Here is a 43,685-nt window from a genome sequence, read left to right on the forward strand (position 1 = left end):
ATCGTCGTGGCGCACCGGCTCTCGACCGTTCGCCACGCAGACAAGATCGTCTTCCTCTCGGCCGGCAGCGTTGCCGCTGAGGGGACCTTCGAGGAAGTACGTGCGCTGAGCCCCGAGTTCTCGGAGCTCGTCTCCTTGGGGCAAGTGTGAAAGAGGCGCTAGCCGTGCGGCAGATGCTTCGGGTGTCCGCGCCGGAGCAGTTCGAGAGGGAGGGCGCCGCCGGGGTCTCAGTGGTGATTCCGCACTACGGCGACCCCGCGCCCACCCTGCGCCTCCTCGACGATCTCCGGGCCCAAGAGCCGACGGCCCCAGTGCGGATCATCGTGAGCGACGACGCCTCGCCCACACCCTTCCCTCCAACTGCGGACGTCGAGGTCGTCCGGCGCGCCGCGAACGGAGGCTTCGGCAGCGCCGTGAATTCGGGGATGGAGATCGTCGGGACCCCGTTTGCGCTAGTGCTCAACAGCGACCTCCGTGTCGGGCCTACCTTCGTGCGGGAGCTGGTCGCTGCCGCGATGCCCTGGCAGCCCGCTCTCGTCGCCCCGCAGCTGCACGATCCCGGCGGGGCCCCGCAGTGGGTCGGGCGCCATTTCCCGACGGTCGTCCATCAGACCATCGAATGGCTTACTCCGCTCGCCCGCTTCCGGCATCTCGCTGCCCTTCACGAGGCCGTCGGTCACAACACTGACTGCGTGGACGGCGCGGTTGTTCCGGTCGACTGGGCTGTCGGCGCCGCTGTGCTGCTGCCGGTCGCGGAGTTTCGCGCCGTCGGCGGGTTCGACGAGCGCTTCTTCATGAACGCGGAGGAGGTCGACCTTCAGCGGCGCCTTCGCTTCCACGGCGTGCCGTCGATCTTCGCCGGCACCGTCAACGCCGTCCACGAGGGCGGCGCCTCCTCCGACCCCGAACTGCGGCGGGCGTGGCTCGTTGCCGGGCGTCGGACCTATGCCCGGAAGTGGGGCGGAGAACGCAGGCTCAGGACTGCCCTTGCAGCAGCCTCGATGGTCAACGCTGGGGCGAACGCCCTCCGCCAGCTCCTAGGACGGGACGTGAGCGCTCTCGGCACCCTCCGTCGGGAACTCGCGTATCTGGAGGGGAGGACCCGATGAGAAGTCTCCGCCTCCTGCTCGTCACCCCGGCATTCCATGGCTACCACCGATCGATCGCGCGAGCCTTTGCGGGTCGGGGCTACGACGTCCTGACCCACTGCTACGACGCGTACGAAACATTCGCTGACAAGCTCCGCAACAAGGCGTGCTTCGAGTTTCCTGCTCGGCTCGGCTTCGATGATCCTGCTCGAGCCGAGGCATGGGCAACTCGACGTGCCCTCGCTGCCCTCAGCACGGCCCAGCCCGACCGCGTCGTGGTGATCAAGGGGGACACCCTCGGTCCCGAGTTCTGGCAGGATCTCGATGCCCGCCGCACTCCCCGCATCCTCTGGCTCTACGACGACCTGCGGCGCCACCGGTACACCGAGACGTTTCTCCGGGCTGTCGGGCCGGTCGTCAGCTACGCCCGAGCTGAGGCTCTGCAGCTCTCCGAGCGAGGTATCGAAGCCACGTTCGTGCCCAACGCTTTCGATCCGGAGCTGGCCCTGCCGTCCGGCCGACGCACAGGGGAGATCGTGTTCGTCGGGGCCCGCTACCCCAATCGCGTTGAGCTGCTCACCCAACTCGGGCAGGCGGGCGTGCCGGTACGCGCGTACGGGCGCGAGTGGTCGCACCACCCTTTCGACCGGCTGCGGACGTGGGAGCTGGCCCGGCCCTCCGTTCCGGCCGAGCGTGACATTCCGCTCGACCGCGCGTACGCCGTCCAAGCAGAGGCCGCGGCCGCGGTGAACATCCACGGACTTCAGGCCGGTTTGGCCATGCGAACGTTCGAGGTGCCCGGAATGGGCGGTCTCCAGCTGGCGGACCGCCAGGACATCGGTGAGTTCTACGACGTGGGCAAGGAGGTCATGGTCTTCGGGTCGCCATCTGAGCTCGTGGACCTGGCGCTGCGGGCAAAGCGGGACCCCGCCTGGTCCGAGCGCCTTCGGGCAGCTGGGCGGCGCCGGACTCTCGCGCAGCACACCTTCGCGCATCGGGTTGCGGAGGTGGATGCGCTGTGGGCGTGACCCAGCAGGGACTCCTCTTCCCTCGCGATCTGGAGGCATGGCACGTGTGGCAGGGGCGCCAGCACCGGCTGCGGCGGATTCGCACGTCGCTCTTCCCGGGGCGCGCGGGCAGCTTCTGGCTCGCGGTCCGAGGAACCGCACCGTCAGTCCTGGTGGGCCTCGACGCCGAGACGCCGACCCAGTTGGCTTCGCTCGTGCGCCCGATCGGGCTGCTCCCGGAGATCAGCGCAGCTGTCCTCATGCCCGCCCGACGTCCGGACCTGCTGCCCCCGGATGGTTGGCGTTGGCTTGAGGTGCCTCCCGCCGGTGCCCCGCGTACTCCGGTCGGCGGCGGACCCGCGGCTCGATTCTCGGGCGCCGATGGAGCTCCAGACGTCCTGGCCGCCGTCCGGGCCGTGGTGACGATCGGTCACTTCCTGCCGGTGGGCGCGATCGTGAACGGTTGGGCGGAGACTCTCGGCGCGATTCGGGTGGTCGTCCAGCACGGGCTGCTCACCCCTCACGCGCCGCCGTTACCGGCGGAATCCCATTTCCTCGCGTTCAGCGATGCGGACGGCGCGTTCGCAGCGGCGCGACGAGGCGACGTCATCTGTTCAACCATCGGGTCCCAGCTCCTCTGGGCGGCTGGGAACGAACCGTCTGTGCCCGCTGATTCCCAACGCCCGGTGTATCTCGGGCAGCTCCACGGCGCCGAGCTTCCGCGTGGCGTCAAGGGGCGGGCGGCTGCCGACTTCTGCCGCGCGACCGGGGCGATGTACCGGCCCCATCCAGCGGAGACCGATATCGCCTCCCGCGCCCAGCATGCCCTCTGGGAGCGCACCGGCATCGTCGTCGACCGTTCGCGGCGGCCTCTGCGCGAGCTGGGACGCCCCGTGATCTCCGCCTTCTCGACGGGGGTGCTCGAGGCGGCGGCGCGAGGTCTTCCGGCTTGGGTCGTCTTCCCGGAAGCCCCCCAGTGGCTCGCCGAGTTCTGGGACCGCTATGGGATGCGCCGTTGGGGCGGACCTCCGACGGCGTCCCCCTCGAGGCCGGAGCGCGAACCTGCGGCCGCCGTCGCCCATCATCTCGCAGGCCTCATCGGACGGAGCCGCCAGCCCCCGTCCGAGATCGAGCAAACCGCACCGCTGCCTCGAAGGGGAAGAAAATGACCATACTCTGCGTGATACCCGCACGGGGCGGGTCGAAGGGCGTCCACCGGAAGAACATCCGCCTCATCGCCGGGAAGCCGCTCCTCGTCTGGACCATAGAACAGGCCCTCCGTGCCCGCCCGAGCCTCGATGTGCTCGTGTCCACGGACGACGAGGAGATTGCTGGGATCGCCCGCGCCGCCGGCGCTGACGTGCCGTTCATCCGCCCGGCGGCCCTGGCGAGGGACGAAACTGCCACCGAGCCGGTCGTGCGTCACGCCATCGCCGTGCGGGCCCTGCAGGGTCGACGTCCGGACGCCGTCATGCTGCTCCAGGCGACATCGCCCGTGCGCTTCCCGGGGACGCTGGACCGCGCGGTCGAACAGTTCGAGACGAGCGGTGCCGACTCACTCGTGGGGGTCGTGCCACAGCCGCCTTTCCTCTGGCTCTCTGGCGAGGAACCCTTCGCGGCCTACGACCCGGCACACCGTCCACGCAGACAGGATCTCGACGAGTCGGGCTACGCATACCGCGAAACCGGTTCTCTCTATCTCACGCGGACCGAAATCTACGAGCAGGGCGGTCACCGCGTCGGGGGCCGGGTGAGCCTCTTCGTGATGGACGAACGCGAAGGCGTCGACGTGGACACCGAATTGGATCTGCTGGTCGCCGAACGGCAGCTCGAGTGGTTCCGCGACGCGCTCGAAGCGAAGGAAGCAGAGCTGTGATCATTGAGCGGAACATCGCGCCCTACATCGTCCTCGCAGAGGCTCCGATCCTGTCTGCTCTCGCGAAGATCACGGCCAACAAGGAACGGATCGCCTTCTGCGTGGACGAGCATGGAGTCCTCCGTGGTTCCCTCTCGGATGGCGACTTCCGCCGTTGGATCGTCGAGAACCCGACCGCCGAGCTGGACGTTCCTGCCATCGTGGTGGCCAACGCCGCCGTGCGGAGTGCCACTGTTGCCACGCCTCTGCGGGACCTCAGTGTCCACATGGGAAAGGAGATCCGCCATCTCCCGCTCGTCGACGAGCGCGGTCGCCTCGTAGCCGTCGCCGTGGATCGCGCGGACGTCCTCACCATCGGGAAACGGGAGATCGGAGCGGGGCAGCCTGCGTTCGTGATCGCCGAAATCGGGAACAACCACAACGGCTCCGTCGACCTGGCCCGTCGCCTCGTAGACCTCGCGGCGGATGCCGGAGCCGACGCCGTGAAGTTCCAGCTCCGGGACCTCGACGCACTGTACCGCCAGGCCGGTGGCTCGAGCGCGGGCGAGGATCTCGGCGCCCAATACACGCTGGACCTCCTCTCGCGGTTCTCGCTCCCCGCCGGCCAGCTGTTCGGCGTCTTCGACCATTGCCGTGACCGGGGCATCGATGTCATGTGCACGCCGTGGGATGGACCGAGCGTCAGAGCCCTCGTGGAATACGGCATCCCGGCGCTCAAGATCGCCTCGGCGGACCTCACGAACCACGGGCTTCTGCGGGACGCCGCGTCCGCGGGGCTCCCCCTCGTGCTGAGCACCGGAATGTCCCGGGAAGACGAGATCCGCGAATCCTCAGCTCTCGTCCGGGGTCTCGGGGCCAGTTTTGCCCTGCTCCACTGCCAGTCCTCGTACCCCGCGCCGTTCAAGGACGTGAACCTCGCGTATATGGACCGGCTCGCCGAGATCGGCCAGTGCATCGTGGGATACTCGGGCCACGAGCGCGGCTTTCACGTTCCGGTGGCTGCCGTGGCCCGCGGGGCCAAGATCATCGAGAAGCACTTCACGCTCGACGTCGCGATGGAGGGCAACGACCACAAGGTCTCGCTCCTCCCGCACGAATTCGCCGAAATGGTCCGCTGGATCCGGGAGGCCGAAGAGTCGATTGGGGAGAGCGTCCCTCGAGAGGTCTCGACGGGGGAGCTCATGAACCGCGTCAACCTCGCGAAATCCCTCGTTGCGGCCAAGCCGCTTCCCGCGGGCCACATCGTGCAGGAGGCGGACGTCGACATCAAGAGTCCTGGGCGTGGGCTCCAGCCGAACGTACTCCCGCGCCTGCTGGGCCGGACCCTCCGACGGGCGGTGGCTCAGGGCGACTTCTTCTACCGCGGCGACCTCAGCGACGTCGTGCCTGCGGGCCGCGACTTCCGGTTCCGGCGGCCATGGGGTCTGCCCGTCCGTTATCACGATCACGCAGACCTTGCCCGCGACTGCACGCCAGACTTCCTCGAGTTCCACTTCTCCTACAAGGACCTCGAAGTCGACGTGGAGTCCGTCTTCGCCACGCCGCTCGACCTGCGCTTCACGACGCATCTGCCCGATCTCTTCGCCGGGGACTTCCTCGTAGACCTTGCATCGCCCGACCGGGACGTCTGGGAGCGTTCGATCGCCGAGGTGCAGCGGACTATCGGGATCACCCGGTCCCTCACCCAGTGGTTCCGGGAGGACGAGCCGATCCTCGTCGTCACGATGGGGGGCTTCACGCGCGACCGCCACGTTCCCGCCGAACGGAGGGCCGGGATGTACGAGCGGATCGTCGACGCCCTGGGCCAACTCGACACGACCGGCGTGCGGCTCGCAGCCCAGACTCTGCCTCCGTACCCGTGGCTCATGGGTGGCCAGCAGTTCCACAACCTGTTCCTCGATCCGCGGGACACCGCCGAGTTCGCCGCATCGACGGGAATCGGGCTCTGCCTCGACGTCTCGCACTCGAAACTCGCCGCGAACCACCTCGGGATCCCGTTCTCCGAAGCGGTCGAGCTCTTGGCCCCCCACACGATCCATCTCCACCTCGTCGACGCGAAGGGGATCGACGGCGAAGGGGTCCAGATCGGGGAGGGGGAGGTCGACTGGGCGGCGCTCGCGGGACAACTCGACCGGCTTGCGCCCCGGGCTGGTTTCATCCCCGAGATCTGGCAGGGCCACGTCAACAGCGGGGAGGGCTTCTGGACGGCGCTCGACAGGCTCGAGCGATGGTTCTGAGCGTCCGACGGCGGGTGGCGCCGTTCCGCGCGCACCGCACCGCCCTCTGGGTCGTGCCGGTCGCCGACCTCGGCGGAGTCGCCCGGCATGTCCTCGACGTCGCGGAGGTGGGCTTGCCCGGCTGGCGGCTCGTGGTCCTGTGCCCCGAGGGTCCTCTCGCCAAGCGGCTGCGGCGCGCGGGCGCGGCCGTGTACGTCGCCGAGTTCGGCCCGTCGGCGGGCCTGCGTTCCTCCATTGCGGCGCTGCGTCGCACGATTCGCGCGCTGCGCCCCGACGTCGTGCACGCGCACCTCGCCTACGCGGACATCGCCGCCGTCCTTGCGACAAGGCGCACCGCGGTGCTGCTCGCGACCACCGAACACGGGATTGCGGCCGACGACGCGGTGTATCACGGTACTGCGTGGCGGGCTTGGGCGATGGCGAAGGTCCACAGGACTCGCCTCGCCGCAACTGACGTCGCCATAGCGGTCTCCCAGGCGACGCGGGCAACCATGCAGGCCAAGTGGTCGGCGGTCCCCGAGATTGCGGTGATACCGAACGGCGTTGACCCGATGCCTCCCGACGCGGTGACCGGCCCGGGGAAGGCCGCGGCGTCGTCCTGCACGAGAGGACGCGCCGCGGACGGAGGGCTGCGGGTCCTCTCGTTGGCCCGACTCTCACGGGAGAAGGGCCTCGACGACCTCCTTCACGCCTTCGTCGAGCTGCGCCGCATGGATCCGCACGCGAAGCTGACGATCGCGGGGGAGGGGCCCGACCGCGCATCCGTTCAGGCGGCCGTCAGGGCCATGGGCCTCACGGAGGCCGTCGACCTCCCCGGCTTTGTCGATCCCGCAGCCGCGATGGCAGAGGCCGACGTCGTGGTTCAGCTCTCGGTGTGGGAGAACTGCTCCTACACTCTGCTCGACGCGATGACGGCGGGCCTCGGCGTCGTGGCGACGCGGGTGGGCGGAAACCCCGAGCTGCTCCCCGATGGGTGCTTCGCCCCTTCCGACGACCCACGGGGAATCGCCGAGGCCATTGTTCGGCAGGCGGACGACGACGAACGCCCCTGCCTGCCTGTCGGCTGGCCGACGCGGCGGGAGATGGCCGCGCGGATCGTCGCCGAGTACGAAAGGGGCGGCGCACGGTGACGTCCTGGGTTGCGCCGGCACCTCGTCTGGGGGTCGGCGGAAGGGGGAGCCCCGGGGCCCGCGCGACCGGGACGACGGCGTTCCTCACCTTCCTGTCTGCGGCTGGCTTCGTGGTCGGCGGCGTTGAGGTGCCGGGCTTGGGCGTTCCTCTGGACTCGGTCGCTACGGGGCTCGCCGTCCTGGTCGGGCTTGGGTCACGGCCGAACGGCGCGGCGCTTCCCCGCTGGATGCCGGTTCTTGCCTTCGCGGGAGTGCTGTGGATCGCGATGGTCTCGGTGGCCCTCGGCCAACCGGACCTCCGGCGTCTGAGCCATCTCGCCATTGACGCGGCGGCGATCGTCGTCGTTGCCGCGGGTCGCCTCGACCGCACGGCCCTCGGACGCGGCCTCGCGTTCGGAATGGTCGTGGGGGTCGCGTGGGGGACGGCCACCTTCAGGGAGAGCACCTACTCCAACCGCCTCACAGGGATCTTCGGCGACCCGAACACGGCAGGACTCATCATCGTCGTGTGCGCCGGCCTGGCTCTCCCGGTGCTGCGCACGGGCTGGAGCAGGCTGCTCGTGGCAGGGACGGCGCTCGTCGGGGTGCTGCTCACGGATTCGCGGACCACGCTTCTCGCCGCGTCCGCCATGGTTGCGTGGCTGCTGCTGAGACGGTTCCGGACGAACCCGTGGTTTGCCTTGGGCCTGCTCGCGGTCGGTGTTCTCTGGGTCAGCAACGCCACCCGTGAAGGACTGGGCGCCGACGCCTTTGCGGGGCGAGCGGGCAGCGATGCCCTGCGGGCACGGATCGACGAGGCGGCGATCGCGGATGTCGAGTCGAGTCCGTGGTTCGGCCATGGCGCGGGGACAGCACGAACCGTCGTGGACGGGCTCTCGTTCTTCTACCACAGCTCGTATCTCTCGGTCCGGACGGAAGGCGGATGGATCGCCTTCGTGCTGGTCGTCGGCCTTCTGGTGGCCACGTTCGCGGTCCTCGCCCGGCTCGGTTCGCGGCGTGTCCCGCTCTACGAGGCAACCCTCATCGGGATCTCGGTGTGTGCGATCAATCTCGGTGAGGTGCTCATGACCGTGTCGTCCGCGGTCGCGATAGGGGTTTCGATGCAGTATGCGGCTATCACCCAATTTCCGCGGGCCGGTTCGACAGCCGGCCCCTCGGCAGAGACCCAGCGGTTCAGGAGGAATGGGACATGACGGACATTGTTCTCGCGGCCAACAACGGTGAGATCGGCGGAGGGGAGGTCATGCTCCTCGCCATCGCTGAGGTCCTCACGGAAATCGGGGCCAATGTGCTCGTGCTCGGTCCGGAACAGCCAGGAGGACTGGTTGCGGCTGCGCGGGAGCGTGGCTTCAGCACGGACGCCCTCCCGTGCCGAGGGCGGGCTGAGTACATGCTCGCGCTCAGGCGCTGGCGGAAGGCGCACCCCGAAGGGGTCCTGTGGTGCAACGGGCTGATCCCGTCCGCGGCGACGGCAGGGATGCCCGAGCGGATTGTGCACCTCCATCAGCTTCCGGCCGGCCCGCAGCAGCTCATCGTTCCGGCCGCTCGCGCCCGCGCACTGGCGACTCTCGTCCCGTCCCAGTTCATGGCCGCGAAAGTGCGCGGCGCCCGGGTCCTCGCGAATTGGTCGCCGGCGCTCGAGCGGGTGCTGGTCCCGCGGGGGAAGGGCCCGGTCCGCCTCGGCTTCCTCGGCCGGCCGTCCGAGGCGAAGGGCATCCCAGTCCTCGCCGACGCCATGGGCCGCCTCCGGCACCGCGCGCCGCTGCGCTACTTCCTCCGCATCGCAGGCGAGCCTCGGTTCGTGGACGCCCGGGAGCGCGTCGTCGTCGAGGGCCGCATCCGGTCCCTCGGGCCGTCGGTGCAGGAGCTTGGCTGGATGGTGACGGACGAGTTCCTGGGCACGATCGACATTCTCGTGGTGCCGTCCGTCTGGGACGAACCGTTCGGCCTCGTGGTGACGGAGGCCATGTCGGCGCGCGTTCCGGTCGTCGTGACCGACGCGGGGGCCCTGCCCGAGATCGTCGGCCACGATCATCCCTGGATTGCCCGCGCGGGCGACGCCCAGTCCCTCGCCGACGTCATCGCCGAGGCGGCCTCCGCGCTTCCGGCGCACGACGTCGTCGAACGCGCCCATGAGCGCTGGGCCGAACTCTTCTCGCCGGAGGTCGGCCGGGCGTCGGTCAGGAGCCTTCTCGCGGCGCTCGGTCTCGCCCCCGAGGAGAGGCGCGTCGAGCAGGCAAAGGGTGCCCCATGACCGGGCCTGCGGCGTCGGTCGTGGTTCCGACCCACGGGGGAGCCAAGCGGTTGCCCGTCCTCCTCGCTGCGCTCGCGGCCCAGGATACGGAGGACTTCGAGGTTGTGCCGGTCGTCGACGGGGACGTCGACGGGAGCGAGGCGGTCCTCCGCGGCTGGACCGACCGGCTGGCCGTCCGTCCCGTCGTCTTCGAGCAGAACCGCGGCCGAGCCGCCGCGCTCAATGCGGGAGCGGCCGCAGCGGCTGGGCACATCCTCATCCGCTGCGACGATGACCTCGAGCCGTGGCCGGACTTCGTGTCGGGGCATGTGGCGCGGCACGCGGGGGAAGCGTCCGGCGTGGTGGGCCTGACTACGAACGCGTTTCCGGACACGCCGTACGCGAGGGCGTATGGACGCCAGGCCAACGCGCGGTCCATTGCCGCTGCGCTCGCGCTCCCCGCCCAGCGGACCTGGCGGCTCTGGTCGGCCAACGTGTCGGTCCCCGCCGACCTGCACGCACGGCTTGGCGGCTACGACGGACGCTACCGCCGCTACGGGTGGGAGGACGTCGACTTCGGCTATCGCCTGCACCGAGCGGGTCTTCCTGTTGTGGTCGCCCCGGAGCTCATGGCGATCCACCATGGCGCGTCGACGACGACGGCGACCCGCGCCGTGCGAGCGCTCCACTCCGGCGCCGCGCGCGAGACGTTCGTCGCCATCCATGGCGCGGCGGCCTTGGAGGAGTTCGACGGCCCCCCGGGTCCGGTTCGGCGCGGCTGGTGGGACCGGCTCGTTCGAGGGACCAGCGCGTTGGCGACCGAACGGACGCTGCGTGCCTACGGGAGGCTCGTCGATGCGGCGGTTCCGCGGCTGCCCCCGGCGATTGCCGAGAAGGCCATCGCTCTCGCCGTCGAATCGGCAGGCAAGGCCGGCGTCAGATACCCGAAACGCGCGCGCGGCACCTTCTAGGGCTACGAGGAAGGGCGATGGAGGCAGCGCGCCCCCGGGGCGTGGGCCACCGCGCGGGCATGATCGACAGATTCCAGGAGGAGATCCGTTTGGGGGACAGCAGGCCTGTCGTGGCGATTGCCCACGACTACCTCACGCAGCGTGGCGGGGCTGAGCGCGTCGTGCTGGCAATGCACCGTGCATTTCCCGAGGCCTCCGTCTACACCACGCTCTACGATCCGGACGGCACGTATCCGGAGTTCCGCGCGGCGCGGATCGTGACGTCGCCCCTCAACCGCCTTCGAACGCTTCGGAGGCATCATCGCGCGGCGCTCCCGTTGCTGGCCCCGGCCGCGAGCGCCCTTTCGGTGCCGGCCGACGTCGTCATCGCTTCGACCAGCGGCTGGGCGCACGGGTTTCGCACGGACGGCCGGGTGCTCGCGTACTGCCATTCGCCAGCCCGCTGGCTGTACCTGGCCGAGCAGTACCTGGGCAGCGCGACGCGTGGGGGCGTGCGGGGAGCCGCACTCGCGGCCCTCAGGCCGCACCTCGTGCGGTGGGACCGACGGGCCGCGTGGGGTGCGGATCGCTATCTCGCGAACTCGACCGTGGTCCGCGCGCGCATCGCTCGGGTCTATGGCGTGGAGGCGGACATTCTGCACCCCCCGCACAGCGTCGATGTGACCGGAACGCAGGATCCGGTGCCCGGCCTCGAGGATTTCGTCGGCGACGGAGGCCATTTCCTGGTCGTGTCGCGACTTCTTCCCTACAAGAACGTCGACGCGGCCGTCGAGGCGTTCCGTGGGCTGGACGAACGGCTGGTGGTGGTCGGAAGGGGCCCGCTCGCTCGGGCCATCGAAGCCGCCCGGCCCTCGAATGTCCGGCTCGCGGGTCTCGTCACGGACGCCCAGATGCGGTGGGCATACGCCTCGGCGAGGGCCCTTGTCGCCCCGTCCCATGAGGACTTCGGGATCACGCCGCTCGAGGCCGCAGCGTGGGGGAAGCCGACGATTGCGCTCCGGGCCGGCGGCTACCTCGACACCATTTCAGAGGGCGTCACCGGATGCTTCATCGAACAGCCGACGGCGGAGGCCATCCGGTCGGCCGTCCTCGCCTTCCGGGACCATCACTGGGACGCGTCCGCTATCCGGCGGCACGTCGGGCAGTTCTCGGAGGCGCGGTTCAGCGAGCGGCTCATCGCCGAGGTCAGAGCGCTCGTGCGAGCCTAGTCGCGGGCGCGGCGGCCCAGCAGCGATCCCACGACGTCGGCCGCTCTCGAGCGAAGCTCCTCAGCGTAGTCGGACGGTCTCGGCTCGCGGAGGAGCTTCATCCGCAGGTGGTCTCGGTTGATCAGCAGGAGCGACCGGACGAGCTTCCAACGCTCGGCGAGGCGCCGTGACGCTCCCCACCGGGCCCGGAAGAGCTCGACGCGCGACCCACCGCGGGAGATCACCTCCCAGACCGCTCGCTCCGGGTGCCCCTGCCACTCCTCCAGACGACCCGTCGCGGCGGCCCAGCTGACGCCAGCCCCGAGCGCGTTTGCGGCGTCCTCGAGCTCCGCCCACGCTTCCGGAGGGAGCGCCCCGCGGACCGACGCGACGTCGGCAGCGCCTCGGTGCGGGTCCCGAGCGGCGTGGAGGACGATCAAGAGGGCCTGGTCCTTGAGGGCGGGAACCCTGCACGGCCATGCCGCAATCGTCGAATGCCGGCGGCCGCTCCAGAGGCGTTCGAAGAAGTCCTCTGGGGCGATGCCGATGCCGGGGAAGCTGCGATGGACGTCTACGTGGCCCCAGTGCCGGCTCCAGAGTGTCATGGCGTGGTGGAACACGGAGCCGCTCCGGAACGTCGTCGTGACCTCCCATCCGTGCGCCACGAGGATGTCGGCGAGCCGGTCGGCCTGTCCGGGCCTTACCAGGACGTCGACGTCGGTACTCGCACGGCCGCGCGCGTAGAGGCCTCGATCGGCAGCGTAGCCCTTGATGTGCAGGAGGTCGATCCCGGCCTCGGCTGAGAGCCACTCGACCAGCGCATGTGCAAGCTGGATGCGGTCGCTCAGCGGCAGATCTGCCAGCGGCGTATCGGGGCGCGAATGCGCCCTTGTCTCGAGTCCCCCCACGCTCCCATCATTCTGGGCGGCGAAGACGATGGCAAACAGCTAGGGGCGTCCGTTGACCGCGGAGATCGAGAGGGAGACCCAGCGGGTGAAGTCCATCACGGTCTGGGTCGTGGCCGGGGCGTCGGTGGTCACCCCCCGGAAGAAGCGCCAGAGGTTGCGGTGCACCCCGGACCCCACCGCATGACCGCGCCCGAACGTTCCGTCCAGGCCGCGCTGATCGCGGTCCCAGTCGATCATCGTGTATTCGACGGCGTTCGATCCGTCGACGGGCCGGCTCAGGATGACGATGCGTTGATCCGGCGAGATGGCGCGCACATTGAAGGGTTTCGGACCAGTGTCACGGAACGTGACCTTGTCCCCAAGCGCGAGGCTTCGGAAGCTCATGGCGACCCCTAACAACTGCATCCCCGCTCGCGTCCGCGCTGAGATCTCGGGCACCAGTGTAAGCGGTTACGCAAACGGAGGTCATAGCTGTTACGGAAGCGTCACCGATATAACGGCGAGGGCTGCGGGAGTCGGCGGCGGGGCGAACTCTCGGTTCACTTGGCTCACTCGGTTCGCGCCGAACTGTCGGGGGCGTGGGATAGTGTCGCTGCATGGAACAGAAGCCCTATGGGGCGCATCTGACCGAAGGGGGAGCGCGCTTTGCGCTGGCGACGGCGCCAGAGGCGGAGCGGGTGGAAGTCTGCCTGATCGGCAGCGGCGGCGAGCAGACGTGCGTGGACTTGGCGCGCCAAGGCGAGGCCGACGGCGCGATCCGCTGGGAGGGCGAGGTCCCCGGGGTCGGCGAAGGCCAGTTCTACGGATATCGAGTGCATGGGCCGTGGCAGCCCGAGCGGGGCCTCCGGTTCAACCCCGCCAAGCTGCTCCTGGACCCTTACACCCTCTCCGCATCCGGGGGCTTCAAGGGGGAGCAGGAGCTGCACAGCTACGTCTTCGGCCAGCCGGGGACCATGGACACCTCGGACTCGCTCGGCCGGGCCATGCTCTCCGTGCTCTGCGACCATGGCGACTACGACTGGGAGGGCGACCGTGCCCCCCGGCGTCCCTACCACGAGACCATCGTCTACGAGGCCCACGTGAAGGGCCTCACCCAGCTTCATCCTGAGGTTCCCGAAGCGCTCCGGGGAACCTTCCGCGGCGCTGCCCATCCCGCCGTCGTCGGCCATCTCGCCTCGCTGGGCGTCACCGCCGTCGAGCTGATGCCCGTACACCAGTTCATCGAGGATCCCATCCTCGTCGAGAAGGGCCTTTCGAACTACTGGGGCTACAACAGCATCTGCTTCTTCGCGCCGCACAACGCGTACTCGTCCAGTGGGCAGCACGGCCAGCAGATCGCGGAGTTCAAGGACCTCGTGAAGGCCTATCACCGGGCCGGGATCGAGGTGATCCTCGACGTCGTCTACAACCACACGGCTGAGGGGAACCACCTGGGGCCCACGCTCTCGTTCCGAGGCATCGACAACGCCGCCTACTACCACCTCGTGCAGGGCGACGAATTCCACTACATGGACTACACGGGCACGGGAAACACGCTCAATGTCGGCCACCCCCTGACGCTCCGTCTCGTCGTGGACTCGCTGCGGTACTGGGTCACCGAGATGCACGTCGACGGATTCCGGTTCGACCTCGCGGCGTCACTCGCGCGGGAAGCCAGCGAAGTCGACATGGTCTCGCCGTTCTTCGCCCTCGTCGCCTCGGACCCGGTCCTCTCGCGGGCCAAGCTCATCGCCGAACCGTGGGACGTCGGGCCCGGCGGCTACCAGGTCGGCAACTTCCCGCCCCAATGGGTCGAGTGGAATGGCAAGTTCCGCGATTGCGTCCGCGACTTCTGGCGGGGCGAGCCCGGGAAGCTCCGGGAGCTCGCGACACGGCTCTCCGGCTCGGCCGACCTGTATGAGGAAGAGGGGCGAAGGCCCTCCGCCTCCGTGAACTTCGTGACCATCCACGACGGCTTCACGCTCCGCGACCTCGTCTCGTACAACGCGAAGCACAACGAGGCCAACGGCGAGGACAATCGCGACGGGACCGACGACAACCGCTCGTGGAACTGCGGTGTCGAGGGCCCCAGCGACGACCCGCATGTCCTCGAACTCCGCGCGCGCCAGCAGCGAAACCTGCTCCTGGCGCTCATGCTGGCCCAAGGGGTCCCCATGCTCTCCCACGGAGACGAGCTCGGGCGTACGCAGGGCGGGAACAACAACGCCTACTGCCAGGACAACGAGACGACGTGGATCGACTGGGAGCACGCCGACGGCGAGCTGGTCGACTTCGTGCGGCGCCTCGTCCGACTGCGGCAAGAGCATCCCGTCTTCCGCCGCCGCAGCTTCTTCGACGGGACGCCCGTGGCGCCGGCGGAGGGAGATCCGCTTCCCGACATCGTCTGGCTCGACGCCGACGGAACCACCATGGGCAGCGACGACTGGGACGAGGACTGGGCCAAGTCCCTTGCGTTCTTCCTCAACGGCAATGCGGTTCCCGGGGCGAACGGTGCCCCTCGGGACTCGGACGTGCTCGTGATCCTGAACGCCGCGGACAACGACGTCGACTACCTGATTCCCGCCGGCCACTTTCCCGACAAGTGGACGACCGTCCTCACAACGTGTAGTTCCGGGCTAGTGGGGGAACGGACTGGTGCGGGGGAGCGCTTCGTGGTGCCCGCCCGCAGCGCTGTCGTGCTCGAAGCCATCGCAGAGTGAATGGCGGAAGATCGCAGCGTTGTCACCGCGCATCGCTATGATGCGAGGCACCGGGTCCTGTGTGACCCACCACAGATAGAGGAGCTACATGGAGATCTGGCCCGGCACCCCCTACCCGTTGGGCGCGACATTCGACGGAACGGGGACGAACTTTGCCCTGTTCAGCGAGGCCGCCAGCAAGGTCGAGCTGTGCCTCTTCGATGCGGAGCGGAACGAGACGCGGGTCGAGCTCGCCGAGGTGGACGGCTTCGTGTGGCACTGCTACCTCCCGGACGTCCAGCCGGGCCAGCTCTACGGCTACCGCGTGCACGGCGAGTACGACCCGAGCAAGGGGCTGCGCTGCAATCCCAACAAGCTCCTCCTCGACCCCTACGCCAAGGCAGTGCATGGGCAGCCCGAGTGGTCGCAGCCGCTGTTCTCCTACAACTTCGGTGATCCGTCGAGCCGCAATGACGAGGACTCGGCGCCGCACATGATGCTCGGCGTCGTGACCAACCCGTTCTTCGACTGGGGTGCCGACGCTCAGCTGCGCATCCCGTACCACGACACCGTGATCTACGAAGCCCACGTCAAGGGCCTCACCGAGCTGCATCCTGAGGTTCCGGAGAACCAGCGGGGAACGTACGCGGGCGTGGCGCACCCCGCCGTCGTCGCCCACCTGAAGAAGCTCGGGGTGACTGCCCTCGAGCTCATGCCCGTGCACCAGTTCGTCGACGACAGCACGCTGCAGGAGAAGGGCCTGCACAACTACTGGGGCTACAACACGATCGGCTTCTTCGCCCCCCATGCCGGCTACAGTTCCGCGGGCGACCTTGGCTCGCAGGTGCAGGAGTTCAAGGCGATGGTCCGCGCCATGCACGAGGCGGACATCGAGGTGATCCTGGACGTCGTGTACAACCACACGGCCGAGGGCAATCACATGGGGCCCACGCTGTCCCTCAAGGGCATCGACAACGCGCGGTACTACCGCCTCGTCGAAGACGACCCGCAGTACTACATGGACTACACCGGTACGGGCAATTCGCTCAACGCCCGCCAGCCCCACTCCCTCCAGCTGCTCATGGACTCGCTCCGCTACTGGGTCACCGAGATGCACGTCGACGGCTTCCGCTTCGACCTCGCCTCGACCCTCGCGCGCGAGTTCTACGACGTCGACCGCCTCTCGAGCTTCTTCGAACTCATCCAACAGGACCCGGTCGTCTCACAGGTGAAGCTCATCGCCGAGCCCTGGGACGTGGGGCCCGGCGGCTATCAGGTGGGCAACTTCCCGCCGCAATGGACCGAGTGGAACGGCAAGTACCGGGACACGGTGCGCGACTTCTGGCGCGGCGAGCCTGCGACGCTGGGCGAGTTCGCTTCGCGTCTCACCGGATCCGCCGATCTGTACGAGCGGGACGGGCGCCGTCCCGTTGCGTCGATCAACTTCGTCACGGCCCACGACGGTTTCACCCTGCGCGACCTCGTCTCCTACAACGAGAAGCACAACGAGGCCAACGGCGAGGACAACAACGACGGCGAGTCCCACAACCGCTCGTGGAACTGCGGCGCCGAGGGCCCCACGAAGGACGAGAAGGTCCTCGAACTGCGCGCCCGCCAGCAGCGGAACTTCCTCGCGACAATGTTCCTCTCGCAGGGCGTTCCCATGATCTGCCATGGCGACGAGCTCGGGCGCACGCAGCACGGCAACAACAACGCGTACTGCCAGGACTCCGAACTGACGTGGATCAACTGGGAGGCTATGGACCGGCCGCTCGTCGAGTTCACAGCTGCGGTTGCGCGCCTGCGTGCGGAGCACCCCACGTTCCGGCGCAGCAAGTTCTTTCTCGGGAAGCCCGTCCGACTGGAAGAAGGCGACAGGCTCCCGGATATCGTGTGGCTCCGGCCAGACGGCGAGACCATGGTGCCCGAGGACTGGGATACCGCATTCGGCCGTTCGGTGGCCGTCTTCCTCAACGGCAACGGGATCAACGGCGTGGACCGACGCGGGCAGGCGATTACGGATGCCCATTTCCTGCTGTACTTCAACGCGCACGACGGCGAGGTGACCTTCCGCATCCCGTCCGGGAAGTACGCCCCCGGGTGGGACGTGCTCATTGATACGTCAGGAGCGCTTCCGCACGGCAAGGAAGTGCTCGCGGGGACCGAGATCGGAATCGCGGCCAAGAGCCTCGCCGTACTGCGCGCCCACGAGCCTGCCGCCGCCGAGACCGACCACTCCGTTGCGGCCTCCCTCGCAGCGCTCGCGGAGAGCGAGGGGCGGGCCCCCGAGCAGGCTGAGCCCGTACCGGCGGAGCCTGAGACGCCGGTCGAGGAGGCGGCGCAGCCCGAGGAGGAGGCGTCGCAGCCCGAGGAGGCGGCTCCGGCGGAGGAGGCGGCGCAGCCCGAGGAGGCGGCTCCGGTCGAGGACGCAGCGCAGCCCGAGGAGCCTGCCGAGCAGGCGGCTCCCGAAGCACCGCAGCGCCCCTCGAGGGCGAGACGATCCAACACCAGCCCGCGGAGGGGCAAAGACTGAAATGCGTTACCCGTCGTCAACCTATCGCCTCCAGATCCGCCCCGGCTTCACGCTCGACGACGCTGCACGCCTCGTGCCGTACCTCCGGCGGCTTGGGGTGGGCTGGGTCTACCTTTCGCCCATCCTCACTGCGGTCCGAGGGTCCGAACACGGCTATGACGTCGCCGACCCGACGCGGGTCGACCCTGAGCGGGGAGGGGAGAGCGGGCTCGAACGGCTCGCCGCCGCGGCGCACGAGGCTGGGATGGGCATCCTGGTGGACATCGTTCCGAACCACCTCGGCGTCGATGTGCCGGAGCAGAACCCCTGGTGGTGGTCGCTGCTGCGCGAGGGCCGGAACTCCCGGTTCGCCGAGGCGTTCGACGTCGATTGGTCGGCGGGGGAGGGGAAGATCCTCCTCCCGCTCCTCGGCTCGGAATCGGACCTCGACGGGCTCCGGGTTGAGGGCGACCGCCTGTACCTCGGCGAGATGGCTCTCCCTGTCGCGGAGGGCAGCGTGCGGGACGGCGACACGCCCAGGGACGTTGCGGGACGTCAGCATTACGAACTCATCCCGTGGCGCGACGGCGAGACGCGGCTCAACTACCGCCGGTTCTTCACCGTCACGAGCCTTGCGGGCGTCCGGGTCGAGGTGCCGTGGGTGTTCCACGCCGCCCACGCCGAGGTGCGCCGCTGGTTCGACGAGGGTCTGGCTGACGGGCTGCGGATCGATCACCCCGACGGTCTCGCGGACCCCATCGAGTATCTCGGGCGGCTGCGTGAGCTCACCCGGAATTCGTACACAGTCATCGAGAAGATCCTCGAGGCGGACGAGCGGCTCCCGTCCGAATTCCCCTGCGAAGGCACCACGGGCTACGACGCACTCGGCGTCATCGACCGCCTCTTCGTGGACCCCGCCGGCGAGACGCGGCTCAACAAGCTCGAGGCAACCCTCCGCCGTCGTACGCCGGACACGGCAGCGGCACCGTCAGGGGCAGCCGGCAACGGCTACGACGTCGGCACCCAGGCGCGAATCGCCAAGCGGATGATCACCGCTGGTCCGCTTCGCGCCGAGATCCTCCGGCTTGCGCGTCTCGTGCCGGCGGCCGCCGAGGCGCGCGGCCTCGCCGAGGGCGGAGCACTGCCTCGCTCGCTCGCGTCGCCCGACGACGTCGCTGACGCCATCGCCGAGGTCGCCGTCGCCTTCCCGGTCTACCGCACCTATCTCCCGCACGTCCCGGGGGAGGCGGACCTCGTGCGCGAGGCGTGCAAAGAGGCTGCCGCGGAGCGTCCCGAACTCGCCGAGACCCTTGCAGCCCTCGAATCGCTCCTCACCGATCCTGCCACGGAGCTCTGCGTCCGGTTCCAGCAGACCACGGGCATGATCATGGCGAAGGGGGTTGAGGACACCGCGTTCTACCGGCTCTCACGGCTCGGAACGCTGACCGAGGTCGGGACCGATCCTGGCCGCTTCTCCGTGAGCCTCGATGAGTTCCACGCGCGGATGAGCGAGAGGGAGTCATCGATCCCGCACTCCATGACGGCCCTGACCACCCACGACACGAAGCGCAGCGAAGACGCCCGAGCACGCATCTCCGTCCTGTCCGAGTTGGCGGACGAGTGGTCCGAGCTTCTCCCGCGCCTCCTCGAACGCGCCGACCTTCCCGACGGTTCGCTCGCCAATCTCGTCTGGCAGGCCATCGTCGGCGCGTGGCCCGCAGACGCCGAACGGCTGACTGGGTACGCGCTGAAGGCCGCCCGCGAGGGCGCCGTGCACACCACGTGGACCGACCCGAACGGCGAGTTCGAGGGACAGCTGGAGGCGCTCGTCCGATCGGCGGTGTCCGATGCCGCAACCCGGAGCCTCGTCGAGGATTTCGTCGCGAGGATCGAACCGTACGGGGCCTCCAACGGACTCTCGGCCAAGCTCGTCCAGCTCGCGGGGCCCGGCGTGCCCGACGTCTACCAGGGCACCGAGTTCTGGGACCGCTCCCTCACAGACCCCGACAATCGCCGCCCCGTGGACTTCGAGGGCCGGGACGCAGCCCTCGCGGCACTCGACGAGGGCGCCCCGGTTCCGGCGCCGACGGCTCAGGAAGCGAAACTCCTCGTCGTCTCCCGGACCCTCCGACTGCGCCGGGAGCGCCCGGAGCTCTTCGAGGGGTACGTCCCGCTCGAGGCGACCGGCCCGGCGTCGGAGCACGCCGTGGGATTCCGGCGGGGAGCGCGGGGCGCCGTCGTGCTCGCAACCCGGCTTCCCGCCGGGCTCGAGCGCCGCGGTGGGTGGGGGGACACGTCCGTCGTGCTCCCATGGCCCGCTCGCAACGTGTTCACTGACGCCGTCCACGAGGCGGGCCGTCTGCCGCTTGCCGAGGCGCTCGGCGAGCTGCCTGTCGCCCTGCTCGTCCCGGAGGAGAACTGATGACCGAACAGGAGCAAGGCCTCTCCCGCACGTCCCACGAGCAAGGCGACGTGTGGGCGCCGGCAGCGAAGGAGGTCGAGCTCGTCCTCGGCGCCGAACGGCTCGGCCTCGTCGAGCAGGACGGGGGGTGGCGGACCGTGCCGGAGGCCGAGCGTGCCCGCGTCCGCTCGGCATTGGCGCAGGGCGAGCGGTACGGCTTCCTCGTCGACGGCGAGGGACCGTTCCCGGATCCGCGCTCGCTGCGGCAGCCGGATGGCGTCCACGAGCTCTCGGCAGGCTTCGATCCCTCGGCGCATCCGTGGGCCGACGAGGGCTGGGCGGGCCGCGAGCTCGCGGGGTCGGTTGTCTACGAGCTGCACATCGGCACCTTCACGTCGGAAGGGACGCTCGACGCGGCAGCGGAGCGTCTCCCGTACCTCGCCGACCTCGGCATCGGATTCGTCGAGCTGCTGCCCGTCAACGCGTTCAACGGGCCGCACAATTGGGGCTATGACGGGGTCCTCTGGTCAGCCGTCCATGAGGGTTACGGCGGCCCCGCCGCGTACGAACGCTTCGTCGATGCGGCCCATGCCCACGGGATCGGCGTCATCCAGGACGTTGTCTACAACCACCTGGGACCGAGCGGGAACTATCTCCCTAAGTTCGGCCCGTACCTGCTCGAGGGCGGTGGGACCGTGTGGGGCGACGCGGTCAACCTCGACGGCCCGAAATCGGACGAGGTGCGCGCATTCATCCTCGACAACGCCCGGCTCTGGCTCGAGGACTACCGGGTGGACGGGCTGCGCCTCGACGCCGTGCACGCGTTCGTCGACCGGCGGGCGGTCCATCTGCTCGAGGACCTCGCCGTGCTCGCGCACGACGTCGAGCAGCGGACGGGTCGCGTCAAGGTGCTGATCGCGGAATCCGATCTCAACGACCCCCGCATCATCTCGCCACGGGACCACGGCGGCTTCGGGGTGCACGGCCAGTGGAGCGACGACTACCACCACGCCGTGCACGTCGCCCTCACGGGTGAGGCCGAGGGGTACTACTCCGATTTCGCTGATCCCGAGGCGCTGGCGAAAGTCCTCCGCGGTGGCTTCTACCACGACGGCACATATTCGAGCTTCCGCGAACGCTGCCACGGCAGGGAGATCGACGCCGAACTGGTAGCCCCCACCCAGCTGGTCGTGTGCAGCCAGAATCATGATCAGGTGGGCAACCGGGCCGCCGGAGACCGACCGAGTGCGATGCTGGGCTACGATCGCCTCGCTGTCGCGGCCACCCTCGTGCTCGCCTCGCCGTTCACCCCGATGCTCTTCATGGGAGAGGAGTACGGCGCCCGCACCCCATGGCAGTTCTTCACGTCTCATCCTGAGCCGGAGCTGGCCCGCGCGACCGCCGAGGGCAGGCTCAAGGAGTTCGAGAAGATGGGCTGGGATCCGTCCCTCGTTCCCGACCCGCAGGACCCCGAGACACGGCGCCGCTCGATTCTTGATTGGAGCGAGGCGGAGACGGACGACGGCGCACGCCTCCTGGCGCTGTACCGGCGCCTCATCGCGGTGCGGCAGGAGCTTCCCGGCCTGTGGAGGGGGCGCTTCGATGAGACCGAGGTGGTGACTGGCACAGACAGCGGAGCGAGATGGATCGCGTGGACCCGTCCGGGAGCGTCGGTTGCGGCCAACCTCGGCCCAGGGCCGGCCGAGCTGCGCGTCCCAGGTGCCGCAGGGCGACGAGTTGTCGTCACGACGCATGAGGCGATCCGCGTCGACGGTGCCGTCATCGCGTTCCCGGGTCCGGGCGCCGTCGTCCTCGGGGACTAGGCGAGGCCAACTGCTCGCAACGCAGAAACGCCCCGTCCGGCGCTGCCGGACGGGGCGTTCGTTGCTCGTGAGGGCTTCTAGGCCCTGCGGCGGTGCATGATGGCGCCCCAGATGAGGAGGACGATGATGGATCCCACGATGGCGGTGATCCACGTGCGAATCTCGAAGAAGGTGCCGATCGTGTTGAAGCCGAAGATCAGGCCGCCGATCAAGCCTCCCAGCCAAGCGCCGACGACGCCCAGGATGAGAGTCGCAATCCAGCCGCCGCCCTGCTTTCCGGGGAGGATGGCCTTTGCGATGGCCCCGGCGATCAGGCCGAGGATCAGAAATCCGATGAACCCCACGTTATTCTCCTTTGCTGGTGCGCGTTCGGTAGAGAACTACGTATTCCCCGCTGATGCAGTTGTTCTAACACGCGAGCACGTGCCCGTCACGGTTGTCGCAGAGACGATGCCGAATCTTTATAGGATGGTGGGCTGTGACGTACATCGCAGATTCCATCCGTTATGAATCCATGCAGTACAACCGGGTTGGCCGCAGCGGCCTCAAGCTGCCGGCCATCTCACTCGGCCTCTGGCACAACTTCGGCGACGACAAGAACTTCGAGGAACAGCGCGCGATCCTCCGGCGGGCCTTCGACCTCGGAGTCACGCATTTTGACCTGGCCAACAACTATGGGCCGCCGCCGGGGAGCGCGGAGTCAAACTTCGCCCGCCACCTGCGCGAGGACTTCCGCCCGTACCGGGACGAGTTGATCATCTCGACCAAGGCCGGCTATTTCATGTGGGACGGGCCCTACGGCGAGTGGGGATCTCGGAAATACCTGATCTCAAGCCTTGACCAATCGCTCAAGCGCATGGGCGTCGAGTATGTCGACATCTTCTACAGCCACCGTCCCGACCCGGACACGCCGCTCGAGGAGACCATGGGGGCGCTCGACTATGCGGTGCGCTCGGGCCGGGCGCTGTACGCGGGGATCTCGTCCTACTCGCCCCAGCAGACGCTCGAGGCCGCCCAGATCCTGCGTGATCTCGGCACGCCGCTGCTGATCCACCAGCCGAGGTACTCGATGGCCGACCGCTGGACCGAGCAGGGCAGCCCGAATCTCTATCAAGCACTGGACGAGGTCGGCGCTGGATCGATCGTCTTCTCGCCCCTGGCCCAGGGCCTCCTGACGAATCGCTACCTTCATGGCATCCCCGAAGATTCGCGCGCGGCGAAGGAGCACTTCCTCAAGTCCTCGGCCATTACAGAGGACAAGGTCGAGATGGTCCGCGCCCTGGACGCCATCGCCCGCGAACGCGGCCAGACGCTCGCCCAGATGGCGATCGCGTGGGTCCTGCGGCCGCAGCCCTCCGGGGCCTCCCCGGTGACGTCGGCCCTCATCGGAGCCTCGTCCGTGGGGCAGCTCGAGGATTCGCTCGGCGCGCTCGCAGCGCCCGAGTTCCTTGACGAGGAGCTCGCGGAGATCGACCGCGTTCTCGCGGGCCACTGACCAACCGGCAGGCCCGCAGGCGGGACCCCGCACCTCGTGGGTTGCGGGGTCCCGTCGCGTCGGGGGGCGTTCGCGTCAGTGGTGCTTCAAGGTGAGGCTGGCGGGGCGTCGCCCGAACAGGAAGTAGGCGATTGGCCCGAAGGTGTTGATGAAGGTCGCCGCGAACCACGCGGCCTTCCGTCCGTTGATCTGTGCGGCGGGACGGCGGGCGAGATCCCGCCAGGCGAGCAGTTTGAGGCCTAGCTCGATCGTTGCGGCGCTGACGACCCAGAACCTCCTCCGCCCGCTCATGGTCTTCCATTTCCTCTGGGCGCGGCGTGCCATAGACCCTCCTGTGAAATGCTGTGTTTCGAGTCTAGGTCCGGTTGGTCGGAAAGGCGTTGGGTAGGATGACTTTGCTCTCCGGCGTCGGACGCATCCTTCGCCGGTGCCAGTTAATCTGCAAGGAGAACCGTGTCTGAGAACCCGATCCGTGTGGCCATCGTCGGCGTGGGCAACTGCGCCGCCTCCCTCGTCCAGGGAGTGCACTACTACCGCGACGCGGACCCGGGGGAGACCGTCCCCGGTCTCATGCACGTCCAGTTCGGGCCGTATCACGTGAGCGACCTCGAGTTCGTTGCCGCGTTCGACGTCGATGGCAAGAAGGTCGGCATCGACCTGGCCGAAGCGATCGGCGCGAGCGAGAACAACACGATCAAGATCGCCGACGTGCCGCCGACCGGTGTCACCGTCCAGCGCGGCCACACCCTCGACGGCCTCGGCAAGTACTACCGCGAGACCATTGAGGAGTCCGACGCCGAACCCGTCGACGTCGTTGCCGCGCTGCGCGAGGCCAAGGTCGACGTGCTCGTGTGCTACCTCCCGGTCGGCTCCGACCAGGCCGCCAAGTTCTACGCCCAGTGCGCCATCGACGCCCACGTCGCGTTCGTCAACGCCCTCCCCGTGTTCATCGCAGGCACCCCCGAGTGGGCGCAGAAGTTCACCGAAGCGGGCGTGCCGATCGTCGGTGACGACATCAAGAGCCAGATCGGCGCCACCATCACCCACCGTGTACTCGCGAAGCTCTTCGAGGACCGCGGCGTGACCGTGGACCGGACGTACCAGCTCAACGTCGGCGGCAACATGGACTTCAAGAACATGCTCGAGCGCGAGCGGCTCCAGTCCAAGAAGATCTCCAAGACGCAGGCCGTGACGTCGAACGTCCAGGCCGAGCTGGCGGCGCGTGACGTGCACATCGGCCCGAGCGATTACGTCGAGTGGCTCGACGACCGCAAGTGGGCGTTCGTGCGGCTCGAGGGCCGCAACTTCGGGGACGCCCCGGTCTCGCTCGAGTACAAGCTCGAGGTGTGGGACTCGCCGAACTCTGCGGGCGTGATCATCGACGCCGTCCGTGCTGCGAAGATCGGCCTCGACCGCGGCATCGGCGGCCCGCTCGTCTCGCCGTCCGCGTACTTCATGAAGTCCCCACCCGAGCAGCGTGCCGACGACGTCGCCCGCGCCCAGGTCGAGGCGTTCATCCGCGGCGACGTGGAACGCTAGGCGAGACGGGCGCACTCAGCGAGCGCCGTCGTCGTGCGCAGAAGGCCCCGGTTCCTCAGGATGCGGGGCCTTCTGCGTCGCCGCCAGGGGGCCTGACCCTCCCCCCCTATCTGGCAGCTACATGGGCGGCCGCTTCCCCGGATGAAGTCAAGGGCCGGCGCGGTGCTGTTGAGCGCGCCTGCGGCGCGGCAGCTCCGCCCTTGACGCGTCTTTGGGCCCCGCGTAGACCGAAAGGGTCATCGGGCCCGCCCTGGCTGGGCAGCGTAGAGGGGCGGCCCTCCACTTGGTCTCGTCGCTGGCACCTTGGAGTCTGTCATGACTACCGAACGCTTTGACGTCCTTCGCGAGCAGGTCCGCGGTCAGGTCATTGAGGATGGAGACGCCGACTACGACGCCGCACGCCGCGTCTTCAACGGTATGGTGGACCGACATCCGGCGGCGATCCTGCGCGTGTCGCAGGTCGCCGACGTCATGGCGGCAGTTCGCTTCGCGCGGGGACTCGGAATAGATCTCGCCATTCGTGGCGGCGCCCACAGCGCCCCGGGCTTCGGGACGGTGGACGACGGGCTTGTCCTCGACTTCTCGGCCCTTCGTGGTGTTCGGGTAGACCCGGCCGCTCGCACTGCGCGCGCTGAGGCCGGTGCCACGTGGGCGGACTACAACCACGCGACCCATGCGTTCGGTCTCGCGAGCACAGGCGGCATCATTGGTTCGACCGGGGTTGCCGGCCTGACCCTGGGCGGCGGCATCGGCTACCTTTCGCGAAAGTACGGCCTCGCCTGCGACAACCTCGTCTCCGCCGATGTCATTCTCGCGGATGGAACGTTCGTCAGAGCGAGCGAGACCGAGAACGAGGATCTGTTCTGGGCACTCAGGGGTGGAAGCGGAAACTTCGGGGTTGTGACGTCTTTCGAGTTCAACCTGCACCCGGTGGACACGGTCCATGTCGGACTCGTCTTCTTCGACGCCGCGCTCGGTGTGGCCGTTGGCTCGGCGTATCGGGAATGGCTCGCTGCAGAGCCTGAGGAGATGGGGGCATTCTTCGGGTTCCATCAGGGGCCGCCAGTCCCCTTCCTGCCGGAGGAATGGCACGGCAAGCCCGTCGCTGTCGTGGGAGGCATGTGGACCGGAGACGTCGATGCGGGACCGGCACACTGGCAGCCCATGCTCGACGCCGGGCCGGTGCTCGGCTCCATGTTCGCCCCTCTGCCGTACCCGGCGCTCAACATCATGTTCGATGGGCTCAACGGCGTTCCCGGGCTTCAGGGCTATTGGAAGGCGGACTTCCTCCGCACGCTCAGCGACGACGCGTTGCGCGTTGCTGTCGAGCACGCCCCGGGCATCCCGACAGTTCACTCCGCCAACCACTTCTACCCGATCGACGGGGCCGTGCAGCGGGTGGCGCCCGAGGCGACAGCCTTCGCCTACCGGAACGTGGCCTTCGCCCCAGTCATCGCCGGACAGTGGCCAGACCCCGCCGAGAACGAGAAGAACATCGAATGGGTGCGGCACTATTGGTCCGCACTTCACCCTTATTCGGAGCCAGGAGGCTACATCAACTTCCAGGACGCCGACGACCAGACGCGGATTGTGGACAACTACGCAGTCAACTACGGCAGACTCTCCCGCATCAAGGCGAAGTACGACCCTGACAACTTCTTCCACGTCAACCAGAACATCAAGCCCGTCCGGGCGGCCGTCCCTGATACTGCCGCCATTCCTCCCTCGACCGCTGTGCCCCCCGAGGTGACCCCGATGGGATAGGTGAACCAGGGCGGAACGTTCAGAGGATCCAGAGCGCCCTCGAGGGGCTGACGGCGCGGGCCGTCGGCCCCTTCCTCAGAAGAGTCCTTCCGGCCGTCCTTGCTCGTCGAGGCCCATCCGCAGCGCGCCGGGGTTCTTCGGCAGGCCGGGCATCGTCATGAGGGTTCCCGTCACGGCAACAATGAACCCCGCACCGGTCCGGACGCGGAGCTCTCGGACGTGGACCGTGAACCCTTCGGGGGCACCGAGCAGCGCCGGATCGTCCGAGAACGAGTACTGCGTCTTCGCCATGCACACGGGCATCGAGTCCCACCCGTTCTCGCGGATCTGGACGAGCTCGCGGCGCGCGGCGTCGGAGAACTCGACGCCGGCGCCCCCGTAGACCTCACGGACGATCGTGCCGATCTTCTCCTCGACGGGCAGATCGAGGGGGTACAGCTGCTGGCAGGTCGCCGGCGTCGACAGCGCTGCCAGCACTTCCCGCGCGAGGTCGTCGCCGCCGTCGTCCCCGCCGCCGCGCGCCCAGACGTCCGCGACGGCAGCCCGCACGCCCGAGCCACGGCACCAGGCAAGTACCGTGCCGAGCTCTTCCTCGGTGTCCGTCCCGAAGCGGTTCACCGCGACCACAGGTTCGAGACCGAACTTCCGTACGGTGGCGATGTGCCGGGCGAGGTTGGGCATGCCGCGCTCGAGGGCCGCGACGTCGGGCTCGGACGACCTGTCGAGGGGTTGGCCGCCATGGTGCTTGAGCGCGCGCACGGTCGCAACGAGGACGACGGCGGAGGGCGCCACGTCCGCGCAGCGCGCCTTGATGTCTACGAACTTCTCCGCGCCGAGGTCCGCGCCGAACCCCGCCTCTGTCACGACGACCTCGGCGAGGCGGCGCGCCGTCGTCGTTGCGATCACCGAATTGCAGCCGTGGGCGATGTTCGCGAACGGGCCGCCATGGACGAGGGCGGGCGTCCCGGCAATGGTCTGGACGAGGTTCGGCTTGATCGCGTCCTTGAGGAGCATCGCCATGACGCCTTGGGCACCCAGAGCCGCGACCGTGACAGGGCGGCGGTCGTACGTGTAGCCGAACGTGATGCGGGCGAGCCGCTCCGTGAGGTCCCGCGGCGAGGTCGCGAGGCAGAAGACGGCCATGACCTCTGAGGCCACCGTGATGTCGAAGCCGTCCTGCCGCGGCACGCCCTGCGCGGGGCCGCCGAGGCCGACGACGATGTCGCGGAGGCTCCTGTCGTTCATGTCCATGACCCGGCGGAACGTGATGCGGCGTGGATCGATGCCGAGCTCGTTGCCTTGGAAGATGTGGTTGTCGATGAGCGCGCACAGCGCGTTGTTGGCGGACGTGATCGCGTGGAAGTCGCCCGTGAAATGGAGGTTGATGTCATCCATCGGGAGGACCTGCGAGCGGCCGCCGCCCGTCGCGCCCCCCTTCATGCCGAGCACCGGACCGAGGCTCGGCTCCCGGATGGCGATCATGGTGCGCTTGCCGGCGCGGGCAAGGGCGTCCGCGAGACCGACCGTGAGCGTCGACTTCCCCTCGCCAGCGGGGGTGGGCGAGATGGCGGAGACCAGAACCACCTGGCCGGGCGTTCCCGCGGGAGGGAGCCGAGCGACGTCGATCTTGGCCTTGTAGCGGCCGTACAGCTCGAGGGCTTCCTCCGGGATTCCTGCTGCAGCGGCGATCTCGCCGATGGGGCGGAGGGTTGTGGCCCGGGCGATCTCGAGGTCGCTGGGCATCGCAGCCGTGGCGCTCATGGGCCTCACCCTATCGCGCCGCCGAACAGATGGTCAGGTAGTCACGCGAGGCGCCGTGGCGTGGGCCCGGACAGCACGCCGGTACGCGGCACGCGTCCCCTCTGCCGTCTGCTCCCAGCCGAAGCGCTGCGCGTAGATCGAAGCCGCCCGGCCCAAGTCCACCCGCGTGGACGGGTCGTCGTAGAGCTGCTCGAGGACGGCCGCCCACTCCACGGGATCGTGGCCTCCCACGAGGAAGCCCGTACGCCCGTCGCAGACGGCCTTCGGCAGGCCGCCGACGCGCGCAGCGACGACCGGCGTGCCGCACGCCTGCGCCTCGAGCGCCACGAGTCCGAAAGATTCCGAGAAGCTCGGCATCGCCACCACGTCAGCGGACCTGAACCATTCGGCGAGGACGCCGGCCGGGACCGGGGGGAGACGGTGGACAACGCCATCGAGCCCCTCGCCCCGTGCGAGTTCGTCGAGGTCGAGCCCGAGGGAGCCGCTCGGGGCGCCGATGATGGTGACGGCGAGCGGGATGTCCGGACGACGACGCCGCAGCTCGCCCGCCGCTGCCACGAGCACCTGGGGCCCTTTGAGCCGCTGCAGCCGGCCCGCGAACAGGATGTGGAACGTCGCCGCCGGCACCCCGGATGCGACCCGCGACCGCGAGCGGAAGGCAGGGCGGAAGATGTCGAGGTCGACGCCCGGGTTCACGATGTCGATGCGGTCCTCGTCGACGTCGTAATGCCGCACGAGCTCGTCCCGCTCGGCCGCAGTGTTCGCGGTGAGCCACGTGGCACCGTCGGCGATGAGCTGTTCCCCGCGCTCGCGCCACGTCGGTTCGGGCAGATCGCCCGCGGCGAGGTGGCGGTTCTTGACCCGCGCCATGGTGTGCATGGTGTGGACGAGCGGAACGTCCCATTCGGCGGCCGCGCGGAGCCCAGCGAGACCGGATACCCAGTAGTGGCTGTGCACGACCCGCGGGCGCGGAGATCCCTGCATCCGGCGGAGCAGCCCGTCGGCGAACTCGTCAGCGATGGGGGGCATCTGCTCCTTGGCGAGCCTCCGTCGCGGACCGGCCTCCACGTGGTGGACCCTGACGCCGGCGCCGAGGGCGACCGTGTCCGGCTGCAGGGGATCGGTCGCGCGCGTGTAGATGTCGACGCCGAGGCCGTCCTCGGCGAGGGCGCGCGCGAGGTGGCTGATGTACACGTTCATGCCCCCGGCGTCGCCCGCTCCGGGCTGCTCGAGGGGCGACGTGTGGAGGCTGATCATCGCCACGCGGTCCTGGTGCTGCACGCATACTAGGCTACGGTTTCCCCGACACTGCCCCCGCAGCCGCCCCCCGGGGGGCGCGACTCCGCGGGGCGCTCCGGGCGCCGCCGGTAGACTCGGGGCGTGACTTCCACGCCCGAACCCGCAGTAGAACGCCTGCCTCGCCTTCCCGAGCGGGCCGCCGTCGTCGACCTCGAGGCGGTCCGGCACAACGTCCGCCTCGTGCGCACGGTCGCGGAGCCCGCGCGCGTCATGGCTGTCGTGAAGGCGGATGCGTACGGGCACGGTGCGGTCCCCGTGGCCCGCGCTGCGCTCGAAGCGGGCGCCGCGTGGCTGGGCGTCGCGCACATCAGCGAGGCGCTCACGCTCCGGGCCGCGGGCATCGACGCACCGACCCTCGCGTGGCTCCACACGACGGACAGCAACTTCTCGGCCGCGGTGGGCGCCGGCGTCGACCTCGGATGCTCCGGCTGGGAGCTCGGCCGGATTGCCGATGCCGCGCGCGAGCAGCAGCGCCCCGCCCGCGTGCACCTCAAGATCGACACCGGACTCGGCCGCAACGGTGTGACGCCGGACCGCTGGGAGGCCGTTCTCGACGAGGCCACCGACTATCAGGATCAGGGACTGCTCCGCGTCGTCGGGGTCTTCAGCCACCTTGCGGTGGCCGACGAGCCCGACCGGCCCGAGACCGACGTCCAGCTCGCCGTCTTCCGCGACGCCGTCGCGCTCGCAGAGGACGCCGGGTGCGACCTCGAAGTGCGCCACATCGCCAACTCGCCGGCGATCTTCTCTCGCCCCGACACCCATTTCGATCTGGTCCGCGCGGGTATCTCGATCTACGGGCTCTCGCCCTTCCCGGACCAGCGCTCCTCAGACCTTGGCCTGCGCCCGGCCATGACGCTGCGCACCCTCGTCTCCCAGGCCAAGCGCGTCCCGGCAGGCCAGGGCGTGAGCTACGGACTCACCTACCGAACCCCCGGCGAGAGCGCCCTCGGGCTCATTCCACTCGGGTACGCCGACGGCGTCCCGCGGACGTCCAACGGCGGGCCGGTGCGCATTTCAGGCACGACCTACCGGGTGGTCGGGCGCGTCGCGATGGACCAGATGGTCGTGGACCTCGGGCCCGACGCCGACGTCGAGTCGCTCGCGGGCGGCGAGGCCGTGCTGTTCGGGACGGGAGACGACGGCGGCCCGACGGCCGACGACTGGGCCCGCGCCGCCGGGACCATCAACTACGAGATCGTGACCCGCATCAGCCCGCGCGTGCCGCGGATCCACGTGGATTCCGCGCCCCCCGAGCCCTCCACGGGGCTCACCCCAGGCGCCGTGGCGACTGTCGCGGGAGGGCCGGCGTGAGCGCTGGCCCGCATCACCCCGGCTCCGGGCCGACGTGGGAACTCAGGGCCCGGCCGACGACGGCGGAGGAGACCCAGGCGCTGGGCGCGGCGCTCGGGCGCGTTCTCGAGGCTGGCGATCTCGTGGTCCTGACGGGCGCGTTGGGTGCCGGGAAGACGACGTTCACGCAAGGTCTGGGCGCAGGTCTCGGCGTGCGCGGCGGGATCATCTCGCCGACGTTCGTCCTGGTGCGCATCCACCCCAACCTGCCTGACGGTCCGCGGCCGGGAGGCCCCGACCTCGTGCACGTCGATGCCTACCGCCTCGAGGGGGAGGGCGAGGTCGAGGATCTCGACCTCGAGAACTGGGTCGACACGTCCGTGACGGTCGTCGAATGGGGGCGTGGGCTCGTCGAAGGACTTTCCGAGTCCTGGCTCGACATCGAGCTCGAGCGGGGACCCCTGCCTCCCCCCGCCGGCGGAGCAGCGGGCGCGGACCCCGAAGTCGACTTCGACCCCGAGGGCGCGGAAGCAACCGTGGACGAAGAGTACGACGACGACGAGCCGCGCCTCGTCGTCGTGCGCGGATTCGGCCCCCGGTGGGCCGAGCCCCCAGCCCTGCCGGGTGCCGTCGCCGCCACGGCCGGAAGGTCGGGGGAGGCCCGGTGATCCTCCTCGTCATCGACACGTCCGCCATCGCGTCCGCCGCCGTCATCCGGTGGCACGAGGACGAGCCCCGTGGCGCCGTCCTCGCCCAGTTCGCGACCGAGGACACCAAGTCGCACGCCGAAGTCCTCGCCCCCGGCATCCGCGCGCTGCTCATCGAACAGGAGCTCACTGGCGCCGACGTCGAGCGGATCGTCGTCGGCGTGGGCCCCGGCCCGTTCACGGGGCTCCGATCCGGCATCGCGACGGCGCGCGCCCTCGCTTTCGCCTGGGACGCGCCGCTCGCGGGCCTGATGAGCCTCGACGCGATCGCGTGGGACGTCCTTGCCGGAGCCAGGCCGCCCGCGTCCGACTTCGTCGTCGCGACCGACGCCCGGCGCCGCGAGGTGTACTGGGCTCGGTACTCGCCGCGCGGAGTCCGCCTCGACGGGCCGCACGTGGCCCACCCCGACGCGCTCCCCGCACTCCCGGTCTACGGCGCGGGCGGCGGGATCTACCAGGAGAAGCTCGAGGCGGGGGGCGCCGTCGTCGTCCGGGCCTTCGAGAGCGCGCAGCCCACGGCCGCGTCCTTGGGGCTCGCCGCCGTCGAACGCCTTGCGCGCGGTGAAGAGCTGCTCGACACGGCGCCGCGCTATCTCCGGGAATCCGACGCGAAGGTGCCCGGACCGCGGAAGAAGGCGCTGTGACATTCCAGGCGGAGTCCCTGCCGGACGGTATCGAGCTGCGGGACATGACGGACGCGGACGTCCCCGCGGTCCACGCGCTCGAGAAGATCCTGTTCCCGGCCGACGCGTGGCCCGAACGCATGTTCCGCGACGAACTCTCGCAGCCCGGGACGAGGCGGTACTACGTCGCCGAGGAGCGCGGACCCGAGGGTGAGCCACGGATCGTCGCGTACGCCGGGGTCATGTGCGTTCCGCCGATCGCGGACGTGCAGACCATCGCCGTCGTGCCGGACCGCGAAGGCCGGGGGATCGGCTCGGCCGTGCTCACGGAGCTCATCGCGGAGGCGCGGAGGCGCGGCGCACGGGACGTCCTGCTCGAGGTGCGCGCCGACAACCCCAGAGCGCAGGCGCTGTACCTTCGATTCGGCTTCGCTCAGATCCACACCCGCCGCCGCTACTACCGCGATGGCGTCGACGCCTACATCATGCAGCTGCCGCTTGTGCGGCCCGAGGAAGGAGAGCAGTGAAGGAGCCACTCGTCCTCGGGATCGAGTCTTCGTGCGACGAGACGGGCGTCGGGATCGTGCGTGGCACGAAGCTGCTCGCCAACACCGTCTCCTCCTCGATGGACGAGCATGTCCGCTTCGGCGGCGTGATCCCCGAGATCGCGTCCCGCGCCCACCTCGATGCCATGGTGCCCACTCTCACGGAGGCCCTCGAGACGGCCGGAGTCACGCTCGAGGACGTCGACGCGCTCGCGGTGACGTCCGGCCCGGGCCTCGCCGGAGCGCTCATGGTGGGCGTGTGCGCCGCGAAGGCGCTGGCCGTGGCCACCGGCAAGCCGCTCTATGCGATCAACCACCTCGTCGCGCACGTCGGGGTAGGCCTCCTCGACGGCGGGGTCTACGGCGGCGCGTTGCCCGAGGACCTGGGGGCGCTGCTTGTCTCGGGCGGCCACACCGAGATCCTGCGCGTGCGGAACATCGCCTCCGACGTCGAGATGCTCGGCTCGACCATCGACGACGCGGCGGGCGAGGCCTACGACAAGGTCGCCCGGCTCCTCGGCCTCGGCTATCCCGGAGGACCGGCCATCGACCGGCTGGCCAAGGACGGCGACCCGCGAGCCTTCCGCTTCCCCCGCGGCCTGACCCAGCCCAAGTACATGGGCTCGCCCGAAGCACCGGGCCCGCACCGCTACGACTGGTCCTTCTCGGGGCTCAAGACGGCGGTCGCGCGGTGCGTCGAACAGTACGAGGCGGCGGGCAAGCCCGTGCCGGTCGCGGACATCGCGGCGTCGTTCCAGGAGGCCGTGGTCGATGTTGTGACCTCGAAGGCAGTTCTCGCGTGCCGGGAGCACGGCCTGCGCAATCTCCTGCTCGGCGGGGGCGTGGCCGCGAACTCTCGGCTCCGCGAGCTCACGGCCGAGCGCTGCGCCTCCGCCGGGATCTCGCTCGCGGTCCCCCCGTTCTCGCTCTGCACCGACAACGGGGCGATGGTCGCGGCCCTCGCGGCGCGGGTCATCATGGACGGACGGGCGCCGAGCGAGCTCTCCTTCGCGCCCGATTCGTCGCTCCCGGTCACCACCGTCTCGGCCTGAGCTTGCGCCGTCACCTTTGCGGGGTGCGGCTCGTTGCGCCGTCACCTCTACCCGGTAGAGCTGACGGCGCAAGGGGTCAGGGCTCCGCGTACCAGGGCCGGAGCTCGGCGTACGAGGGGTCGGGGCCGGAGCTCGGTGTACGAGGGGTCAGAGCTCCGCGTCGCGGCCCTTCCGCCAGGCCAGGAAGGCTTCGACCCCTCCGTAGATCGCCGCGCCCACGATGACCAACAACGCGGCTTGGGCATGCGAGGTGACCGCGAGCACCCCCGCGAGCAGCGCCGCGACGAGCAGGACCCGACCAGGCGAGCGGCGCCGTCGTGCTGGCGGCTCGCTCACGCCGGGTGGCCCTCCCGCATGAGGCGCGCCTCCTCGAGCACGACGGCGCGCAGGTCGCCGCCGTGCGCCTCGGCCGTCCGCCGCTGCCGCTGGTAGCCCGCGCCGCGGCGCACGATGCCCTCGACGTTGCGGAGCTCGTCCGCGCAGCCGAGGTCACGGGCGATGGGCTCGAGACGGTCGAGGGTCTCGGCGAGGTGTTCCGTGACGAGCTGTTCCCGGCCGGCCGCGTCGAGGATGATGATCGCGTCGAGCCCGTACCGCGCGGAGCGCCACTTGTTCTCCTGCACATGCCACGGCGGCATCGTGGGGATCCTGCCGCCGCGGTCGAGGATCCTGGATGCCTCTTCGACAAGGCACTGGGTGAGCGCTCCGATAGCGCCGACCTCCTCGAGCGTCGAGAGCCCGTCGCACACGCGCATCTCGATGGTGCCGAGCCGGGGGACGGGGCGGATGTCCCAGCGGATCTCGCTGATGACGTCGATCACGCCCGTGGTGAGCATGTCCTGCACGTAGCCCTCGAAGCCGCTCCAATCCGAGAACTGGAACGGAAGTCCGGCCGTGGGGAGCTGCTGGAACATGAGCGCGCGCTGTGACGCGTATCCTGTGTCCTCGCCGCCCCAGTAGGGGCTCGAGGCCGAGAGCGCCTGGAAGTGCGGGAAATAGTTCACGAGGGCGTCCAGGACGGGCATGGCCTTGTCGCCGCGGTCGAGGCCCACGTGGATGTGCACGCCGTAGATGACCATCTGCCGGCCCCACCATTGGGTCCGGTCGATGAGCTTTGCGTAGCGGTCCTTGTCCGTCACCGGCTGGAGCCGCGGGGGGCTGAACGGGTGGCTTCCCGCGGAGAACAGCTCGACGCCGAGACGGTCGGTGACGCTGCGGACTGCGGCCATGGTGGTCGCGAGGTCCTCCTTGGCGTCGCCCACCGTGTTGTGGACGTCCGTCACGATCTCGACCGTGTTGAGCAGGAGCTCCTGATGGACGCGCGGGCACTCGGCGTTGAGCTCGGGGTGCTCCGCGAACACACCGCGCATGACGTCGGGCGCCGCCGAGACGAGTTCCCCGCCGTGCCGGTCGACCAGCGCGAGTTCCCACTCCATGCCGATCGTGGACTGCTTCGAGGGCGCGAAGTCGATGTGCATGGTCCGCCCCCGCTTCTGGAGATCAGGCTCCGGCAGGGCCGCAGCGTCCGTACAGAACGAGCCCAGTCTAGGGCAGGGCCGCTCTCCGCTGAGCCCGTCCGGTCCGCGTGACGGGAGGTGTCGGCCATGCAGGCTCGCGCTAGACCCGGTCGAGGATCTCCGCGGTCCGCGCCGAGTCGGGGAGGCAGCCCAAGCCGAGGCTCCGGTCGTCACCCAGCCTTGCCGAGAGAAACGCTTCGGCGACGGACGACGGCGCGTGGCTGACGAGGAGCGCGCCTTCGAGGGCCAGGGCGAGCTCCTCGGCGAGCCGGCGCGCCCACCACTGGGCTGTCTCAGGCTCGCGCCTCGCGTCCGACATGAGCGACAGGGCCCGCCCCAGCGCTCGGTCCAGCAGCGGGTCGACGCCGCGCTGCAGCTCGAGTTCGTCCGCGAGGGCCTCGGCGGAGTCGGGCTCGCGCGCGAGCGCCCGCAGCACGTCCAACGCGACGACGTTCCCGGAGCCCTCCCAGATCGCCATCACAGGCTGCTCGCGGTATCGCATGGCGAGGGGGAAGTCCTCCGTGTAGCCGTTGCCGCCGAGGCACTCGAGAGCCTCGGCCGCGTGCGCCGGGCCCCGCTTGCACACCCAGAACTTCGCCAGGGCGGTTGCAATCCGGGCGAAGCTGCGCTCGCGGGCGGCGTCACTGCCCATACGGACGCCGTCCGCTCCCGCGCCCGCGGCGTCGTCGCGCACCCCCGCCGGCCACGCGGCGTCGTCCGCTGCTGCGAGCCGCAGCCCGAGCGCGATGGATGCTTCGGCCTCGACGGCGAGGTCGGCGAGGACTGCGGCCATGGCAGGCTGATCGATGAGCCGCTTCCCGAAGGCGCGCCGATGCCGGGCGTGCCACACGGCTTCGGCGACGCCCTGCCGCATGCCCGCGGCCGTGCCGAGGACGCAATCGAGGCGTGTCTCCTGCACCATGTCGAGGATCGTCCGGACCCCGCGGCCCACCTCCCCGACGCGCCAGCCGAGCGTCCCCTCCAACTCGACTTCGGCCGACGCGTTGGCCCGGTTCCCCAGCTTGGATTTGAGCCGCACGAGCCGGAACGGATTCCGGGCTCCGTCGTCGAGCACTCGGGGAACCAGAAAGCACGAGAGCCCGGATGGTTCCTGCGCAAGCACGAGGAACGCGTCGCTCATGGGGGCCGAACAGAACCACTTGTGGCCCGTGATGCGCGCGGTGCCTCCGCCGCCGTCGACCGCCGCGGTCGTGGTGGCGCGCACGTCCGAGCCGCCCTGACGCTCGGTCATCGCCATGCCGAGCAGGGCGCTTGGCTTCTCGGCGGCCCGCAGCAGCCGCGGCTCGTAGCCCGTGCCGTACAGGCGCGGGAGCCAGGAACGGGCGACGGCGGGTTCCCGGGCCAGCGCCGGCACGGCAGCATGGGTCATCGAGACGGGGCAAGCGTGGCCGGGTTCGACCTGGGCGAACAGCATGAACGCGGCGGCCCGAGCGACATGGGCGCCTCGCCGAGGATCGGCCCACGACGACGTGTGGGCCCCATGGGCGAGGGCGTCCCCGATGACCCGGTGGTACGCGGGGTGGTACTCGACCTCGTCGAGCCGCTCGCCGTAGCGGTCGAGGGCGTGCAGGACCGGCGGATTCAGATTCGCGAGCCGGGCGTTCTCCTGGAACTCGGCCGAGCCGACGAGCCGGCCTATCGAGGCGAGCGCGCCCGCGGCCCATCCTGCGCCATGGCGGCGCACTCCGTCGACGAGCGCGCTGTTCGTCGAGAACTCGTCGATGCCCACTCGGGCAGGGACCTGATTCGCCTTCGAGTCCGGCATGCGACCATTGCACACCGCTCGCGGGCCCCCGGCCAGAGCCGGCGCGTCCGGCTAGCCTTGTGGCGTGCCGATCCTGAACAAAGACATGACCCTGTGCATCTCACTCTCAGCGCGCCCGAGCAACAACGGGACGCGGTTCCACAACTTCCTCTACGAGGCTCTGGGGCTCAACTGGATCTACAAGGCTTTCGCGCCGACCGATCTCGCGCAGGCGATCGCCGGGGTGCGGGGGTTGGGAATTCGCGGCTGCGCGGTCTCGATGCCCTACAAGGAGCGGGTCATCGCATTGGTCGACCGCATGGATCCCTCGGCGGCCGCCATTGATTCGGTCAACACGGTGGTCAACGACGGCGGGGTCCTCACCGCCTACAACACCGACTACACCGCGATAGCCCAGCTGATCGCAGCGAACGGACTCGACCCCGCGTGGTCGGTGGTGCTTCGGGGTTCGGGAGGCATGGCGAAGGCCACGGCGGCGGCTTTCCGCGATGCTGGCTTCCTCGAGGTGACCGTCGTCGCCCGGAACGAGGAAAGGGGGCGGGCGCTCGCGGACCTCTATGGATTCCGCTGGCAGAGCGAGCTCCCGGATTCCTCGACGGATGTCCTCGTCAACGCGACGCCCCTCGGCATGGCGGGCGGTGCCGACGTCGGCTCCCTCGCCTTTCCGGCGTCGGCCGTCGAGGCTGCACGCGCCGTCTTCGACGTCGTCGGGGTTCCCGCTGAGACGCCGCTCGTGAAGGCGGGGCGCGCCGCAGGCAAGAAGGTGATCACAGGCGCCGAGGTCATGACCATCCAAGCGCTCGAGCAGTTCGTCCTCTACACCGGAATCCGCCCCACGCGCGAGCAGGTGCGCGCGGCTGAGGAGTTCATGCGGGCACAGTAGGGAGGCGGTCGCCTCGTCCCGGGGGCGCGGACGGCGGGACTCGCCGGGTCAGACGGGCTCGACGATCGCGGCCACGCGGTCGTCACCGATCCGGGTGAGCACGAGCGTCGCGCGGCGGTGTGGCTTCTTCTTCGGCGCCTTGCCCTGGCCGAGGAAGAGGAGCTTGCGCAGCTCTTCGGGGGTGACGGAGGTGCCGCGCTTCTTGATGTCCAGCGTGGTGACGCCTTCGTCGCGCACCCATTGGCGCAGGGCCCGCACGTTGTACGGGCGCACCTCGAGGACTCGATAGGCCTTCGCGAACGGGGTCGCGAGGAGGTCCGGCGAGCAGACGTACGCGATGCGCGGGTCCACGAGGTGGCCGCCGAGGCGGTCCGCGAGCTCGGCCACGAGCCCCGCGCGGATCACGGCGCCGTCGGGCTCGTACAAGAAGCCCTCGAGCGGGCCGAGCTGGGGCTTCACCCCGCCGCCGAAATCCGTCTCGGCCACGAGTTCTGACACCGTCTGGCCGGCGACGACGAGCGCCGCCCGACGCACGCTCGGCCGCTTGAGGGTGTTGAAGTAGAGTCCGACCTCGGCGACCTCGCCATCGATCGACACCCACTGCGCCTCGCAGCTGTCGGGCACCGACGAGTGGGGGAGGCCCGGGCCCAGCTTGACGCCAACGGGGCGCCCCTCATCGGCGAGTTCGGAGACGAAGCTCAGCGGCGGAGAGAACTGCTCCGGGTCCCACAGGCGCGTGGTGCCGGAGGTCGACGTCGTCCGGCGTGCCGGGTCCAGCCAGACTCCTTCGATTCCCTCGAGCGGGACGGTCTGCGCGTCCGCGTGGACGACTCGGACGTTGGGAAACGGCATGAGATTGATCGTCGCGCAGGCGGCCGTCGTCTCGTCAAGTTCGACGGCCGTGACCTCGAGGTCGAGCGAAGCCATTGCCATGGCGTCGGCGCCGAGCCCGCAGCCGAGATCCGCGACGGTCCGGACGCCGGCGTCTACGAAACGGCGCGCGTGCCGGGCCGCAATGCTCAGCCGTGTCGCCTGCTCGAGTCCCGTCCGGGTGAAGAGCATATGACGCGAAAACTCGCCGAATTTCGCCTCCGCCTTGACCCTCAGCCGAGCCTGGCTCAGGACGGCGGAGACGAGCCCGGGCGCGTGGCCTGCCTTGCGCAGCCGAGCCGTGATCGCGAGGGCATCCTCTTCCCGGTAGGGGCCTAGCGAGTTGAGGAGGGCCCAGCCTTCCGAGGTCAGCAGGGGCGCGAGCTGCTCGGCGGCGTGGGGGTCCTGAGCCATGGATCAAGCCTAGTTCACCCCGCACGGCGCCCAGTCGAGAGCAGCTGTTCCGGATATGGTGGACTCATGGAGACGACGCCTGCTGACGCATCGCCCGCCGCCAACCACCGGGGATTCTCCCGCTATATCCGACCCTTGCTCATTCTGGGCATCGTCCTCACCGCGGTGTCCGCGGTCCTGCTCTTCATCGTCCTGGGCCTCGACGCGTTCACCGCGACCGTCTACTCCGTGGGCGGCAAGAGCATCAGCGACCCCACGCCGGAGGCGGAGGCACTCCGCGACCAGTACCTCGGCGCCCAGATTGCCGCGATCGTGGGACTCGTGGTCGGCGGGATCCTGCTGATCGGCTCGCTCGTCGTGATGTACCTGAACCGCGGGCGCCAGAACGGGGACGACGGCGACGACCTGAGTTTCGAGGATCTCGCCGGCGATTAGCCGGACGTGGGAGTCGTTGGACTGGCACTCGCCTTGACCGAGTGCCAGCCGCTCAATAGAGTCAGCAGTAGCACTCGCCCCGTGTGAGTGCTAACTGTCCAGGCACGCTCCCGGCACCCGCGACGACGGTTGCATGCCCGGCTCCCATTTCTGTGACCCGTTCATGAAAAGGAGAGATCCGTGTCGGTCTCCATCAAGCCTCTCGAGGACCGTATTGTCGTCAAGCCGCTCGAGGCGGAGCAGACCACTGCTTCGGGCCTCGTGATCCCGGACACTGCCAAGGAGAAGCCGCAGGAGGGCGAAGTTGTCGCCGTCGGTCCCGGCCGCGTCGACGACAACGGCAACCGCGTCCCGGTCGACGTGACCGTTGGCGACGTCGTCCTCTACTCGAAGTACGGCGGAACCGAGGTCAAGACGGGCGGCAGCGAGTACCTCGTGCTCTCCGCCCGCGACGTCCTCGCGATCGTCGTCAAGTAGTCCCCGCCGAGCAGGACTTCAACGTCAGCACCCCGGTCACTCGGCCGGGGTGCTGCCCTTGAACCCAAGGAGAAGCGAATGGCAAAGCAGCTCGCATTCAACCAAGACGCCCGCAAGGCCCTCGAGGCCGGCGTCGACAAGCTCGCCGACACCGTCAAGGTGACCCTCGGCCCGCGCGGCCGCAACGTCGTCCTCGACAAGAAGTGGGGCGCGCCGACCATCACCAACGATGGCGTGACCATCGCTCGCGAGGTCGAACTCGATGACCCCTACGAGAACCTCGGCGCCCAGCTCGCCAAGGAAGTCGCCACCAAGACGAACGACGTCGCGGGCGACGGCACGACGACGGCGACCGTCCTTGCGCAGGCGCTCGTCAAGGAAGGCCTCCGCAACGTGGCCGCCGGCGCGGCCCCCGGCGAGATCAAGCGCGGCATCGAGGCTGCGGTCGAGGCCGTCGCCACCCGTCTCGGGGAGAACGCCCGCGAGGTCACGGGCAAGCAGGTCGCCAATGTTGCGGCGATCTCGGCGCAGTCGGATGAGATCGGCGAGCTTCTCGCCGAGGCCTTCGAGAAGGTCGGCCAGGATGGCGTCATCACCATCGAGGAAGCCTCCACGACCCAGACCGAGCTCGTGCTCACCGAGGGCATGCAGTTCGACAAGGGCTACCTGTCGCCGTACTTCGTGACCGATGCCGAGCGCCAGGAGGCCGTCCTCGAGGACGCGTTCATCCTCATCCACCAGGGCAAGATCTCGTCGCTGCAGGACTTCCTCCCGCTCCTCGAGAAGACGCTCCAGGCGTCGAAGCCGCTCTTCATCATCGCCGAGGACGTCGAGGGCGAGGCGCTCTCGACCCTCATCGTCAACAAGATCCGCGGCACCCTGAACGTGGTCGCTGTCAAGGCTCCGGGCTTCGGCGACCGCCGCAAGGCCATGCTCCAGGACATCGCGACGCTCACCGGCGCCCAGGTCATCTCTCCGGAGGTCGGACTGAGCCTCGACCAGGTGGGCCTTGAGCAGCTCGGCACGGCCCGCCGGATCACGGTCACGAAGGACACGACGACGATCGTCGACGGCGCGGGTTCGGCCGAGGACGTTGCGGCACGCGTCGCGCAGCTTCGGGCGGAGCTCACCCGTACCGATTCCGACTGGGACCGCGAGAAGCTCCAGGAGCGCCTCGCGAAGCTCGCGGGCGGCATCGGCGTCATCAAGGTGGGCGCGGCGACCGAGGTGGAGCTCAAGGAGAAGAAGCACCGCATCGAGGACGCCGTGTCCTCGACTCGGGCTGCCCTCGAGGAGGGCATCGTGGCCGGCGGCGGCTCGGCTCTCGTCCACGCAGTGCGTGTGCTCGACGAGGACGAGACGATCAAGGGCCTCTCGGGAGATGTGGCGGTGGGCGTCAACATCGTCCGCCGCGCGCTCGTCCAGCCGCTGCGCTGGATCGCCCAGAACGCTGGCTCCGACGGCTATGTCGTCGCAGCGCGCGTTGCGGAGGCCGAGGTCAACCACGGCTTCAACGCGAAGACCGGCGAGTACGAGGACCTCATCGCGGCCGGCGTCATCGACCCGGTCAAGGTGACGCGCTCGGCGCTGCGGAACGCGGCGTCCATCGCGGCGCTCGTTCTCACGACCGAGACTCTCGTCGCGGACAAGCCGGCCGACGACGACCACGCGGGCCACAACCACTAGAGGTAGGCACAACCACTAGGCAAGTCGTCCGGCGCGTGCGCGCCCGGCTACCACGAGGGCCGTCCCAGAATCACTGGGACGGCCCTCGTGTCGTGTCGGCGAGCCCTTGACCGGCATCACGACGGAGCAGAGAGTGTCTCGTGTGAGGCGTGAGGCTCTCCGCGAGTATCTGGCGAGCGCCCTCTGGGCGATGCCGACGGCCGCGGTGGTGCTAGCGCTCATCGCGGGGTCCGCGTTGTCGGCCGTCCATCTCGACTCCACGTCGCCCTTTGCCCCGTTGCTCTTCCAGGGCACTTCCGACGACGCGCGCAACCTGCTCATCGGCATCGCCAGCACCATGGTCACCGTGATCGCTCTCGTGCTCGGGCTCACAGTCGTGGCGCTGCAGCTCGCGTCCACCCAGTTCAGCCCCCGGCTTCTGCGCAACTTCCTGCGCGACCTCCCGAACCAGGTCACGCTGAGCACGTTCGTGGCCACGTTCGCCTACAGCACCGCCGGCCTCTACACCGTCGGGATCTCGGGCGGCCAGAGGACGCAGGACTACCCCCGTCTCGCCGTGAGCGGCGCGCTCCTGCTGCTGTTCGCGAGCCTCGTCATGCTCGTGTTCTTCGTGCATCACCTCTCGCACTCGATTCAGGTCGATCAGGTGATGAAGAGTGTCGAGAGGGCGACGCTCAGGGCCATAGGCCGTTCCTTCGTCGAGGGCGATCCCGACCACCTGCCGCCAGCGCCGCTCCCGGGCGTCGCCGTCCTGCCGGCCAGCCGCTCGGGCTACGTGCAGGCCTTCCACCACGATCAGCTGGTCGCCGTCCTCGCCGCCCAGGATCTGCTTGCGGTCATGGTGCCGATGGTGGGGGAGCACGTCGTGGCGGGGGCGCCCCTCCTGAGGGTGTGGGGTCGGGAAGGCGGTGCACCGTCGGCGCGGGGCCGCGGGGACGTCGCGAGGGCCCTCGGGCAGAGTGTCCGGATCGGGTACGAGCGGACCATGGAGCAGGACGTGGCCTTCGGCATCCGCCAGTTGGCCGACATCGCTTCCAAGGCGCTTTCGCCCGCGATCAACGACCCGTACACGGCCATTCAGGCCGTGGACCATCTGAGCTCCGTGCTCGCGGCGCTGGCTGTCCGCCGCCACGGCACTCAGACGGCCGCCGACGCCAGCGGAACGGTCAGGCTCTACGTCCCTGGGCGCGACTTCGAATATCTCCTGGATCTCGCACTGGGGCAGGTCCGCCGCTATGGGGCCAATGAGCCGCGGGTCGTGCGCGCACTGCTGCGGGCATGCCGCGACCTCGCCTGGTTCGGGGACGCGGACCACCGCGTCGTCGTCCGCCGCTACGTCGCCACGCTCATGGACGACGTCGCGCGCATGGTTCCCCAAGTCGCAGACCGTGAGCCGCTCCTCGCCGAGGGCGCCGGGGTCATCGAGACCCTCGCCTAGCCGCCTTCGGGAGGCGCCAAGCGGGCGGAAGCAGGGCCGGATGTGCGTTT

At 69.4% G+C, this 43,685-nt stretch carries 37 protein-coding genes; 27 read left to right on the plus strand and 10 right to left on the minus strand.

Going from position 1 to position 43,685, the window contains the following annotated elements; all coding sequences use genetic code 11:
- Window positions 1-173 precede the first annotated feature (173 nt).
- The 10 genes from V7053_RS04400 to V7053_RS04445 are packed head-to-tail and all read left to right on the plus strand — an operon-like array spanning window position 174 to window position 11,750.
- A complete protein-coding gene (locus V7053_RS04400; protein ID WP_334171087.1) occupies window positions 174-1,109 on the plus strand; it encodes a glycosyltransferase family 2 protein in 936 nt (311 codons plus the stop codon).
- Window positions 1,106-2,116 (plus strand): CgeB family protein, encoded by a 1,011-nt coding sequence (locus tag V7053_RS04405; protein ID WP_334171054.1) that lies wholly within the window; start codon window positions 1,106-1,108, stop codon window positions 2,114-2,116. Before V7053_RS04400 ends, V7053_RS04405 begins: the two co-directional genes overlap by 4 nt.
- Window positions 2,113-3,264, plus strand: coding sequence for a hypothetical protein (locus tag V7053_RS04410; protein WP_334171055.1), 1,152 nt, complete (start codon window positions 2,113-2,115; stop codon window positions 3,262-3,264). The genes V7053_RS04405 and V7053_RS04410 overlap by 4 nt, the downstream gene beginning before the upstream one ends.
- The gene (locus tag V7053_RS04415) at window positions 3,261-3,971 is read left to right on the plus strand and encodes an acylneuraminate cytidylyltransferase family protein (RefSeq protein ID WP_334171056.1); all 711 of its coding nucleotides are present in this window, start codon (window positions 3,261-3,263) and stop codon (window positions 3,969-3,971) included. The genes V7053_RS04410 and V7053_RS04415 overlap by 4 nt, the downstream gene beginning before the upstream one ends.
- The gene (locus tag V7053_RS04420) at window positions 3,968-6,208 is read left to right on the plus strand and encodes an N-acetylneuraminate synthase family protein (protein ID WP_334171057.1); all 2,241 of its coding nucleotides are present in this window, start codon (window positions 3,968-3,970) and stop codon (window positions 6,206-6,208) included. The genes V7053_RS04415 and V7053_RS04420 overlap by 4 nt, the downstream gene beginning before the upstream one ends.
- Window positions 6,199-7,338 (plus strand): glycosyltransferase family 4 protein, encoded by a 1,140-nt coding sequence (locus V7053_RS04425; protein ID WP_334171058.1) that lies wholly within the window; start codon window positions 6,199-6,201, stop codon window positions 7,336-7,338. Before V7053_RS04420 ends, V7053_RS04425 begins: the two co-directional genes overlap by 10 nt.
- Window positions 7,335-8,531, plus strand: a complete 1,197-nt coding sequence (locus V7053_RS04430; RefSeq protein ID WP_334171059.1) for an O-antigen ligase family protein — start codon at window positions 7,335-7,337, stop codon at window positions 8,529-8,531. The genes V7053_RS04425 and V7053_RS04430 overlap by 4 nt, the downstream gene beginning before the upstream one ends.
- On the plus strand, window positions 8,528-9,592 hold the full coding sequence (locus V7053_RS04435) for a glycosyltransferase family 4 protein (RefSeq protein WP_334171060.1): 1,065 nt from the start codon (window positions 8,528-8,530) through the stop codon (window positions 9,590-9,592). Before V7053_RS04430 ends, V7053_RS04435 begins: the two co-directional genes overlap by 4 nt.
- Window positions 9,589-10,542, plus strand: a complete 954-nt coding sequence (locus V7053_RS04440) for a glycosyltransferase family 2 protein (RefSeq protein WP_334171061.1) — start codon at window positions 9,589-9,591, stop codon at window positions 10,540-10,542. The genes V7053_RS04435 and V7053_RS04440 overlap by 4 nt, the downstream gene beginning before the upstream one ends.
- Window positions 10,543-10,559: 17 nt before the next feature.
- Complete coding sequence (locus tag V7053_RS04445) at window positions 10,560-11,750, plus strand: glycosyltransferase (RefSeq protein ID WP_334171062.1); 1,191 nt, start codon at window positions 10,560-10,562, stop codon at window positions 11,748-11,750.
- On the opposite strand, the gene V7053_RS04450 is transcribed toward V7053_RS04445, so the two are convergent.
- Entirely contained in the window at window positions 11,747-12,637 is an 891-nt protein-coding gene (locus V7053_RS04450) for a nucleotidyltransferase family protein (RefSeq protein ID WP_334171063.1), read from the minus strand. The two genes, V7053_RS04445 and V7053_RS04450, sit on opposite strands and share 4 nt — an antisense overlap.
- Window positions 12,638-12,676: 39 nt before the next feature.
- Window positions 12,677-13,021 carry a hypothetical protein gene (locus tag V7053_RS04455; protein ID WP_334171064.1) on the minus strand — a complete coding sequence of 115 codons (345 nt, stop codon included), beginning with the start codon at window positions 13,019-13,021 and terminating at the stop codon, window positions 12,677-12,679.
- Between the two features lie 212 nt (window positions 13,022-13,233).
- On the opposite strand from V7053_RS04455, the gene glgX (V7053_RS04460) reads away from it, so the two are divergent.
- From glgX (V7053_RS04460) to treZ, 4 genes are all read left to right on the plus strand, one after another.
- Window positions 13,234-15,336: a glycogen debranching protein GlgX gene (gene glgX, locus V7053_RS04460; protein ID WP_334171065.1), complete on the plus strand. Its 2,103-nt coding sequence runs from the start codon at window positions 13,234-13,236 to the stop codon at window positions 15,334-15,336.
- Between the two features lie 88 nt (window positions 15,337-15,424).
- Window positions 15,425-17,848, plus strand: coding sequence for a glycogen debranching protein GlgX (glgX, locus tag V7053_RS04465; RefSeq protein ID WP_334171066.1), 2,424 nt, complete (start codon window positions 15,425-15,427; stop codon window positions 17,846-17,848).
- A gap of 1 nt (window position 17,849) precedes the next feature.
- A complete protein-coding gene (treY, locus tag V7053_RS04470) occupies window positions 17,850-20,249 on the plus strand; it encodes a malto-oligosyltrehalose synthase (RefSeq protein WP_334171067.1) in 2,400 nt (799 codons plus the stop codon).
- Window positions 20,249-22,051: a malto-oligosyltrehalose trehalohydrolase gene (gene treZ / locus V7053_RS04475; RefSeq protein ID WP_334171068.1), complete on the plus strand. Its 1,803-nt coding sequence runs from the start codon at window positions 20,249-20,251 to the stop codon at window positions 22,049-22,051. Before treY ends, treZ begins: the two co-directional genes overlap by 1 nt.
- A gap of 77 nt (window positions 22,052-22,128) precedes the next feature.
- Here the strand turns inward: treZ and V7053_RS04480 are convergent, their stop codons facing one another.
- On the minus strand, window positions 22,129-22,395 hold the full coding sequence (locus V7053_RS04480) for a GlsB/YeaQ/YmgE family stress response membrane protein (protein ID WP_334171069.1): 267 nt from the start codon (window positions 22,393-22,395) through the stop codon (window positions 22,129-22,131).
- 134 nt (window positions 22,396-22,529) lie between these two features.
- Between V7053_RS04480 and V7053_RS04485 the strand changes: the two genes are divergently transcribed.
- Complete coding sequence (locus tag V7053_RS04485; protein WP_334171070.1) at window positions 22,530-23,546, plus strand: aldo/keto reductase; 1,017 nt, start codon at window positions 22,530-22,532, stop codon at window positions 23,544-23,546.
- Window positions 23,547-23,621: 75 nt separating this feature from the next.
- On the opposite strand, the gene V7053_RS04490 is transcribed toward V7053_RS04485, so the two are convergent.
- A complete protein-coding gene (locus tag V7053_RS04490) occupies window positions 23,622-23,870 on the minus strand; it encodes a PLDc N-terminal domain-containing protein (protein WP_334171071.1) in 249 nt (82 codons plus the stop codon).
- A 129-nt stretch (window positions 23,871-23,999) separates the two neighbouring features.
- On the opposite strand from V7053_RS04490, the gene V7053_RS04495 reads away from it, so the two are divergent.
- A complete protein-coding gene (locus tag V7053_RS04495) occupies window positions 24,000-25,085 on the plus strand; it encodes an inositol-3-phosphate synthase (RefSeq protein ID WP_334171072.1) in 1,086 nt (361 codons plus the stop codon).
- 315 nt (window positions 25,086-25,400) lie between these two features.
- The gene (locus V7053_RS04500) at window positions 25,401-26,849 is read left to right on the plus strand and encodes an FAD-binding oxidoreductase (RefSeq protein ID WP_334171073.1); all 1,449 of its coding nucleotides are present in this window, start codon (window positions 25,401-25,403) and stop codon (window positions 26,847-26,849) included.
- 75 nt (window positions 26,850-26,924) lie between these two features.
- On the opposite strand, the gene V7053_RS04505 is transcribed toward V7053_RS04500, so the two are convergent.
- Window positions 26,925-28,610: a formate--tetrahydrofolate ligase gene (locus tag V7053_RS04505; RefSeq protein WP_334171074.1), complete on the minus strand. Its 1,686-nt coding sequence runs from the start codon at window positions 28,608-28,610 to the stop codon at window positions 26,925-26,927.
- A 33-nt stretch (window positions 28,611-28,643) separates the two neighbouring features.
- Complete coding sequence (gene mshA, locus V7053_RS04510) at window positions 28,644-29,867, minus strand: D-inositol-3-phosphate glycosyltransferase (protein ID WP_334171088.1); 1,224 nt, start codon at window positions 29,865-29,867, stop codon at window positions 28,644-28,646.
- A 123-nt stretch (window positions 29,868-29,990) separates the two neighbouring features.
- Between mshA and alr the strand changes: the two genes are divergently transcribed.
- Genes alr through tsaD form a run of 5 tightly spaced genes read left to right on the plus strand, consistent with a single transcriptional unit; the run spans window position 29,991 to window position 34,129 of the window.
- Window positions 29,991-31,223 carry an alanine racemase gene (gene alr, locus V7053_RS04515; RefSeq protein ID WP_334171075.1) on the plus strand — a complete coding sequence of 411 codons (1,233 nt, stop codon included), beginning with the start codon at window positions 29,991-29,993 and terminating at the stop codon, window positions 31,221-31,223.
- Window positions 31,220-31,870 carry a tRNA (adenosine(37)-N6)-threonylcarbamoyltransferase complex ATPase subunit type 1 TsaE gene (gene tsaE / locus V7053_RS04520; protein ID WP_334171076.1) on the plus strand — a complete coding sequence of 217 codons (651 nt, stop codon included), beginning with the start codon at window positions 31,220-31,222 and terminating at the stop codon, window positions 31,868-31,870. The genes alr and tsaE overlap by 4 nt, the downstream gene beginning before the upstream one ends.
- Window positions 31,867-32,553, plus strand: a complete 687-nt coding sequence (gene tsaB / locus V7053_RS04525; RefSeq protein WP_334171077.1) for a tRNA (adenosine(37)-N6)-threonylcarbamoyltransferase complex dimerization subunit type 1 TsaB — start codon at window positions 31,867-31,869, stop codon at window positions 32,551-32,553. The genes tsaE and tsaB overlap by 4 nt, the downstream gene beginning before the upstream one ends.
- Window positions 32,554-32,597: 44 nt before the next feature.
- Window positions 32,598-33,059: a ribosomal protein S18-alanine N-acetyltransferase gene (rimI, locus tag V7053_RS04530; protein ID WP_334171089.1), complete on the plus strand. Its 462-nt coding sequence runs from the start codon at window positions 32,598-32,600 to the stop codon at window positions 33,057-33,059.
- Window positions 33,056-34,129, plus strand: a complete 1,074-nt coding sequence (tsaD, locus tag V7053_RS04535; RefSeq protein WP_334171078.1) for a tRNA (adenosine(37)-N6)-threonylcarbamoyltransferase complex transferase subunit TsaD — start codon at window positions 33,056-33,058, stop codon at window positions 34,127-34,129. The genes rimI and tsaD overlap by 4 nt, the downstream gene beginning before the upstream one ends.
- A gap of 147 nt (window positions 34,130-34,276) precedes the next feature.
- On the opposite strand, the gene V7053_RS04540 is transcribed toward tsaD, so the two are convergent.
- The 3 genes from V7053_RS04540 to V7053_RS04550 form a co-directional block, all read right to left on the minus strand.
- Window positions 34,277-34,465, minus strand: coding sequence for a hypothetical protein (locus V7053_RS04540; RefSeq protein WP_334171079.1), 189 nt, complete (start codon window positions 34,463-34,465; stop codon window positions 34,277-34,279).
- Window positions 34,462-35,607: a glutamate--cysteine ligase gene (locus V7053_RS04545; RefSeq protein WP_334171080.1), complete on the minus strand. Its 1,146-nt coding sequence runs from the start codon at window positions 35,605-35,607 to the stop codon at window positions 34,462-34,464. The genes V7053_RS04540 and V7053_RS04545 overlap by 4 nt, the downstream gene beginning before the upstream one ends.
- Window positions 35,608-35,746: 139 nt before the next feature.
- The gene (locus V7053_RS04550; protein ID WP_334171081.1) at window positions 35,747-37,432 is read right to left on the minus strand and encodes an acyl-CoA dehydrogenase family protein; all 1,686 of its coding nucleotides are present in this window, start codon (window positions 37,430-37,432) and stop codon (window positions 35,747-35,749) included.
- Window positions 37,433-37,496: 64 nt separating this feature from the next.
- Between V7053_RS04550 and V7053_RS04555 the strand changes: the two genes are divergently transcribed.
- Complete coding sequence (locus tag V7053_RS04555; RefSeq protein ID WP_334171082.1) at window positions 37,497-38,315, plus strand: shikimate 5-dehydrogenase; 819 nt, start codon at window positions 37,497-37,499, stop codon at window positions 38,313-38,315.
- Window positions 38,316-38,363: 48 nt separating this feature from the next.
- Here the strand turns inward: V7053_RS04555 and V7053_RS04560 are convergent, their stop codons facing one another.
- Window positions 38,364-39,599: a class I SAM-dependent methyltransferase gene (locus V7053_RS04560; RefSeq protein WP_334171083.1), complete on the minus strand. Its 1,236-nt coding sequence runs from the start codon at window positions 39,597-39,599 to the stop codon at window positions 38,364-38,366.
- Window positions 39,600-39,665: 66 nt separating this feature from the next.
- On the opposite strand from V7053_RS04560, the gene V7053_RS04565 reads away from it, so the two are divergent.
- The 4 genes from V7053_RS04565 (at window position 39,666) to V7053_RS04580 (ending at window position 43,635) form a co-directional block, all read left to right on the plus strand.
- Window positions 39,666-40,034, plus strand: coding sequence for a hypothetical protein (locus tag V7053_RS04565; RefSeq protein ID WP_334171084.1), 369 nt, complete (start codon window positions 39,666-39,668; stop codon window positions 40,032-40,034).
- 180 nt (window positions 40,035-40,214) lie between these two features.
- Window positions 40,215-40,511 carry a co-chaperone GroES gene (gene groES / locus V7053_RS04570; RefSeq protein WP_043120020.1) on the plus strand — a complete coding sequence of 99 codons (297 nt, stop codon included), beginning with the start codon at window positions 40,215-40,217 and terminating at the stop codon, window positions 40,509-40,511.
- 78 nt (window positions 40,512-40,589) lie between these two features.
- The gene (groL, locus tag V7053_RS04575) at window positions 40,590-42,197 is read left to right on the plus strand and encodes a chaperonin GroEL (RefSeq protein WP_334171085.1); all 1,608 of its coding nucleotides are present in this window, start codon (window positions 40,590-40,592) and stop codon (window positions 42,195-42,197) included.
- A gap of 142 nt (window positions 42,198-42,339) precedes the next feature.
- Window positions 42,340-43,635 (plus strand): DUF2254 domain-containing protein, encoded by a 1,296-nt coding sequence (locus V7053_RS04580; protein WP_334171086.1) that lies wholly within the window; start codon window positions 42,340-42,342, stop codon window positions 43,633-43,635.
- Window positions 43,636-43,685 lie beyond the last annotated feature (50 nt).

Source organism: Sinomonas sp. (assembly GCF_036848755.1).
GTDB lineage: Bacteria > Actinomycetota > Actinomycetes > Actinomycetales > Micrococcaceae > Sinomonas.

Excerpts from the sequence above, each read along its gene's own strand:
- V7053_RS04400 (WP_334171087.1), top strand. The coding sequence starts at position 174 with ATGCTTCGGGTGTCCGCGCCGGAGCAGTTCGAGAGGGAGGGCGCCGCC.
- V7053_RS04405 (WP_334171054.1), top strand. The coding sequence starts at position 1,106 with ATGAGAAGTCTCCGCCTCCTGCTCGTCACCCCGGCATTCCATGGCTAC.
- V7053_RS04415 (WP_334171056.1), top strand. The coding sequence starts at position 3,261 with ATGACCATACTCTGCGTGATACCCGCACGGGGCGGGTCGAAGGGCGTC.
- V7053_RS04425 (WP_334171058.1), top strand. The coding sequence starts at position 6,199 with ATGGTTCTGAGCGTCCGACGGCGGGTGGCGCCGTTCCGCGCGCACCGC.
- V7053_RS04435 (WP_334171060.1), top strand. The coding sequence starts at position 8,528 with ATGACGGACATTGTTCTCGCGGCCAACAACGGTGAGATCGGCGGAGGG.
- V7053_RS04440 (WP_334171061.1), top strand. The coding sequence starts at position 9,589 with ATGACCGGGCCTGCGGCGTCGGTCGTGGTTCCGACCCACGGGGGAGCC.
- V7053_RS04445 (WP_334171062.1), top strand. The coding sequence starts at position 10,560 with ATGGAGGCAGCGCGCCCCCGGGGCGTGGGCCACCGCGCGGGCATGATC.
- V7053_RS04455 (WP_334171064.1), bottom strand. The coding sequence starts at position 13,021 with ATGAGCTTCCGAAGCCTCGCGCTTGGGGACAAGGTCACGTTCCGTGAC.
- glgX (WP_334171065.1), top strand. The coding sequence starts at position 13,234 with ATGGAACAGAAGCCCTATGGGGCGCATCTGACCGAAGGGGGAGCGCGC.
- glgX (WP_334171066.1), top strand. The coding sequence starts at position 15,425 with ATGGAGATCTGGCCCGGCACCCCCTACCCGTTGGGCGCGACATTCGAC.
- treY (WP_334171067.1), top strand. The coding sequence starts at position 17,850 with ATGCGTTACCCGTCGTCAACCTATCGCCTCCAGATCCGCCCCGGCTTC.
- treZ (WP_334171068.1), top strand. The coding sequence starts at position 20,249 with ATGACCGAACAGGAGCAAGGCCTCTCCCGCACGTCCCACGAGCAAGGC.
- V7053_RS04490 (WP_334171071.1), bottom strand. The coding sequence starts at position 23,870 with ATGGCACGCCGCGCCCAGAGGAAATGGAAGACCATGAGCGGGCGGAGG.
- V7053_RS04500 (WP_334171073.1), top strand. The coding sequence starts at position 25,401 with ATGACTACCGAACGCTTTGACGTCCTTCGCGAGCAGGTCCGCGGTCAG.
- V7053_RS04505 (WP_334171074.1), bottom strand. The coding sequence starts at position 28,610 with ATGAGCGCCACGGCTGCGATGCCCAGCGACCTCGAGATCGCCCGGGCC.
- mshA (WP_334171088.1), bottom strand. The coding sequence starts at position 29,867 with ATGATCAGCCTCCACACGTCGCCCCTCGAGCAGCCCGGAGCGGGCGAC.
- rimI (WP_334171089.1), top strand. The coding sequence starts at position 32,598 with ATGACGGACGCGGACGTCCCCGCGGTCCACGCGCTCGAGAAGATCCTG.
- V7053_RS04545 (WP_334171080.1), bottom strand. The coding sequence starts at position 35,607 with ATGCACATCGACTTCGCGCCCTCGAAGCAGTCCACGATCGGCATGGAG.
- V7053_RS04550 (WP_334171081.1), bottom strand. The coding sequence starts at position 37,432 with ATGCCGGACTCGAAGGCGAATCAGGTCCCTGCCCGAGTGGGCATCGAC.
- V7053_RS04560 (WP_334171083.1), bottom strand. The coding sequence starts at position 39,599 with ATGGCTCAGGACCCCCACGCCGCCGAGCAGCTCGCGCCCCTGCTGACC.
- V7053_RS04565 (WP_334171084.1), top strand. The coding sequence starts at position 39,666 with ATGGAGACGACGCCTGCTGACGCATCGCCCGCCGCCAACCACCGGGGA.
- groL (WP_334171085.1), top strand. The coding sequence starts at position 40,590 with ATGGCAAAGCAGCTCGCATTCAACCAAGACGCCCGCAAGGCCCTCGAG.